The sequence below is a fragment of the Flavobacterium shii genome (genome assembly GCF_025847235.1).
In the GTDB taxonomy this organism is placed as follows: domain Bacteria; phylum Bacteroidota; class Bacteroidia; order Flavobacteriales; family Flavobacteriaceae; genus Flavobacterium; species Flavobacterium shii.
The window spans coordinates 57,672-111,210 of the sequence record NZ_JAOZEW010000021.1 but is presented as its reverse complement, the minus strand read 5'-3'; the positions used below and the strand labels follow the sequence as shown (position 1 = coordinate 111,210).

Here is a 53,539-nt window from a genome sequence, read left to right as displayed (position 1 = left end):
CATGTATTGATCCTAAATATTAGTTAGCCTAAAAGGAAAAATTCTATATTTCTTACGCCTCTGAATCCGAGATTGTACTGAAAGATTTTAACTTATGGAACATCTTAAATGATAGTTTGGCAAAATAACATGAAATTTGAGAGAGATAAAACGTTTTGTTTTTCTATAATTAATAAGTATTTGAATAAGACATTTATTTGATTCAGTCATGAAAATAATAACATCAAGTATTAGTCAGTTTTTTTGATTAATTTTGACTTCTATTTTTAATAAAGTACATGCAATTTATAATCAAAGAACTTATTACGATTGAAGAAATGGTTGCTCAGATTGGCACCATGCAATATTTATATCCAAATCTTAGTTTGGAAAAATATGAGTTATATTTATCAGAAATGGTTTCTCATAATTACACACAAATTGCAGTTTTTGAGGACGAAGTTTGTTTGGGAATTACGGGTTGTTGGTTCTCGACAAAGCTTTGGTCTGGGAAATATATGGAGATTGACAATTTTGTGGTACATCCGGATCATCGCTCAAAAGGAATAGGAAAATTATTGACGGATTATATTGAGCAAAAAGCGCTCGATTTAGGGTGTACAAACATTGTTTTGGATGCATTTACGTCTAACTTTGCTGCCCATCGGTTTTATTATAATCAAGGATATGGTCCAAAGGGATTTCATTTCGTAAAGATTTTAAATGAAAATGGGTTGACATAGGATAAAATATTGCCAACATTTTCTTATTGAATCAACAAAAACGATATTAAACCAAAGAATTGGTTATTTTTGTTTTATAAATTTTATCACTACAATTATTTTGGGATTATATAAAAATCTTTTTAAACAGACGGCTATTTACGGGCTTGCAACAGTATTGCCACGAATGCTGAGTTTTTTATTAGTGCGATTATATACAGGTATTTTACCTACAGCCGAATATGGCGAGGTTTCTATCGTATTATCGTGGATGGTTTTCTTTAACGTAGTTCTTTCTTACGGAATGGAAACTGCGTTTTTCAGGTTTTATAATTCAGAACCAGATAAGAAAAACGTAATAGCAACATCTACAATTTCTATTTTTTGGTCTTCTATTATTTTTCTTTTCGCAGCATTAATTTTTAGAAATACGCTAGCAACGCTTGCCGAAGTTGATGTGCAGTATATTACGTATTCTGTTTGGATTTTGGTTTTGGATGCATTGGTTTTAGTACCTTTTTCCAAACTTCGTGCCAACCAGAGACCAATGGTTTATGCCGCTATTAAAATTGGGAACGTAGTTGTAAATCTTGTTTTGAATATTTTCTTTTTGATTTTTTTACCAAAAATTGCTCAAGGACATCCCAATTCAATTATAGCTGATTTATATGTAGATAATTTTGAAATAGGATACATTTTCGTAGCCAACTTATTAGCGAGTTTATTGACATTTATTGTGCTTTCTCCAAATTATCTTTCGCTTGGACGAAAATTTGATCCAGTGCTTTGGAAAAAAATGATGAAATACGGTTTGCCAATTTTGGTGGCTGGATTGGCTTTTGCAGTTAATGAACATTTCGATAAAATCTTATTGGGGTATTTATTGCCGGAGAACATTGCTAAGTCAGAGGTTGGTGCATATTCTGCTTGTTATAAATTAGGTTTATTCATGGTATTATTTGCTACAGCTTTTAGATTAGGAATTGAACCTTTCTTTTTTAGTCATGCTAAAAATGAAAATGCTCCACAGACTTATGCTGTGATTACTAAATACTTCGTGATTTTAGGATCTTTGATTTTATTGGGAGTTATTGTTTTTGCTGATATTTTAAAATTGCTTCTATTAGAAAATAAGTCATATTGGGAGGCGATGAAAGTAGTTCCATTGATTATTTTGGCGAACTTTTTCTTGGGAATTTATAATAATTTATCTGTTTGGTATAAACTAACAGATAAGACAAAAATTGGAGCTTATATATCAATAGTTGGAGCAATACTAACCTTGGTTTTAAATTACTTATTGATCCCAAAATACAGCTATTATGGATCGGCGATTGCAACTATTTCGGCATACGGAAGTATGATGCTTATCTCATATGTTTTGGGGAATAAATATTACCCAATACCTTATGATATGAATAAAATTGGAGCCTATTTAGGCATTTCAATTGTATTCTCAGCTATTTCTTTTTACGGATTCAGAGAGAATTATTTCGTTGGAATTCCGTTGTTTCTTTTGTTCATTTACTTCGTTTACCATAATGAGAAGGATACAATAAAAGGGATACTAAATAAAAAATAACATTTCAAAATTCCCAATTTAGTTTTTAAAAATATAAAAATGACGATTAATATTATTAATAAATCACAACATGATTTACCTAACTACGAAACAATCGCTTCGGCAGGAATGGATTTACGTGCTAATTTATCTGAGCCAATAACGTTAAAACCTTTAGAAAGAACAATAGTTAAAACAGGACTTTTTATAGAATTACCAATTGGTTATGAAGCGCAAGTAAGACCAAGAAGTGGATTGGCAGCGAAAAAAGGAATTACAGTTTTAAATTCTCCTGGAACTGTAGATGCGGATTATAGAGGAGAGATAGGGGTAATTTTAGTAAATTTATCCAATGAGGTTTTTGTAATAGAAAACGGAGAAAGAATAGCACAACTTATTATAGCCAAACATGAAAGAGCCGAATGGATTGAAGTCCAGGAACTTTCGGAAACTTCAAGAGGCGAAGGTGGTTTTGGTAGTACAGGAGTGAAGTAGTTTACAGTTGTAGTTTACAGTTGTAGTTTTTAGTTATCAGTTTATGTATTGAGTAATTGAACAACTATTGCAATTTACTTTGCGCTCTTGAAATTAAATGAATATAGATTAACGAACTTACGTATCTCGATTCCGAAGTTTCTGGACGGAATTGGGAGCTTTGTAAAAAAAAGAATTTAATAATTATAAAGATTCAATGATTTATAGATTTTCTAATATTTGAATTTTTTAATCTTTCAATAAAAAACTTAGTGAACTCAGCGTAAAACCTTAGCCAGCTTTGCGGTAAAATAATAATAAAAACATGAAAATAATCGTTCCAATGGCAGGTCGAGGATCAAGACTTAGACCACATACATTAACTGTTCCTAAACCATTAATTCCAGTTGCAGGAAAATCAATTGTGCATCGTTTAGTCGAAGATATTGCCAAGATACTTAAAGAACCGATTGAAGAGGTTGCATTTATATTGGGAGATCCAGCCTTTTTTGGTGATGATGTTGTGGCAAGTTTAGAAGAGCTTGCAAAAGGTTTAGGAGCGAAAGCGTCTATTTATCGTCAGGATTTACCGTTGGGAACCGGACATGCTATTATGTGTGCCAAAGAATCTTTATCGGGACCTGCAGTAATTGCTTATGCTGATACTTTAATCAGAGCCGATTTTGAATTAGATCCAGAAGCTGATGCAGTAATTTGGGTAAAACAAGTAGAGCAACCAGAAGCATTTGGTGTAGTAAAGTTAAATGCTAATAATGAAATTGTGGAATTGGTTGAAAAACCAAAAGAATTTGTTAGCGATTTGGCTGTTATTGGCATCTATTATTTTAAAGAAGTAGAAATTCTTAAAAATGAGCTTCAGCATGTTTTGGACAACAATATTCAAAATGGAGGAGAGTATCAAATCAATGACGGAATTAAAGCTATGATGGCTAATGGGAAAGTTTTTAAAACTGGAAGCGTAGACGAATGGATGGATTGCGGAAATAAAGATGTTACGGTTGAAACCAATTCCAGAATGTTAGGATTCTTGCATAATGATGGAGAGCATTTAGTAGATTATGATGTGAAATTAGAAAATTCTACCATTATTCCTCCTTGTTATATTGGTGAAAATGTAGTGTTGAAAAACACAACAGTTGGTCCAAATGTTTCTTTAGGAAAAGGATGTCACGTTATTGACAGTGTGATAAAAAATAGTTTAGTGCAGACATATTCTCAAATAAAAAATGCTAATTTAGATAACGCAATGATTGGAAATCATGTTAGTTATGATGGTACGTTTACCAGTATTAGCATTGGTGATTATTCGGTTTTAGAATAACAAATGTTTTTTAAAGTTCGTTTTTACTTTAAATACCAATAATATAAAAATGAAAAAAAGAGTTTTAATGATTGTTTTCATGACTTTGCTTGGTAATCAGGCTTCAATAATGGCTCAAACCGAACCAGAAGATATTGCTATGGCTACTGATGAATTTCAGGACTCTTTTTATGAATCATTACTGCAAAAAGGTATTGAGAATTATGACAAAGCAATTGTTGCTTTACAAAAATGCCAGAAACTGCAGCCTAATGATGCAACAATATATTTTGAATTAGGAAAAAACTATTTGTCTTTAAAAGATTATAGAAATGCCCAAAGTTCATTTGAAAAAGCAACACAGATTAATCCAAAGAATAAATGGTTTTGGCTTGGGATTTATGATGTTTGTTATCAAACCAAGAATTATCCTTTGGCAATAGAAACGATTCAGAAAATTATTCCGTTTGATGAAGAGTATAAAGATGATTTGATTTCGTTGTATATGATTACGAATCAATGGGACAAAGCACTCTCTTTGATTAATGAAATGAATGATAAGTTCGGAAAATCTGAAGAAAGAGACTTATTTAAGGCACAGATTTTGTCACAAGGAAAATATCAAAATGTTGAAATAGATAATCTTCTTGATCAGATTAAAAAGAATCCGAAAGAAGAATCTAATTATATTGCTTTAATTTCTTTGTATGCAAAGAATAATAATGCCGATAAAGTACTGGAAATTACCCAGCAATTAGAAAAACAAGTTCCCACATCGGAGTGGGCACAAGTGAGTTCTTTTAAGACTTATTTAGATGAAAATCAGCCTGAGAAAGCGATTCTGGCGATGAATGTGGTTTTAGCAAATCCTAAAATTGATTCTAAAATTAAACATAGGATTTTTAATGAATTTTTAATTTTTGTTAGTAAAAATCCGCAATTTAGTCCAGATTTAGATAAGGCAATACCTTATTTTAAAAACGATTCGGATGTGGATGTTGCGAAAGAAATAGGTAAGTTTTATCATAGCAAAAATCAATTTGATAAAGCAGTTAAGTATTATGAGTTGTCAGTTAATTCGGTTTCACAAGTTGATATAGAAACAAATTTACTTTTGCTTCAGGCATATACCGAAACTAAACAATACGAACCGATGGCTAAAATTTCGAAGGTAATGATAGAAACTTTCCCAACGCAACCACAGTTTTATTTTTATTTTGGGCTAGCCAACAATCAGTTACAACAATTTAAGAAGGCAAAAGACGTTTTGGAAATGGGTCTTGATTATGTTGTAGATGACTTAACTCTTGAAGCAAATTTTAACATACAGTTAGGAGAAGCTTATAATGGTTTGGGAGATTTGAAGAAAAAAGAAGCGTATTTTGCGAAAGCAAATCAATTATTAAAACAAAAAAAATAAAGATCTTTTATTTTAGGTAAAAGTTCAAAAAATAAATTCTGATGAAGAAATATTTAATGCTGTTGTTACTCGTTTTTATTGTTTCATGTAAATCGAAATCGGGTGCAGTACAAGGAAATAATAACAATAACAAAGAAGAGGTTAATCTAATTTCTGCCAATAAAATTATTGACGGACACTATAATAATAAATTACAGTTTTCTACATTATACATTAAGGCTAATGTAAGATATTCGGATGATAAACAAAATCAGAATGTTACTGCAGAAATAAAGATTAAAAAAGACGAACAGATTTTGGTAAGTATTCGTTTTCTTGGTATTACAATGGCAAAGGCTTTGATTACTCCAAATTCTGTAAGCTATTATGAAAAAATAAATAGTAGTTATTACGATGGGGATTTTAGTAGTTTGAGTAAATGGTTGGGAACAGATTTAGATTTTAATAAAGTTCAGAATCTTTTGATAGGAGAAGCTATTGATGATCTTAAGAAAGGAAAATATACTGAAACTTTGATTGACAGATTATATCGATTAGATGAGAGTAAGGAATCGGATATTAAGAAATCATTCTTCTTTGAAGCTGATAAATTCTTGTTGGAAAAAGAACAAATCTCACAAACATCAAAAAATATTATGATGCAAATTGGGTATGCTGATAATAAGTCTTTTGATCAGGGAATACTTCCAACATCAATTGCAATTGAAGCAACTCAGCCCAAAGGGAAAACCGAGATTAACTTAAATTACAGTACTATTACCTTTAACGAAGAACTTTCTTTTCCTTATAGCGTTCCAAATGGATACAAAAAAATTATAATTAAGTAAGTTTGCAAAAATATATTTTAAAGATGCCAAAATTTCTCCTAAGCCTAATTTTTATCTGCACCACATCTTTTATGTGGGCGCAAGATTCGCAACAAGAAAAACTGGAACAACGCAAAGCTCAGATTCAGCAAGAAATTAGAGATAATGAAAAAATGCTGCAGTCTGTAAAGTTGAAAGAAAAGTCGGCGGTGAATGTTTTCATTGTTCAGTCGAATAAAATAAAACTTAAAGAGAAATTAATCAATACTACTGAAAAGCAAACCAAGCTTTTGAGTAATGATATGTATATTAATCAAACAAAAATTAATAAACTTAAAAAGGAGTTAGAAGTATTGAAAGCAGATTATGCTAAGATGATTCTTAAATCTTATAAAAGTCGTTCGGAGCAAAGTAGAGCGATGTTTTTACTATCATCAGAAAGCTTCTTGCAAGCCTATAAGCGTGCACAGTATATGAAACAATATACTAATTTTAGAAAAAATCAAGGAGAAGAAATTCAGTCCAAATCGACACAACTTGCAGATTATAATGCAAAATTAAATGGGCAAAGAGAGATTAAGAAAAAAATTATTGCCGAAAATGAAAAAGAACGTATATCATTAGAGCAAGAAAAGAAAGAACAACAAAAGCTTGTTAACTCAATTAAGAAAGATAAAAGCAAAATTATCGCTGATACGAAAAGCAAACAACAGGAATCTAAAAGAATCGACAGACAAATTGACCGTTTGATTCGTGAAGCTATTGCTGCCGCCAACCGTAAAGCTGCTGCTGAGAAAGAAAAAGAAACCGGAACGAAATCTGTTGCCGCAGTATCTGATACTAAAATTGCGTTAACAGCAGAAGCAAAATTATTGGCTGCTGACTTTAAAGCCAATAAAGGAAAATTACCTTGGCCTGTAGAAAAAGGATTTGTGTCATTGGGTTATGGTGACCAGCCGCATCCTATTTATAATACATTGGTGATTCATAATAGTGGTGTCGAAATTACTACTGAAGCGGGTGCAAACGCAAGAGCAGTTTTTGAGGGAGTAGTGTCAAGTGTTATGGTATTATCTCCAATTAATAAAGCTGTAATGATCCAGCATGGAGATTATTTTACAGTATATCAAAACTTAAGTTCTGTGTCTGTGAGTAAAGGAGATAAAGTAAGTATTAAACAAGTTATAGGTAAAATTAGAACTAGTGGAGAAACAGGAAAAACTACTATTAAGTTCTTAATACTTCAAAATACAACATACAACAATCCGCAAAGCTGGTTGTACAATATGTAATAAAAAACGGGACATTTAGTCCCGTTTTTTTATAGTATTATTCGATTAATCATATTGTTCCAAAAAATATTTCACGACATCGGTTGTTGTAACGATGCCTTTAAGTTCTCCGTTATCGATTACAGGTAAAGCGTGGAATTCTTCTTTCACAAAAATTTCGGCTAAGTCTCTTATAATTGTGTCCGATGATACAGTTTTGGGTTTTGAAGTCATTACCTGAGAAATAGTAAGCATGTCAAGTATTGCTTCATCGGCTCCTTCCTGTCCTTCAAATAAAGCTCCAAAAGTTAATCGGTTTATATCCGAACGACTGATAATACCAACTACTTCTTTTCCTTTAACAATTGGAATGTGGCGAATAGTATTTAGCTTTAGTTTTTCTACTACTTTTCTCAAGCCATCATTTTCATTTGCGGTTATTACGCTTTTAGTCATTATATGACTGATAGGTTCTCTTTTTTTCATAATAGATGTGTGTTATATTTCTGTCAAATATGTAGAATATTTCTGATAAAAAACATGACTTTTATCATCTCTGGAATATAATACCACAAACTATTAATTAGGTCGCTTTATGGGTTTTTATCCAAAAAAAGCATCGAAATTTATACTAAAGTAAATAAGAATGTAAAAATCATTCTATTGTTCATTTGAAATTGTATTGATTGAAATTTAAAAATAGTATTTTTGCACTATGGAAACAAATAGACAGAAAAAAATAGGCGGTGTTATCCAAAAGGATTTGGTTGACATTTTGCAAGGTGAAGTGAGAAAAAACGGGATTAACAATTTGATAATTTCTGTATCCAAAGTTAGCGTAACTACAGATTTATCTGTGGCAACAGTATATTTAAGTATTTTCCCTCAGGATAAAGCTAAAGAAACATTGGCAGCAATTAAGTCAAATTCGGTTTTGATTAAGCATGATTTATCACAACGTGTGCGTTTGCAATTACGTAAAGTGCCGAACTTAGTTTTCTTTATAGACGATTCATTAGACTATATTGAAAAAATAGATAATGCTTTGGCAAATAGAGACAACCCAATTGAGAATCGTGATCTTTTAGAAAAAAGAAGAAAGTCATAGTTTGAATTTCCCACTTTACATAGCCAAACGGTATATTTTTAGCAATAGTAAAAACAATGCTATCAATATTATTAATCGTATTGCCAGCCTTGGAATAATTGTTGGTACAATGGCTTTGTTTGTGGTTTTATCCGTTTTTAGCGGGTTAAAAGTGTTTAGCCTTTCGTTTACAAATGAAATAGATCCCGATTTAAAGATTGAGAGTACCTATGGAAAATCATTTTTGATTAGTCCGAATCAGGAAACTCAAATAAAAAAAATAGATGGAATTGCTTCGTATACTAAAATAATCGAAGAACGGGTTCTTTTCATTTTTAATGGAAAACAGCAAGTAACTTATTTAAAAGGTGTTGATAAAAACTATCCTGTTGTAAACGATATTAAAAAAAAACTGTTTAACGGGCAATGGTTAAGACCAGATACTTATCAGGTTGTTGTAGGTTATGGGATTTCCAAAAACTTTTCGATGGGAATATTGGATTTTGAAAATCCATTACAGATTTTTGCGCCTAAACCAGGAAAAGGAGCAATAGAGAATCCAGAAGAAGCTTTTACAAAAACAGATGTTTTGCCAGTTGGGATTTATTCGATAAGTGAAGACTTAGATTCTAAATATGTTTTTGCGGACTTGGGTTTAGTGCAGGAATTATTAGAGTATAAAACCAATCAGATTTCGGGGGTTGAATTTAAGCTGAAACCAAATGCAGATGAATCAAAGGTAGATTCGCAATTGCAAGCAATATTCAATAATAAGATTACAATCAAAAACAGAGAACAACTTAATGCGTCTTTGTATAAAATGCTCAACACCGAAAATATTGCGGTATATTTAATATTTACATTAGTAATTATTGTGGCACTTTTTAATTTAATAGGCGCTTTAATTATGATGATTCTGGACAAAAAAGGGAATCTGAAAACGTTGTTTAATCTTGGTACAGAAATCAAAGATTTGCGAAAAATATTTTTGTTACAAGGAACTTTATTAAGTGTATTTGGTGGTTTCATCGGGATTGGATTGGGAATAATTCTGGTTGTATTACAGGAACATTATGAACTTATAATGATTACTCCAACACTGGCTTATCCAGTAGTTTTTACTTATGAAAATGTATTTATTGTTTTTGGAACAATTGTTTCTCTAGGATTTATTGCATCATTTATTGCAAGCAGCCGTGTGAGTAAAAAATTACTGGATTAGAACCATTCTAAATAAAAAATAATACTTATATTTATCACACTAAAAAATTTCATGCTATGATAGTTTCTGCCTAGTCCTATTTTTATTTTTAAATAATTAGGATGTTCACATTTCTTCTTAAGTTCAACCGTTAGACGGATCTGAACAAATTTTCTCTTTTATCCTAAATTATATCATGACAGAAACAACAATACAGAAAAATTTATTTTCTCGAATTTTCTCAACAATAAAACAAGCAATCAAAGGAGATGAATCTTTTGATTATACATCCGGAAGTATTAAGAAAGCTGTAATTCTTCTAGCGATTCCAATGGTATTGGAAATGATAATGGAATCGGTTTTTGCTTTGGTCGATCTTTATTTCGTTGGACATTTGGAACACAGCAGTTTTGCTATTCAGGCAGTTGGTTTAACCGAATCGGTAATTACGATTGTTTATTCTATAGCAATCGGTATTAGTATGGCGGCAACAGCTGTTGTTGCGCGACGTATTGGGGAGAAAGATCCTATCGCTGCTGCAAAAGCGGGAATGCAAGCCATTATTATTGCTTTAGCGATTAATAGTTTAATTAGTATTTTGGGTTTTATTTATGCCAAAGATATTCTGTTGCTTATGGGAGCATCAGTAGAAGCTGCAGAATACGGCTATAGATTTACCCAAATCATGATAGGTGGAAGCTTATGTGTTATGCTTTTATTTCTTATTAATGGTATTTTTCGTGGTGCAGGAAATGCAGCTATAGCTATGAAAAGTCTTTGGATAGCTAATATTTGTAATATTATTTTATGTCCAATATTAATAAATGGATTCGGACCAGTTCCGGCTTTTGGATTAATCGGAGCAGCAATAGCAACAACAGCAGGGCGAAGCATAGGTGTATTTTATCAACTATATCATTTATTTAATGGTAGGGGAGTTTTAAAGATTATCTCATCTTACTTTATTCCAGACTTTGAACAAATTAAAGCATTAGTAAAAATTGCTGCTCCAGGAGTATTGCAATTTGTTATTGCATCTTGTAGTTGGATATTTCTTGCACAACTTGTAGCTACAACTGGTGGAGATCATGGATCTGCGGGATATCAAACGGCATTGCGTATTATGATGTTTTTCATTCTTCCAGCTTGGGGATTAAGTAATGCTGCAGCAACTTTGGTTGGGCAAAACTTGGGTGCTAAACAAATAGAACGTGCCGAGAAATCGGTTTTTACGACCGCTAAATATAATGTCATTTTTATGGCAACAATCATGCTTATCACATTCTTTTTTGCAAAATATATAGTTTCATTTTTCACAAATGATACTCTTATACAAAGCATAGCAGTAGAAGCATTACAGATTATGAGTTCTGGTTATATTTTCTACGGAATTGGAATGGTATTGATTAATACCTTTAATGGAGCAGGAGATACCTGGACACCAACATTGGTTAACTTTTTTGGATTTTGGTTATTCCAGATTCCATTGGCGTATGTATTAGCCAAGCATTTTAAAATGGGACCAACAGGAGTTTTTATAGCAATTCCAGTAGCCGAAACAGCAATAACTTTAGCGAGTATAGTGCTTTACAAAAAAGGAAAATGGAAACGTATTCAGGTATAGTCATTTTTAAAAAGCTAACACGAATTGCACAAATTCCCACAAATTAATTCGTAGTAATTATACAAGAATAGCAAAACGAAGAATCGATTTACGATTATAAATAAGAAAGACCGTCATTGACGGTCTTTTATTTTTTAAGAATATTGAAAACATCTTTGTTTGGGTTTAAAAATTTGATAAGATTAAACTATGATTTAAACAAATTCATATCCAGCATATACTTCCTGGATTTCGTTCATTACATTAAATAATCCTTGAGGATCATCGATTGTAACTAGTTTTTGTTTGTATTCTTTAAACGAGTGAATACCTTTAAAATAATTGGTATAATGACGACGCATTTCTACAATTCCTAAGCGTTCACCTTTCCATTCCATCGACCACGTAAGGTGGTTTCTGGCAGCTTCTACGCGATCACTAACTGTTGGTGCGGGTAAGTGTTCACCAGTTTCAAAAAAGTGTTTTATTTCGTTAAAAATCCAAGGATAACCAATAGCAGCACGACCAATCATAATACCATCGATACCATATTCATTTTTAAACTTCAAAGCTTTTTCAGGACTGTCGATATCGCCATTTCCAAAAATAGGCATTGTAATTCTTGGGTTGTTTTTTACACGAGCAATGTGAGACCAGTCCGAATGTCCTTTGTACATTTGAGCACGGGTTCTCGCATGAATTGTCAAAGCTTGTACGCCAATATCTTGTAGACGTTCGGCAACTTCATCGATGTTTATCGAGTTATCATCCCAACCCAAACGCGTTTTTACTGTAACAGGCAAATTAGTACTATCGATAACGGCTTTTGTTAAACGCACCATTAAATCAACATCTTTTAGAACACCTGCACCAGCACCTTTACAAACTACTTTTTTTACAGGACATCCAAAATTAATATCAATCAAATCTGGATTTACAGTCGTAACAATTTTTGATGACATAGCCATCGCTTCTTCGTCTCCACCAAAAATCTGAATTCCAACAGGACGTTCGTAATCAAAAATATCCAACTTCATTCTACTTTTAATTGCGTCACGAATTAATCCTTCCGAAGAAATAAATTCCGAGTACATTAAATCGGCTCCGTGTGTTTTACACAATCTACGGAACGGTGGATCACTCACATCTTCCATAGGAGCGAGTAGTAAAGGAAATTCAGGTAATTCTATGTTGCCAATCTTGACCATCTTCATTATTTTTTGCAAAATTACAACTTTTAGTCGAATTGACGGTAATTAAGGTAAAGGTCAAAGGAGGAAAGGCTCAAAGGTTTAAAGGAGGCTCAGAGAGACAAAGGTTTTCTGTAGAGACGCACCGCAGTGCGTCTTAGGGAAAGTTTAAAAGTGCAATATAAAAAAGGAAACCATATAAGTTATGTAAGTTCATTTAAGCGTATAGTTATATGAACTTACATAACTTATATGGTTTAAAAAAGAAGCTCAAATTGTAAAGTATGTTACCCTATTTTTTAAGCCTTTGAACCTTTGTTCCTCAGAACCTTTGTCCCTTCTTTAAGAAATCCTATTATCGAAAAAACGAATCGGTTTGCGACTCATTGGGTTAAAAACCAAAGGGTTTAATATTTCTTTTGAAGTAAATTCAATTTTTGGAGTAACTCTTAATTTGGCTCTAAAGTGGTCTTTGATTTCATGCAATAATTCCTCCGATTGATTTTTTACAGCAATTTTAATCAGGATTTCGTCAGTTCCTAAATCATTGGTAAAGATCTCGATAATATGATTTTCGATAGCATCAAAATCACTTAAAACATCGTTCATTGCAGGCGGGTAAAGGGTTGTTCCTTTATATTTTATCATTTGTTTCTTGCGTCCGATAACTGGTCCAACACGCAATGTATTTCTTCCGCATGCACAAGGAGTATCGTGTAACTGAACTATATCTCCAGTTTTAAAACGTAATAAAGGCATTGCTTCAATGCCTAAAGTTGTAAAAGTAAGTTCTCCAGCTTCGCCATTTTTCACTCGATTATTGTTTTCATCAAGAACTTCTACAATGATTAATTCAGGATGATGATGCCCTCCGTTTCCATGTTCACATTCGGTAAAAGCAGTGCTCATTTCGGTAGAGGCATAAGTCGAAAACAACTTAATATCCCATTTATCAGTTATTTTTTTAGACAAGATATTCATCGAAAAATCTTGATTTCTAAGGGATTCTCCAATGCAAATCGCGCCTTTTATACTTGAATTATTATAATCGATATTGTGCGTTTCGGCATATTCTATCAATTTCAATAAAAATGAAGGAACGGTTATTAGATAAGAAGGATTGTATTTTATGATAGAATCCCATTGTAATTCGGGAATTCCTGCACCTACACGGATTACGCCAACTTTTAATTTTCGCAATCCCAAAAAGTAAGCCAATCCAGCCATAAATTTGCGATCAATTGTAGTCATAAGTTGTACAATATCGCCTTCTTTAATTCCAGCACAATCAAAAGAAATTGCCTCATTATAAGCCAATCTGTCTAAGTCGGAATCGGTTAAACCAAAAGTTACAGGATCTCCTAAAGTTCCCGAAGTGGTTGCGAAATCGATGATTTTAGATACTGGAACACATAGAAAATCGTCATTGTTATTTTGTAAATCCTCTTTGGTTGTAACGGGTAAAAGTTGTAAATCTTCCAGTGTTTTAATGGTAGTGATGTCAATTTTTTTCTCTTCAAAAAAGTTTTTATAAAAAGGTGATTTCTGACTTATATAAGCCAAAAGTTCAACTAATTTTTGCTCTTGAAAATTTTTAATTTCTTCTAAAGAACCTTTTTCTATTTCTGGAATCATTGTAACTTTCTTTTGGTTTTTTTAATATACTTTTCAACTTTCTGTTTTTCAGGAAGTGTTGTGATCTCTTTTGTTAATGCTTTTTCAAAATGATTTTGTGCCAAAGCATATTCTTTTTTTTGGTAAAAATACAATCCCACTTTGTAATAAACGACCCAGTAATCTGGATTTAAGGATTGATATTCTTGAATGAATTCAGGCGAGATATTACTTTTATTTTTTAAATAAGAATTTATTTTTTCATCTTCAATTCTGAATTTTTGGTAATTTTTAAATTCGACTGTAGTCAAAAAAGGATCCTTGGCAATATTCAATTCACTTTCGGACAAAGATACAATTGTATCTGAATGCTCTCGGTTTTTAAATATTTTATTCAAGTCATAACATACGAACTCACCCAATTGATAAGGATTGGCAGATACCCAGACTAATTTTTCTTCGGGTTTAAAAATAATACCATGATGTGCCATCAATTGATTTAGCGATTTTTCGTTGCCATAACCAAGTTTGATATTATGGATACCCTCTTTATTTCTAAGTATTTCCGAAGCTTTTTTAGGATTTATTTTTTGGGTTTCTTCAAATAGTTCTACCATTCTATCGTATCGATATTTCGAATGACTATCGCGAATTTGATTTTCATTTCGTTTATCATCCTTTAAGGCATCACTTTGAAAATGATTCGAACAAATAAGTTGATTGTTATTTGGAACTTCATAAACTCCAAATTTATGCGGTGATACTTCTATTAAAACAGCTTTATTATCTCTAGCACTCCCAACCATGATTGATTCGGAAACGAAAACAGTTGTCCTTTTTGCAATAGCAATAGCTTCATTAATGTTGGTGGCATATTGCAGAATTTCCCGAGTGAGCATAGAAATAGGAGTTTTGGCAATTAGCGGAATTTTTGATTTTCCGGCATTGATAGTTACGGTCAATCCTTCCTGATTCATTCCCGAAACAGCTCCAATCATTCCCGGCCAGGTTACCATCATAAAAGGATGTCCCGTTTTTGGTTTTATAAAAGCAACAATTTTATCTTTTGCAAAAGCATCATTTACATAGAAATCAAAATTGCGACCAAGGATTAAATTCCCATCTTCGGATTTTTCTCCCCAAGCGGCAAAAGAAGAACAGCCAACCAATGCCAAATCTTGTAATGCGTGCCCAATATCATGTGCAGCATGTAAATACAAGTTGCGTAAATATTGCGATGCGATTGCATCATAATCATGAGAAGTATATCGAGAAACGCCGTAAATTTCGGTTTGGTATTCTTCGGGAACATTGAGATACAATTTTCGATTGTACCATTTTAGAAAGTTTCGAAGCATTTTTTGCTTAAACGTTGAAGGTACTAAATCCTGAATTTTGGAGAAGAATATGTGTTCTTGTTTCTTTAAAAGGGAGTCGGTTAATGCTCCGGAATTAAGACCTATTTGATATGCATCGCCTTCAACATAAAGTTCCCAAAGACCTTGTTTATTTTTAAAAAAGGAATTATTTCCAGATGAAAATGCTGTATCAGATACTCTTTTTACGATTGGTAAAATAGTGTCATAATCTGCTATATTGGGCTGATGATGCATTGATTTTGAAGTGCCACAGGAAAGAAACACCAACAAAAAACCGATTAAGAATACAATCAGAATTCGCTTTTTCATGATCAAAATTATTCAGTGGCTTGATTGATTTTGGTTACCAGATATTCTTTTCCAACAATCTCCGAACAAGTAACAACAGCACCAATTGTTACGCCCAAAACGCCATGCATATTAATACTTTGCCCCGTTAAATATAAGTTGTTAAGCTTAGTTTTGGAAGCAATAAATGATTTCATAGGATTATTTGAGTCCTTAATATAACCGTACATATTACCATTGTGCCCACCGATATAATCACGGTAGGAAAGTGGAGTAGAAGTATGGATAGATTGAATACACTCTTTTATTCCAGGAAATTTTATCTCAATCTCGTTTAAAAATTTGGTTGCTTTACGAGATTTAAATTCTTCATAACTTTCACCACGATCATTTTTTTCGGCAGTTGTATTAAATGTATTTGCCCAAGGTAATAAATCGTCAAATTTCATATAGGTAATAAAAGTCATACCATCGGCCCATTCTTCCTCCTTCTTGGAGGCATTCATTGAAGCCATGTATGCTTTTGGCCACGAATTTTCGTTATATTCATGTGCTGTCCAAACTTCATTACTATCTTTAAAATGATAATAGTTATGATTGATATATTTGAATGTTTTGGGTTTAAAAACAATATATAAACTAAACGCCGAAATTACACCTTCGAGACTTTGAATACGGCTATAAAAAGATTTTCGGAAATTTTCTTCACCAACCATTTTTAGCGTGGTTTTTGGTTCAATGTTCGAAATGAAATAAGTAGCCGAGACTTCGGTTTCGTCTTTCATTTTAACCGAAGTAACGTTATTGTTCTCTACATTAAAACGAGTTACTTCTTTATATTTATGAACTTCTCCACCGTATTTCTTGAGTTGCTTGATGAGTTGTTTCGTTATCTGACTTCCGCCATTTATACATCGCCAAGAGCTTTGAATATAGGAGTTTACAGATAAGGCATGTACGTAAAAAGGTGATTTGTCTTGGATTCCTGCATACAAGAAATTAGAACCAGCAAGAACAGCTCTTAACTGTTTATTATCGGTAATCTCATCGATTGTTTGCTTGGCATTTAAAGTCAGGATTTCACTATCATATTTTCCTTCCCAACGTAAATTGTATAAGGGGAACGAATCGCAAGTTGCTTTTACTTTTTCGCAATAATTTTCGATTGCTTCTTTTTCTTCTGGAAAATGTTTTAGTAATTGGTTAACGAAGTTTTCATATCCCTGAGCGTGTGGATATTCTTTATTTTGATCTTCAAAAGAGATGATATCAAAACCATCTTCATCCATTTTTTTTAGTTTCAAATTATCCATAATGCCCAGATATTTGAAATACTTATATAAATTTTGTCCTTCACTTAATCCTCCTATGTAGTGAATTCCAGTATCAAAAATGGTTTTCTCTCTTACAAAAGTCTGTAGATTTCCTCCAAATTGATTATTTTTTTCGAGTACACAAACACTATATCCTTCTTTTGCAAGAATAATAGCCGAAACCAGACCGCCCAAACCGCTTCCTACGATAACAACATCATAACGTTCTTTCATTCTATTCTTTCTTTAAGACTAAAATTTTGTCTTCTTCATTGCTACAAGTATAGCCAAAATTAATTAATGTATTTTTTAAACTGTCACTATTTATTAAAATGAAGCAAGAAGTTATCGGAATTATTTTTTCGATAATCGCGTTGTAATTTTCATCTGTAATTAAAACAACATCATATTGTTTTTGTAGTGCATGTTCTATTTTATCTAGGTAATGAATAGTTCTTTTTTTAACGATATAATTGGTTGCTGCGACCGCATATTTTTCTTCATCGGTTGTATAAGAATCAATTTTTCGTTGTGGTTCCTGTAGTGTTAATAATAAATTTAGCTCACCATAATCATTATTCAAATGCAATATTTTGGCTTTTGGTTTTATGTATTTATTTAATAGATAAAAGGTTTCTAAATTTGCTTTCAGATTCTTTTTCACACTATTGATTATCTCCGATTCCTTGTAATCAAAACTATTAAGAATCATTTTTTTGAAATAATCCGGGCCTTCAAGATTTTGACGTGTTTTATGAAATTCGGTTTTAAAAAAAGCACTTATTTGTTTTGTTCTTTCTGTATAATTTTTTCCAAAGGAAAGATTCTCAGGAGTAATTCTGTCCAGAATTGAAACGGTTATAGCGCTGTCATAAATAATGAAATCTCCTTTTGGTAACGCTTCGGATGTACCATGAATCAAAATCGGAATAATGTCCAGATTAAATTGTTCGGCAAGATAAAATGCGCCTTTATGGAATCGTTTTATTTGGTTGCTTTCGGATCGGGTTCCTTCCGGGAATACCATTAAGGAATAGCCTTCATCTATTTTTTGGCGTAAATGTTCGATACCACCTTCAAGTCCTTCTGAGACTGGATAAAAACCTGCTTTTTTTACGGTTGCCCCAAAAACAGGAGAATTGTAAACCCAATCACTTACAAGATAAATGATTTTTGGACTCAGCATTCCAACAGCCAGAATATCCAAAAATGACGTATGATTGGCAATAATTACTGCTGGTTTTTCGAACGTTTCATTATGGATATTAATTACTTTTTTATTTACGTAAGGATTAGTATACAGGACTGATTTCATGAATTTTGAAATCAAATATCTAAATCCATTCATTTTTGTTTCCTCTTTTAAAGGAAGAATTTTCATAATTGTCAAGCAAAAAACAGACATTAAAATTCCGCCAAGACCATAGTATAAAAATGATAATACACCATTTATAAAGGAACGTAGCTGGAATGGCGCTTTTCCGTTTTTAGGACGATTGGATAAGAATAATTTAAATAAGATTGGGTAAAAAATAAATGTAATAATAAGTGCAGCAAAAACTCCAATTAATGAGATTGATGAGATAGATTGTAATGCAGGATGTTTGGCAAATATCAATGCACCAATTCCGAGTATTGTTGTTATTACAGCCAAAATAATTGAGGTTCTGTAAATCGCAATTTCATTTTTCCCGGTAGTATATTCTTTCTGTAATGCGCTTGTCATGAAAATACTAAAATCAACACCATGACCAAAAATTAAGGTACATACAATCATGCTGAAGATATTCAGTTGGATATTAAAAATCCCCATGATACCGGCAGTTACAATTCCGGTTAATGCAATTGGGATACAACTTATGATAACTAATTCGACTCTTCTGAAAAAGAAAAACAGAATAAGAATTACGGCAACAAAAGAATAATTTACAAGTGAATTGAAATCGGTGTTAAGCGTACTAAAAAAGGTTTCATTCATTTGTTGACGATCAATTGCCAGTAATCCATCTTTGGCAGAAGCCGACTTTACAAATGCGTCACGTTGTTGAGGAGCGACTTTTACTAATGTTGAAATAGTGAAAAAACCGTTTTTTTCGCTAATAAATTCTTGCAATTGCAAGGCACTTATTTTTAAATAATCCTGATAGGAAATAGGTCTAAAGTTGGCATCCAGATGATCAAAAAAAGCTGAATATGTTGTGGGTTTAAATCCAAGTTTGGCGCCTTCACTTATCAATTGAGATTTTAGAAGCTGTTTTTTATTGGTATCCCAAAATGAATTCCATTTATCGATTTTTTCTTTTTGCTCTTTTTGCGAAAGCATAATACCTCCTACAGAACTAAAATTTAATATTTTGTTTTCCTGTTTTTCTTTTGCAAGAGCATTAAAAAGCAAGCTGTTTTTTTGCAAAACTTCTTCCATACTATTACCGTATGATGCCAGATATATAGTTTTGGAAGTTAGACTTGTTGTACTTTCTTCTAAGTCTTTTTCGGCAGCTTTAATTTCTTTAGGTACAAAATTAAGCTGTGATAAATCGTTGTTAAATCCAACATCGTTATAAGTAAAGAAGCAAACGAATGTAATAAGAACACAAGCTCCAATTAGGATTTTGTTATTATGAAATGAAAAATGAGCCAGTTTATCAATGGCATTTTTCTTATGTTCAAAATTATTTTCTTTGGGTTTGTATAAATGCGGAACAATGAGAAGGGAGAAAAAAGCAGATGCCATTACGATTACTGCAGCAAATATTCCTAAGTCGTTTAATGCATCCGATTTTACAAATAGCAAACATAAAAACGCAACGGCAGTAGTTGAACTACTCATTATCACAGGCATTGTAATGTCTTTATATAATGTTTTTACATCGCTATTGTGTTTATAATGTGTAAGAATATGAATAGAATAATCTATTGTAATTCCCAATAAAATAGAACCTATCCCGAGTGAAATAGCCGAAATTCTCTCTTTTACAAAATATAAAAATGCAACTGCAAACAGAGCTCCAAATACTGTTGGGAGGAAAATGATTAATGGGATAAATACTTTTCGATAGAATAAAATTAAAATTAGCATTAGTGTAATCATTGCGATAGTTGTAGTAAGTACAATATCACTTTTAATCTGGTTGGCATTTGCAACAGCAATAAGAGCCGAACCAAAATAACTTACCGAAGCTTTTGTATCAAATTGCTTATTTAAATTGTCTTTTATAGTATTGAGCTTTGCTGCAAAAATGGAATTTTTTTCTGTTTCGCTCGAAGGTAAATTAGAAGTAATAAATAACAATAACTTCTTTTTATCCTTGGTCATTACAAAACCATTATCTAGTGTAAAGTCATCGCCAACATTTAATTGTTGTAATTTTTTTAAGGCTATAAATGAGATTCCTAATGGATCTTGTAATATAAAATCTTTGGTAATAAATCCCGAAGGCGAAATTATCGATTTGTAATTTCCTTGTACAGTTGCAGCAATACTATCCTTTTGTAACTTGGATTGAATGGTTGCATAATCTTTGTCTTCCAGAAAAAGGGGTACATTATTGTAAACAAAATCTATAGTTTCCTGAATATTTTCTTCGTCGATTTTTCCTTGTACAGCAGTAATATAAGGTTTGCAAGTTTTGGCTATACTATCTGTAAAAACAGCCGCCATTTCTTTTAGATCTTCGTTGGTTCCCTTTTTTTCAAGTTGGAAGATAACGGTAATTTTATCGGCAAAGTTAAGTTGCTTCAGCACTTTGGCAGTAACATCGGTTTTGTCGTTTGTTGGAATAAGTTTGGTAATATCTTCTTCAAATTTAATTTTTGAAGCAAAAAGACCAAAAAGAAAAAGCATCGCAATTGCCAAGAAAACTGATAGTAGTTTTCTCTTGTTTACAAATAAATGTATAGCGTAGAAATAATGATGCATGTTTATTGTTTAAAGTTTTTTAGCCACTGATTATACTGATTGACACAGATTACTTTCGTTGCGAATATAAATATTTTTAATCCTTTAATCTGTGGCAAAATATTTAATTTAATTATTGGTTTTATTTTTATTCGAATTAAAAGCTGTTAAAAGCAAATAACTCAGAAGGCCTAAAAGTAATGCAGAGACGGATGCTAAAAGGAGACTTCCAACAACGTATTGGGTTATGTTTTTTGAAACATCTGTAAGTGCCAATGAATCATTTAGTGTTAAGGAGGAGTTGCTTGAAACAAATAAACTTCCCATTTTTAAAGATCCATATATTACTAAAGGAATAAAAGGTGGGAAACTAACATTTGATGCCAAGAAAGCAATGACTTTGTTGAGCTTAAATAATGTTGCAAAGAAAAGAAGTAACACGGTTTGGAAACCCCAAAAAGGTGAAATTCCAATAAAAACGCCTAATGCAATCGCAGCCGATTTTTTGTAATTAGATTCGTCACTTTCCAGAATATCTTCAAGTAGGAATTTTTTAAGCCCTTTTTTTTTAATGTTTCGAACCAAATCTCTTGGTTTAATATATACAAGAGCAATAAATACTAATACTGTATTTAATATACTAATTCGGGTAAAATCCTTAAATGGGCGAAAATGGGAAACTCTTTCCTGAGGATCGTATAGAATTTTAACCGGAATGTTTTTAACCGGAATCCCTTTCCAGGCAGAACGTACAATTACTTCGATTTCAAACTCAAATTTTGGAGTATAATATCTTTCGGGAATTAGTTTTAAGGGATATAATCGAAAACCGGATTGTGTGTCTTCGAGACGAATTCCTGTTTCAAACCAAAACCAGAAATTTGAAAATTTATTCCCAAAACTACTTTTTTTAGGCACATTTTCTTGTGACATATTACGACTACCAATTAGTAAGGTATTCGGTTCGTTTTGAATAAAATCAATAAATGAAGGAATATCCGAAGCAAAATGTTGTCCATCGGAGTCGATTGTTACTGCATACTCGTAATTTAAAGCAATTGCTTTGTTAAATCCGTTTTGTAATGCAATCCCTTTTCCTTGGTTTTCGGGATGGTGAATTTGGATTAATTCTGGAAAATCTTCTAAAATTTTACCTGTTTTATCTGTTGATCCATCATTAACTACAATAATTTCTTTGGTGTAGGTTAAAATGGAATTAAGAACTTTCGCTAACGTTTTGTCATTATTATATGTGGGTACAATAACACAAAAATTGGTTTGAGTAAGTTGTTCTTCTTGAGATAAAATAGGTTTCATTTTGTGGTTTTTATTTAACTACTTTATCGTTTGCTTTTCTTCAGCAGAGAAGCTTTTGGATTGTTGGATAAAGTTTTTTAAATATTCTTTTAGCGCATTATTTTGGTCTTTATAGTGCGCTATAATAAATTTTTTGTCTTCTTTGATGTTTTTTCTATAACCCGTAATTCCCGGAACATTTTCCTGAATACTTAATCGAATCATTCTAATTTCTGTCGAGTTTGGTTCTTTTGCGATAGTACTTTCCAATAACTTGGCACCTTCTTTAAAACGACTCATTTTGACAGATAATTTTTTTTCAAATTTAGAATCCAATAGGATAGAAGCGGCTTTGTATGCTACCAGAATATTTTCGTCGGTGTTAGAAATATCTTCAAGTTTTGCGGTAAATTCTTTAGCGCTGGTTTCAGAATCTGAAGCTGTAGGATATATTTTTCTAATGGTAGCAAGATCAGGAACACTTACTAAACCTACCCATAAAATCAATGATATAAATAGTTTCATAATTAAGCTTTTTTATAAACATTGCTTAGTTTTAAAGCAACTGTTTCGTTAAAATAAGTCGTGTTTTTTACTTTTACCAAACCATCTTCGGTTGTGGTGATATCCAATTCTAAACGTAATTCGGGTGTAACTTCTGGATTGATTAACGCCATGAATTTAACATTACTAAGCGTTTGCATCATTAGGCTACTTTGGGTAATTTTTTCCGAAAGTTCTTTTATAATCTGGATCATGCATACGCCAGGCATTATCGGATTGTCTGGGAAATGTCCTTTAAAAACATCATGTTTCTCATTTACCAAAATGACTGCATCGTATTTAGAATCACTTGTATTTTCTAATGAAAGTATTTTATAAAAGTCTTTTAAAACCATAATTGTATTTTTATTTTCCAAAGATATATGTTGCACCTATTTGATAAACTAAATTTGTATTATTTGTTGAGTATGCATAATAATTTGTTAGTGTACTTGTAAAGCCTTTCTTAATTCTAGCTTCAAATGAAACTCCATTTTTCAGGCTGTATCCCAATCCTCCAATGATTCCTAAATCAATATCGTCTCCTTTGCTAAAATCTCTTTCTTTGTCTTTTGGGTCTACTTTAAATGTATCCGCGATAAGTATATCACAAAAAGGACCTACTAAGACATAAAAACTTTCAGTAAAATTAAATTTATTAATCGTTATTCCAGAAATATATTGCAGTGATACATTTACATTGGCCTCTTCATAATTAGTAATAGTGTAACTATTTGTTGTATAATCATAAATAGTTGTGGTTCCCATAGAAACATTTCCTTTACCACCTTGTCTTGAATAGGTTAATTCAGGTTGTAATGTATAAAATTTCGAAAGTTTTAAGGCGCCAAATCCTCCAATATAAAAATCGGTTTTGTTACCAAGATTTGAATTTGTCAATTTCGAAATGTTAATCCCGGCTTGAATTCCCGGTTTAAAAGTTACTTGTGCTTGAGCCTGATTAATTCCTATAAATGTGAATAGGGCAAAAAAGAAATTTCTATAATTCATTTTTTATTTTACTTTAAATGTATAGGTAATTCCAAGTTGAAAAACTTGGTTTAACACAACATCATTGTAGTGGTAATCGTTATTACTGTCTTTGTAAAAATAATCGTTTCCAAAAATATCAAGAAAACCTTGTTTGATTCTTGCTTCAAATGATAATCCGTTTGGTAAAGTATACCCAACACCGCCAACAATAGAAAAATCAAAATCTACAGGACGATTATAACTTGAAAAATTATCGGCAACTTTAAAGTCCAATGAAGGCCCAACTAATGCATAAAAAGGACGACCAGCAAAGTTAAATTTATTAATAACACTTAGCGAAACATAATCTAGTGAGTATGTTTTTGTTCGAGAATTATTATAATTTGGTGTCGGCGAGAAAAAGTTTACATATTCGCTTCTTACACCTTGTCTGGAATAATTTACTTCGGGTTGAAGCGTATATAAACGATTGAATTTTATAGCTGCGTATCCACCTAAATTAAAATCTACTTTAGGACCATTGGCTTCAAAATTTGTTAATCTCGAAAAATTCAAACCACCCTTTACTCCAGGGTTTACAGTTACTTGGGCTTGTGTGTTGAGGATTCCAACTAGAATTCCAAAAGCAATTAAGATTATTTTTTTCATTTTGATTTGGTGTTGGTTAATAATTTTATTAAGATTTATTTCTTTATTTTATTCTGTTTTAAAATAATTCAATTCTATTTTTAACTTTATATTTTGATGTAAAATCTCAATTTTTTCAGCAAAAATATTGTTTTCTGAACTAAAACTAATAGTTATTTTTTCTTTTGTTGAAGAAGCGTGTACTACCTTTTCTAATTTTTGATTTTCTTTCGATAAAAATATAAAATTAAATCGGTTACCATCTACAGATTGATAAATGGTATTTGTTTGATTTTCAAATTGTTTCTCAATTAAATAGTTCTTTTTAAGGAGTAATCGAAAGTCTTTTTTTAAGGTCGAAATAAGAATTTTTCGATCCAATTCGGATACTATTGAGTTAACTTTAAAATCAGTTTCGGATATCTCAAAGTCTAATAATTTATTACCAAATTCGGTTGTAAATACAACTCGATGTGTAGTATCATTTATTTTTTTTGCAATAAATATCCCCGATAATTCGTGACCATAAACTGTTATGTTTGCTTTATAAACATAGTCAATTTCGGGATTAGAAAAATAAGGTGCTTCGTAAGACGTTTTTTCTAATGGTTTTGGAGAATAATTCTTTGTAATTTTTTGACCACATGAAAATAGAAAAATGATCAAAAAGCAATTAATTAGTAAAAACGGAGTCGTCGATTTTTGCATTTATCACTTTATTTTTAAGTACAATTCGAGTATAATCTTCAGATGATTCAAGGAGTTTTACCTGAACAACTGTTGCGTCTTCTTTATCAAAAGTCAATTCTATTTGTTTGATGTATTTCTTTAAAGTTACATCTTTTGGAATAAATTTCGCAATGTTCTGGTTTTTTGATTTAAAATAACTGATGCTAAATTCCTTATCATCAAACATATCGCCACTTACACTACCAACAATAAGTTTATTGATTCTTCCAAAAATTTTGCTGTTACCAATATCAACCGCACTCTTTTTACCTTCGTCGTTAATAAGGATTTTACCATTTTTAAAAACAATACTATAGTTATATGGTTTCTTGTATTGCCATTGTAACAAGTTTGGTTCTTTAAAAATCATCTTTCCGGATGTTTCAATATCCTTTGATAGAAAATCAAGATGTTTGTATTGGATAAAATCGGTACTTAATGTTTTAATTTTTTTCGAAACCACATTTACAGATTGTTTGAAAGCTGCAATTTCACCGTCGGACATTTTTTGTTCTTGCGCAAACAGGTTCATTGTGAACAGATTCAGAATTAAAACGAACAAATATATTTTAGTCTTCATATGCTTTAAGATTCAAAAGTTTTTCCACCGAAATCACGGTATAATTGTTTTGCTGCAAAAATTGCAAAAACTGTTCCAAGACCAAAACCGAATGTGTAGCCGTGTCATGCAAAAGTACGATTCCGCCAGGAGAAACTCGTTTTATAATACGATTGTAAATAATTTTTTGGTCTTTAATTCCACCATCGAGTGATCGAATATTCCAACCTATTACTCTATGTTTACTTATTTTTAAAGCTCTTCGAATCGATGGAGTTGTTACACCATATGGAGGTCTGAAGAATTTAATTTTTTTTGAAGTAAATTTTTCCAGTAGGGCATCAGTTTTTTCCAGTTCTTCCAGTATTTTTTTGGCATTGTAAAAATCAAAAAAATGGGAATGACTATAAGAATGATTTCCAACCTGATGACCTTCGGATAAGATACGTTCTATAATTTCGGGATGTTTCTCGATATTTTTCCCAATGCAAAAAAAAGTAGCTTTTATGCCATATTTTTTTAAAACATCCAGCACTTCTAATGTGGTTTCGCTTGGACCATCATCGAATGTTAATGCAATTTTTTTCTTGGTCAAAAATGGATTGTTGCAATAAGCCCTTACATGATAGTTGGATTTTATTCGTGCCGAATTTATTGCCACAATAGTTAGCCAGACCATTCCAATTAGGATAAACCAACAAAAATTGATCGCTATATAAAGTTTCGTAAGAAGCAATAAAAGCAATATAATGATAAAAAACAAAGAAGTTCTTTTATGCGTTATCATTTTGAAATTAATGTAAAACTATGGTCTTTACCGTTTAATTGGTTATATAATAGAATGGTGTTGTATGTTGATTTCTCTAATGAATTAGCTTTAACAAGTTCCGGTATTGTTTGTGTCTTGATGATTTTAGAACCAACCCATAATCCAAAAGCCGAAGCTGTATTGTATTCTCCACTTAAATGTTTGTAATAAACTTGTGGTGTATTTGCGAAAGCATTTTCTGCCAAATTGCTATAATAGGAATCGAATTCAACATCACCATTACAACCTAAGACAATAGCATCAATATCCGAAACTTCTAATTTATTAGATTTTAGAAATTCAATAACTTCAGCTTCAACTTCATTTTCTTGTAGTATATTTTTAATTTCTACATCCAGAAGTTCGGCATAGGTGGTATCTTTTTTTTCATTTTCTAAAACAAAGAAGCTAGCTCCCTCACCATAAATATATCCTTTTGTGGTTTCGTTTAAAAGTAGGTAAGGTTCTTTTCTGTCCTCTTTTATATACCCAGCCAATTTAAAAAGAGATATTGTATAATCACCATTTTCATCAACGCCACCTACTAATACTGAGTTGGCTTCGTTTCCTTCAATCTGCATTTTTGCATCCAAAAGAGCCGACTCAAAAGAGATTGCGCCATTTACATAAGTAAAGTTATATCCTTTACATTGTAAGGTAAGGGCAATTTGTGCACCAACGGTATTGTGTGTAGATTGTATAAAAGCGGTTGGTGTTAAAAACTCCTCATTATTATCGATAATTGCTTTTAAGAATTTTTCTGAATCCTCGATACAACCCATTCCTGTTCCGGTAATAATCGCATCAACATTCGGAACATTGGCTTCTTTCAGAGCATAAGCCGAAGCTACTATTCCGTTTTTGATACCATTAGCCATTCTTCGGCTTGCAACCGGAGAGATAAAGTCTTTGTAAACGGGTTTTTTTAAAAATAAAACGTTGTCATTTTTATTCCATTCTGCGTCTTCCAAAAAAATAGTATCAAATGTTTTTTGAGCTGAAAGACAACCTGTACCATTTATATATGTTTTCCTCATTTGTTTTTAGAAAATATAAGAGTGGAACAATTACCACCAAATCCAAATGAATTTGATAATACGTGTTCGATATTTTTATGTTTTAAAGTTGTTTGTGGTGTTAGATTAAATTCCTGCATTGGAGTTTCAAAATTTAAACTTGGAAAAACCACATTGTTTTGGATAGCAAGTACACTATAAACTGCTTCGATTGCTGCTGCAGCTGCCAGAGTATGCCCCGTAAAAGGTTTAGTCGAGCTAAAATCGGGAACAGGTTGTTCATTGTAAATTCTAAGAATAGCCCTTCCTTCTGATAAATCATTATTGGGAGTTGCTGTTCCATGAACATTTATATAATCTATTTCGCTTGGGTTTAAAGCTGCAACATCAAATGCTTTTTTCATGGCAAGATAAGCACCATCACCATTTTCTGATGAAGCAGTTTGATGAAAAGCATCATTGGCATTACCATAACCCGAAACATGAGCGAGTACTTTTTTATTTTCTTTTTTTACAACTTCATCAGATTCCAAAACTAAAAAAGCAGCAGCTTCACCAAGATTTAACCCTTTGCGTTCATTATCAAAAGGTTTGTTGTAACCATCGGATAGGATCATTAAAGTCTTAAAACCGTTGATTGTAAATTTTGCCAAAGCATCGGTTCCTCCAACAATTACACGATCGAGTTTTCCGGTTTTTATCAATCTTGCACCAAGCATAATTGCATTTGCAGCCGAAGAACAAGCAGTACTTATTGTCGTAACCATACCTTTTAATCCAAGTTCATTGGCAATTTTTTGAGCTACATCACCACAATTATGGCAGCTAATGTATTTTTCAACTTCCGGATTTTCGAAATAATCATAATAATATTTTTCGGTCATATCCATTCCGCCAACACTTGTTGCCGAAATTAATCCCGTTTTATATTCATTAATAGATGTGATTCCTGCATTTGCAACAGCTTCCTTGGCAGCAATTGCACCAAGCATTGCTGTTCTCGAAAAGTTGTTTTCTTCGTCAAGTTGTAATTGAGCGATTAACTCAGCATTGGTTTTTTTTATTTCACCAACCTTAATAACATCGGCATGAACAGTCGAAATGTTTTCGATGGTTGTAATAGCAACCTTGTTATTTATTAATGAAATATAATTTTCCTCAACCGAATTTCCGATTGAAGAAATTATTCCCATACCAGTTATAGCAACTCCTTTTACCATTTTTTAGACTTCTTGGATTTTAGACTTACTTAGACTACTTAGATTTTCTAGATAAAAATTCATGAAAAACTAGAGGATAGTCGAATAATCTAAAAATCGAACAATTTATTATTTTAAACTTTGACAAGCTTCTTGAAACTATTTCAATCTTTTAGACTTGCTTAGATTTCAGACAATACTTTTATTTAAGTAGTCTAAGAAAATCTAAGCAAGTCTAAGAAGTCTACTTCGTTCTATTAGCCGTAATATAGGCAGCCATTGATTCGATTGATTGAAAAATTACTTTTCCTTCTTTCGGGTCAACCAGTTTAATTCCGTAATCTTTATCCAGAATAACGATTAATTCCAGAGCATCGATAGAGTCTAAACCTAAACCATCCCCAAACAAAGGATCATTGTCATTAATATCTTCAAGGGTAATGTCTTCAAGGTTTAAAACGGTAATAATTTTATTTTTTAATTCTAATTTTAATGCGTCCATGGTTATTTATTATATAATGTTTCTATCGTTTCGTTTTGGTATTCTTGGTTTTCTTCCTTACCGATCAGGCAAAGAAAAGCTTTATATTCCTCATTAAAAAATTCAACCCATCCACAAAGCACAGTTTCTGCTTTATTGGTATGTAAAAGCGTATTGGCATAACTGGTCATGAATTCCGGATTGAAGGCGTCAAATATAAAAAAAGAATTTTCACTTTTTAGTTGATGACGGATACTAATTTCACCCAGGCAAATGTTTGGTAAAGTGTAAACAAAAACTGCCGGGCTTGGATAATAGTTTTCCTTATCGGATATAGATTCCTGATACTTTACATCGGTATCCAAACTTGATGATTTATTTGCTAAAAGCAAAGCGGTATTGTTATCTATTCCAGATTCTGTTTCTGATTTTAAAAGTAATTCAGCGCCTAAAAAAGCAAGCTTGCTTAAAGAATCCATTTTGAAAAACTTAGGATAATTAACCTCAAAATTGCGATACGCTTGTTTCGAAAAATCAGCAAATGAAGTTGGTTCAGTTTTAAAAACAGAAGCTCCATTCAAAATAATTTCGTTGTTTTGGATTGTGCAATAGGATTGTATGTATGTTTTGTTTTCAGCCATTTTATTTTAAACACTAATTCCACTAATTAGCACTATTTTTTTTGATTTTTTAAATTTCACTAAGATTTGAATACTTTAAAATGTATAATTGCAATACTTCTTTTATTTTATGAAACCCAAGTATGAATGATTTTAGCAATTTTCCATTTCCCAGATTTATTTTCAATTATAATTATAAAGCCTCTTCCGCTTCTTCCACCTCCGCAAGAAGCACCGGCAGATAGTATCCCTGATGTTTTTGTTTTATTAAACTGGATTCTCGATACTGAAATAGTTCCAACAGGCAATAAATTACTTTTGTCATCGAGATTCCAATTTTTTTCATGAGGATATTTTGATGTTCTTTGAAAATTAAACTTTTTATTATTTTCAAAAGTTTTCAAATCAAATTTGTATTCGTCTGTTTCTTTTGAAATGTCATAAGAGTATTTGGAAAGCTTAATTTCTTTGGGAATAATTTCAGTTTCTTGAGGACTAATTTTTTTCACATCATCATAAACACCAATTAATATTCTTGTTTTGTCATTTTTGATACTATCCTGTTCAAAATTATATTTTTTCAATTCAGCATGATAACCAATAGTATCTTCTTTATTGGTTTTAAAATCTACTCTGGGGCTTGGTGGTGGAAGCATAATTCTTCTATCCATATATATTGACTCAACTATTTCAAGAAAAACATTATTAATAACATTCTTTTCAAATTGTAGTTTATCATTTTCTTTCTTTTTACATCCAAAAAAGGAAAGTAGCATTACAGTTATAAATATGAATCTTTGTAGTTTCATTTTTTCTTTCCGATTTGTTTTATTTCTTTATCAAAATCTGAAATTATTTTTTGAGTTTTATTAAACTCATCATATTCTTTTATGGCTTTTTTATCAGCTTGAATTTTAGATATTCTGCCTTTACCGTCTAAAATTTTGTATTCGTTGAATGATAAAAATTTATTTACACTTGTAGCTAATTCTTCCATCGTAAAAGTGTTTTCACGCTCGATCAAACCTTCTACATAATCAAAGTAACCTGTTACAGTTCTTTCTAATTGAGTTATTTCTTTTTCTTGTAAATAATTTTTAGCGATAATTACATCCGATTTTAAAATTCTACCATCAGGAGCATTTTTCCAGCTGCTAAGTCCCATGTTGTCTTTCTTTTTGTCGGCATTTTTATGGATAATTTCTGCAGCAGTATTTCCAGTTATAGCAAAGTGAAATTTATTTTGAACCAAGGCGTAGAAATTTTTTGTCGTTTCTGAGTTTTTATCATAATCGATACTGCACTCAGCAAAAATATCGCTCACTTGTTGATAGATTCTACGTTCGCTGGCACGAATAGAGCGGACTCTACGTAATAATTCTTTAAAATAATCTTTACCAAAAACAGTTTGTCCCTGTTTTAGACGGTCATCATCTAGAACAAAACCTTTTATGATAAATTCTTTTAGAGTCTGAGTTGCCCAGATCCTAAATTGAGTTGCTTTAGTAGAATTTACTCGGTAACCAACAGAAATAATAGCGTCAAGATTATAAATTTTTTGAGTTCTAGCTACTTGACGATTACCCTCTTGTTGAACTTGTAAGGTTTCCTTACAAGTTGAATTTTCTTGTAATTCTTCAGATTCAAAAATGTTTTTTAAATGTAAAGTGATATTCTGTGAGGTTGTGCCAAACAATTTACTCATAGCTTTTTGTGTGAGCCAAATCGTTTCGTCTTGTACAAAAACATCAACCCTAACTTTTCCATTTGGATTGTCGTAGATAAGAAATTTAGATTCGTTGTTTTCCATATTACTTCACTTTTTCAAAAACTACAGCCGTATTACAACCTCCAAATCCAGAAGCTGTTTTTAGGAACGTTTCGATATTTTTATCTTCGTTTTCTTGGATAACATTTATCGATTGACTTACACCCAATTCATCAAAACCTAAGGAAACAAAAAGCTTGTTTTGAAGCACAGATTCAATCGCAATTACGGTTTCTAACAATCCAGATGCGCCTAAGGTATGACCGTAAAAACCTTTCAGACTATTTACAGGAATAGTTCCCATTTGTAATCGGTTGAAAGCGATAGCTTCCATTTCGTCATTAAATGGTGTTGCGGTTCCATGAGCCGAAATATAATCGATATTCTCAGGTTTTATTTGTGCTTCGTTTAAGGCATTTTGAATGCTTCTGAATAAACCTTCGCCTGTTCTTGATGGACCCGAAATATGATTGGCATCGTTTATAGAACTATCTCCTGCAACTTTTATTTTTGCGTTTTTGGCTGCTGCCGAAATTAAAACTGCTGCAGCTGCTTCACCAAGACTTACACCGGTTCTGTTTACAGAATATGGTTTGCAGGGTAAACTACTCATTGCTTGAAAAGCATTAAAACCAGACAAAACAAATTCCGAAACTTCATCACCAGCAACGATAAAAACGTTGTCGTAGAGTTCACTTTGTATTAATCTTTTGGCAACCGAAACGACCAGAATTCCTGATACACAAGCATTCGAAACGACTATTGGCTGGGTTTTAAATCCAAAATAATCGGCTATTGTCTGCGCTAAAGTATGCAAATGCGCATTCTGAAAACTCTCAGGTGAATCATTTTTTAATGCAGTAACATTTCCTTTTGTTGTCGAAAGTATAAAGGCGGTCTTTGAATCTAAATCTATTTTAGAATTTTTGATTATTGGTTCTAAAGCCAAAATCATCATTTTCTCTAATCTCGAATAGTTGGTTTTAGAACTAACTTTTGCGAAAGCAGAATTTAGTTTTTCCTCATTTATAATCGAAGCATAAAAAGGATTTGGCATCAAGGATACATCTTCATGCAACTGAATACCAGATTCGCCATTAAGGATAGCTTCAATGTTCGATGGAACATTAAATCCTAATGGTGTGATACAATTGGTTTGCGTGATGAATACTGCTTTTGTCATTTTTATTGTTTTATTCTGCAAGGTTTTAAGTTGCTATCCTAACAGGTTTCTAAAACCTGTTAGGTATCTTGTATTGATTATCATACCTACAAGGTTAGAAAAAAACCTTGCAGGATGTTATTGTGTTTTACTTTAACAATCCTACTTTTCTCTTCCATTCTTCATAAAATGGAGGATTGGTAAGCATTAAATTTCCTTCTTTATTTAAAAATACCTGAGTGGTTTCGCCTGTGCAGACAATCTCATTATTGGTATTAAAAATTTTGAATCTAAAAATTATTTTAGCGGCTGGTGTATCGACAATACTTGTTTCTACCCTAATAACATCGCCATAACGTAAAGATAGTTTGTGTTCACAAATAGATTTTACGATTGGTGTTGTATAACCGCTTTCGGCAACATCCAGATAGGTAAGTTTGTGTTTACGCCCGAAAGCTTCACGACCATCTTCAAAGTAAGTTATATAATAGCCGTGCCAAACGATCCCGAGTGCATCGGTTTCGTTAAAGCGAACTCTAACTTCTTCGGTAACTGTTAATGCAATAGCTTCGTTATACTGCTCTTTTCTTCTTATCATATGCTAAGGCAATTGTTGTGGTAATTATAAAAAACAGAAATAATAAACTTATCTCCGGAATGATTTCTAAGAAAGATGCGTTACGTAACAACACATCATAAAATGCATTTAATCCCCAGTTCATAGGGGATGATTTGGCTATGATTTGCATGATTTTTGGCATTGCAAAAACAGGAACCCAAACGCCCCCAATTGCAGCCAATATAATAACGCTTGTTGCGCCAAACGGAGCCGATTGTTCTTGTGTCTTGGCAACGGTTCCTAATAAAATCCCGAAACCTATAGCGGCAAATCCCGAGAATAATGCAACGATGCTCATTAGGAATAAATGTCCTTCGATATTAAGTGGTGGCAAACCAATTTCTGGAAATAGAAATACAGCAACGGCAACCATCATATAAAACTGAATCATACAAATTACGGAATACGTAATTGTTTTACCTAGCATTACAACACGGTTTGAAACGGGATTTGTTAATAAACGAACAAAGGTCCCCTGTGTTTTTTCTTTTACAATATTAATCGAAAGCGGAATCACGATAAAGAACATGGCAAAAAGTGTCCAAGCCGGAACGTTATGTTGTGTTGAATTTGGCAACACTTCTTTGTTGTTTACTCTAGGAACTATTTCTTTGAAAGTGATAAAACTTTTTTGTTCAAAACTAGCACTTCCTTCTCCTAATTGTTCCTGGAAAGCGGTGTATATAGAATGTGTTTCTATTTGCGAAATCATCTTATCGATAGAGTTCATGACTGCATTCTTAAAAGTCATTTGTACCGCAGGGTCAAAGTATAGTTTTACTTCCTTTTGGTTAATTATTTTAGGAGTTTCGGTGTGAGTAACTGTATCGGTTGAGCCAATACTACTCACTATTTTTTGAACATTCTGATCTATTTTTGCTTGTAAATCCTTGCTTAAGTTTTCAGGAATAACAATCGCCAGTTGGTATTTTCCTTTATAAACAGCTTCTTTGGCAACAGCCTCGGTTAAAGGAATATTGTTAATTTGGGTAACGACAGTAAACAGGTTGCTTTTTTGTAAATTATCATAAACTGTTTTGGCTACAGAACCATTGTCATTATTTACCAAAAGGATTTCGATTTTGGAATCACTTACGGTTTTAAAAGTACTATCCTGAATTAAGGTTACAGTAATAACAAGTACTAGAGGCATCACAAATAAAATGATTAATCCTCCTAAATCTCTTTTTAATAAAAGAAACTCTTTTACGACAGACATCCATAATTTATATATCATCTCTCAGTTCTTTACCAGTTAATGAAATAAAAACGTCTTCGAGATTTTGAGCATTTTGTGTGCTCGAAATTAATCCTGATGGTGTGCCTTGAGCATAAATTTTGCCTTGGTCTAGTATTGCAATATCACTACAAAAATCTTCTGCTTCGGATAAATGATGCGAAGTATATATTATAGTAGTTCCGTTTTGGTTGAGGTGTTTTAGATAATCAATAATAGCATTTTTCGATTGTACGTCGACACCAACCGTTGGTTCATCCAGAAAGATAATTTTAGGATTGTGTAATATACCTGCAATTAAATTAATTCTTCTTTTCATTCCGCCCGAAAAGGTTTCGATGCGTTTATCGGCAAATTTCAGTAAACCCAAAAGGTCCAAAGTTTCGATTACTTTGTCTTTTAAGTCCTGACCTTTTAAGCCATACATACTCCCGAAATAATGTAAATTCTCTCTTGCCGTTAGGGTAGGATACAAGGCATATTCCTGAGGAACAACACCTATAATCTTTTTTATTTTGGTAGCATTATTTGCATATGCCATATCACTAATGGTAAAAGAACCCGAAGTAGGCTTGACCAAACCACAAAGCATGGAAATCAAAGTAGTTTTTCCGGCTCCATTTGGGCCTAATAAACCAAAAATTTGTCCTTCGTTTATAGTAAGCGTTAAATCGTTCAAAGAATACATTTCTGCATTTTTGTACTTTTTAGAAAGGGATGTTATTTGAATAATGGGTTGCAAAATATATCTAGCTAATTGCTTTTTTTAATTTCTTGAAAAATACTTCTTCTCTATTGGCAATGTCCAAAAGTTGGTCGGCAATAGTATTGTAAGCATCATTTTTGGCACTTCGATTCTTGTAGATTCTTGAAGCTTCTACAGCAAAATCTCGCCATAAATCTCCAATTTGTGTCATTTCTTTCGAAAGGATTTTTAAATCTTCATTATTTAAAATAACAGCAGCTTCTTGTAAAAAAGCAGCATATATAAAACGGAATCCTCCGCCACCAGTTCCTATTTCTTCTTGCATACGTACCATTTGTGCCAGGTAATGATTGGCTTTTTTGGTTCCGTGTTGAAGGGGCCATTTACGTATTTTTCCCGAAACAAGTTTGATTCCTTTCACACCAATAATAGGCATTGGCGCAAGCATATCGCGACAAGTGTTTTTTATTCCTTTGATAATAGCACTTTTTAAATCTACATTCTCAGGAATATGAATAGGGTAATACATTTGCCCTTTTGGAGCAAAAGCACCTTTGGCAAAACGTACTTTGTCTAATTCATCATGTGTAAGCGTTGTAACAGTTTCCATTACCGGATCACTAATAAGATAATCGGTATCGGTTTTTCCGTAAACGACTAAGTTATGAGCATTGAAATGAAAGCGATACTCATCTGGAAAATAACTTAAATTATAAACACCAACTTGTAATCCTGTTGGGATGTTATTTTTTAGATTTTCATCCAAAGCTTGATTTGCTTTTGCAACAGATGAAAATTTTTGTCTTTTTATTTTTAAATGCAACCTATTGGCAACTCTTCTGAAAATTTGTCCCGGTAGGGTTCTGTAACTTATAGCGGGAGCATAATTAACTTTTATAAAAGGCAGGTACACGAAAAAAAGTCCTGATCCAATCCCAAAAACCATAGGTTCACTTAAATTTAAACCATTGTTTTTTAGCAAGTTTGAAGCTACCCCATTTTCGCAATGTGCCGATTGATGATGTGTAAAAGTAGTTTGCATTAATCTGTTTTAAAATTTTTTAATTCGAATACTGAAATCGAAAAGGCTTCAGCATATTTTTGTAAAATGTGGTCATTTAGTTTTGCAAAGATAGCGGGTTTAAAATGCCTTTTTACGCGCCATTTCCACATACCAACATAATTGGAAAGAATAAGAAGATCCATTCGGTTTAATTCCATGTAATAACAGATAGGGCTTACTTCTCCGTTTTTTACTTGCAGTTTTGCGTCGGCGATTCGTTCGTTTATTTCATCGATAGAATTAGAAAGTGCAATAGTTTTAGGTTCCCAACCTGTACTTAGAGCTGTCGTATAATTGCCGTTTTCATCGGTTGCATATACAAGCTCTTTAATATTATTTTTGGTTAGATTCCCTTTGTCTTGTGGTACTTTTTCTTTTTCCATGACCTTTTTCTTTTTGAAATACGAGTAAATGTATTTATTTTTTAATCTGCATTACTTCTTCTAATAATGGAGCTAATCCATTTTCGGTTATTGTATCGTTATTCCAAAAACTCATACAACAACTCACATAATTCCCTCTTACTTTATTGGCTACATAATAAATAGTCAATGTTTTTCCTCCAGACATCCCTGCAAGTAACGATTTTAAACCTGTAAAATCATAAATCACTTTTTTAGCTTTAGTTTCTGTTCCTTCAAATATTACATCAATTTCTTCTTCAGAAATTATTTTCCCTGTTTTTTGACTTTTTGTAATATTGAATTGATTGCTAATTGACTGTTGTGCACTTTCCATGGTCTTGTGCACTGACCAGTTCATTTCTCCATTATAGGGACATTGAATTGTATTAATATTTGTCCAATAGCAATTGTTTCCTAGCTTAATTTTTCTTCCTGCAAAATCAATACTGTCAATTGTTCTTGATTCAAAAACTTCTTTAGGAATCTCATGGTTTAAAATCCGATTTATATATTTTCGTTCAAAATATTTATCAATTTTATTATAGTAGCCGAACCAAAAAACAGAAATTGTTTTGTTTTTGTCTTCAACAAAATAATATGAGTTTATCTGATTAATATTATCAATTACATTTACAGATTTAGTGATATAAAGATTGTTATAGTTTAGGCTGTCATCTTTTATTTTTAAGTCACTTTCTTTAAGGGAGAATTTTCTATAAATTTTTTTCAAATTTTTTTCAGAAAATTCATAGTTAAATGTTTGGTTTGAAAAATTAATTCCATCAACATTATAATAGGCTACGGTTTGAGTATTTATTGCTTTTAATCGTTTTGAGAAATCATCATTTTCCTGACAATAGATTAAAACTGATGAGAGAAATATTAATGTGTTTATTATGCTTTTCATTTGATGTTTTCGATTGAAATTTTATAAAACAGCCGAATTTGTTTTTTGAATGAACAAATTAATCTCACATTCCAAAAGCATTTTATCTTCATGAAAACTTTCGCAACTCATCGTACATAATGTATAATCGTCTCCAGCAAATTTAGAAACTAAAGTTGCTCGTGTAATTATACTATTGTTCACCTTTGGTAATTCGTATATTTTGAGATTTTTAAGTGTACTGATAAAACCAATGACGCTTACACTTTCTTCTCCATCTGGATTGGCAAAATATTTTTGCGCTACAATAGAGGAACAGGTTTGCGCTACATTCTCTATTAATCCGGCTTCGATAAAAGTATTCTTGTCGACAAAAATATTGTCTTCTTTTATCAAAAATATTGTTTCGACACTTTGAGCATCTATCGTAAGAATTAAATCGACCATAAGCATAGGCTCACGATGTGGGAGATAATTTCGTATGTCTACTAAAGTGTCCATCTGCTATATTATTTAGCCAAAACGGTCTTCATCTGACCGCTGGCAATTTCTTCATTGTTTAATGTTGTAACGATATCTACGAGTGTTATTCCGGCAAATTCTTGTAGAATTGTTATCGTCGATTGAATTTCATCGTTTACATTTGGCAGTTTCTTTATATCAATTTGCTTGATAGAACCGATATAACCTGTTGGCGCTTTTTCTTGTTTTAAGAAAAATGCATATCCAGTATGCAAAGCCACAGATTGTGCCATGTGTTCTATTAATCCAGCTTCTAGAAAAGTCCCGTTTTCTGAAAAAATATTTTCACTTTGAATTTTTAAACCAGAGACTAAAGAAGTTTCATCGAATGAAAACATCTTATCGACCATTACAAAAGGAAACTTTTGTGGTAATAAATTTTCGACAGCTTCTTTTTCTAAAAGTAAAGTTGTTTTCATTAGCAAACAGTTAAATAAGCATACGCAAATGAGAATCTTCCGCTTTCTGGAACTGATAAAAGTATGCGATCGCCAATTTTTAACTTTCCAGAATTCATTAATTCTTCAACAGCAAGATAAATAGATGCGGAACCTACGTTTCCAACACGAGCAAGATTCATGAACCATTTTTCATCGGCCATCCCAACATTATTTTCTTCAAGGCTTTTCTTTAAACCTTCAACAAAAAAGTGTGAAGAAACGTGTGGAATAAAATAATCAACCTGATCTGCGGTAATGTTATTTTTTGTCATCGCGATACCCATACTTTCGGCACCTTTTGACAGGATAAATTCATCCAGTAATTTCACATCCTGCTTGATAGAGAACACAGATTCATTTAACCATTCTTCTGGTGAATAATCACTCCAGGCTTTAATTTCGCCAGATTCTAGTTTATCTCCTCCGGCATACATACAAGTTTCCAATTCATATGCGTATGAAAAAGCTTCCATCCATTCTATTTTTAAAGAAATAGGACCTCTTGGTTTATTTTCTAATAAAAAAGCACCTGAACCATCAGATAACATCCATCTTAAAAAATCTTTTTTGAAAGCAATTATAGGTAGTTCTTCCAAGGTTTTTAGATTAGATACTTCTGGGGTATATTTGTGCGACAAGAACCAAGAAGAAACTTTCTCGGATCCGGTGCAAACTGCATTATTTGAATTTCCGGATTTAACAGAAAGGAATCCATATTTTAAGGAATTCATCCCTGCACAACAAACTCCTGATGAAGAATTTAATTCAACCGATTTGTTTTTTAACAATCCATGAACCATAGCTGCATGGGATGGCAAAAAAACATCTGGTGTTGAGGTTCCGCATGAAAGGACTTCCATGTCTTGCGGTGTGAAATTCTCATCGAACAAATTTGTAATAGCATTTTTGGTTAGCTCAGCATTATTATGCGTGCTTTTTCCTTCTTTATCTATTGCATAATAACGGCTTACAATCTTGTTATTGCGCAAGATAATTCGTCTCGCTTTGGAAACAGAATCATTGATAAGGCCCAAATAGCTTTCCATTTCATCATTGGTAACAGCTTCATTTGGCAAATACTTTGCGGCTTTTGTAATATATACTTCAAACATAATATGGGATCTAAACTCCTTGATAATACTGAGTTTCTTTTTTTATTTTGTTTATTTTAATAGGATATGTAATAACGTGCAATATATACACTATTGGCGATATTAACCAAATTGCAAGGAATAAATAAACATAAAATACCTTAAGAAGTACTTTTCTGTTCTTATTATTTCTGGAAATCAGACCAGACCATTTGGTGAAAATTTTATTAGCGGTTTTGTCTACAGTTACAAGATAGGAACTAATACGTACAGCCGAATTTGCGATTAATTTAGGTTGGAGCTCTTTTAAGTTGTTTTCTTTTAGATTAGACGCAATAATATCTCCAAATTTTGAAGATTCGTGAATGTCTTTTTCTGAAACTCCCGGTAATGGAAAAATTCCTAAATACTTCTTTTTCACTCCAGAGAACATCCATTCTACAATTGTAATTACACTAATTAAATTACCAACGCGATCTACTAAAGCTACATTTCCAACTAAGTTGGCATTGTTTTCTTTTAATAAAACTTTGATTTTTTCCTGTGCCATGATCCACATATTGCGAGATCCACTAATGGTTACAACAGGAGTGTTGTTTAATATCTTATGTGCTTCCGGACTTTTTAAAAATGAATTAATTGGGATAGAAGGAGATAAATACCAAACTTGATAATGCAATAGAACCAAGTCGAATTTTGTATTTAAAACTTCTTCGGGAACTGGTTTTAGTGCCGTTGGGACTTGTTTAAATGATTCGGGGAAAGCATCAAAAAAAGAATCTTTATCCCAAGGAAACGGAAATGGTTTTTCTAATTGTATTTCATGAAACGTTACTTTAAACTCATCTGAATTCAAGAATGGTTTAGCAATATTTCGGGCTATACTTTCTAGTTGACCAGATTGAGAGTAATAAATAAAAAGAACATTTTTCATTTTGGTTATGGCTTTTGGTTTTAGCGTTTGGTTATGCGCAAAAGTAATTAATTTTATGAAACGAATTTCCTGATTTTATCTGTTCGTTTTGTGTGAATCCAATCTGGCCAAGTCGATTCATCTTCAGCATCATAAATACGTATTTCCTGATTTTTATCTTCGATTAATAATTCATCGGATGTGCAATTGAGAATTAATGCCGCAGCAGCAACACCCGAATAGGTTGCTCCGGCAACACCATGAGATAACGTACAGGCTCCGCAAAGGAATAAATTTTCAATCTGGGATTTGTTTTTATAGGAGAAAGGCCCGACTTGATTTAGCGTTTTTTCGGTTCCATATACATTCCCTTTGGTCGAATTAATATAAAACTCATTTGTTTTTGGTGTTCCTAATTCAACCTGGATAACGTTTTGTTTTGCATTAGGAATGATTTTCTCGACATTGTTCATCAGTTTATTAATGACTTTTTCTTTGAAGATTTTGTATTCTTCATTATGATAATCGTCTAATCCGTTAAAATCTTTTAAGTTGTCATAATTTACATAAGTAACAATTTCAAAATTATGATATCTACCATTAAAACTTGCAGGATCTTTAAGAGTGGTACAACTTATGAATACTGCGGGGAACGAATCTCCCGAATCGATGTTGCTACTCATTAAGTTCTCGAAATTAGCATCATCATTTTCATCTTTCATCATCCATATATTACCGGAATCGATGTTAAATTGGGTAACATCCATATCCAGTGTCAGGAATAGGATTAATGAGGTTACAGAGTATTTTGTTTTATGTAGTTTTTTGATAAGTGACTTACTTAAATGTTCTTTATCGATTAAATTCAAATAAGTAATTGACGGATCTGCATTGGAAACAATATTTTTGGCAAAAATGGTTTCGCCGTTTTCAAGTTCAACTCCGATTGCTTTTTTGTTTTCAATAATTATCTTTTTGACGCTTTGTTTTATTCGAATCTCTCCGCCATGTTTTTTTACTCCGTTTGTCATTGCTTTTACAATTCCACCACCACCTCCCATGGGATAAAATCCTCCATCAAAATAATGGCTCATTACGGAACAGTGTACAGGAAAACAGGCTTTATTTGGCGAAAGCCCATGATCGCCACATTGTATATTAAGTACAGCTTTGAGCATAGGATCTTTTATGTGCCAGCCTATTACTTTTTTTAAAGGGAACAAGGCAAATTTCCCAAAATGCTTCGTTCGGAATGGGACTGTTATTTTTTGCCACAGCCCTTTTAACTTTGGCATTAATTGTAGTTCAAAGCTAACTTTCTCGATTAATGAAAGGTATTCATTTATGTTTTTTTCTTCTTTAGGAAAACGTATGGAAAGTGTTTTTTTTAGGTTGTCGATTCCTGCTGGCAAATCGAAAGTTTTGTTTCCAATCAGGCAATGTTCGTATGCTTTTTTATTCATTCGAAAGAAAACCATATCATTGGCAATTCCTAACCCGCGATAAAGCTCATTGGTAGAAGCGCCTTTATCTATGAGACCTACATAATGCACACCGGGACTAAAACGTTGCCCTTTTAAAGTAAAGCTATGACTCCAACCACCAGGAACATAATGTTGTTCTAGAATTAAGACTCTTTGTCCGGCTCTTGCCAAACAAATACCTGTTGCTAAACCACCAACTCCGGAACCTATTATGATAGTGTCAAATTCTTTCATACTTTATTTTAAGAATCGCTAAAGTATAAAAGAAAACGTATTAAATTGTAGTGTTTTTTATAGGTTTATTTATTTTTAAATTGGTTCCAAAAATCAAAATAATTAAACCATTGGAGAGGATGTTTTTCAAGCATAGTTTCTACACTTTCGATATAGGCTTTTAGTAATCCTTTTTCGTCGCGATGTTTTACAATGGCTTCACGTGCATATAAATGATAATGCAGGTTTGGTTCTTTCATTACATAAACAAAAACTACAGGCACTTTTAATCGGGATGCAATTAAAAAAGGTCCCGCAGGGAAATTAGCCTCTTGTCCTAATAGTTGATCTGATAAAGATTTTGTTCCTTCAAAATAACGATCACCTGTAAAACAGATAAGTTCGTTTCGACCCAGAGCAGCATTGATTTCGAAAATATGCGATAAATCGTCCTTTATAATAATAAACTTGACAGTAGGTTTTTGGGTAACACTTTCCAAGTATTTTTTTATATCAGAATGTTCTAAATCTGTTGTGACCAGATTGATTTGGAAATCAATGTCGATTTCTCCGAAAAAATGTTCGGCAATTTCAAAATTCCCAATATGTGCACTAATCAAAACGCCACCTTTTTTTTCGGCAAGCAAATTTTTTAGCGTTTCGATACCGTCGAATTCATAGGTAAATTGCTCTCTCATTCCAGCAGAAATGGAGACTTTATCAATAATGGTTTGTCCAAAAACATAGTAGCTTTTAAAAACCATTTTTTTAGATTTAAAATAAGAATATCCCAGTCTTTTATTGAAGTAATAAAAGATAGCACGATTGCTTTTTTTGAGGAAAAGGAAATAGTAAGTTGCTACAAAATACAATAGGAAATAGGCAGACTTAACACCCGCTTTTTGAATTAAAAAAACGAATATTCTATAGCCTAAAACTGTTCCTTTAGATTTTCCATCCCATTTGCTCATTAAGCAGTTTTAGCTTTTAGTTTGGTTTCGATAAGGTCATAAAAATTTTGAAAAGTAGCAATGCCAACGAAATCAACTTCAACTAATTTTACGCCAAAATTAGATTCTATAGATACTACCAAATCTACATAGTCTAAACTATCTAGTCCTAAAGTATCTTTTAAATTAGCGTCTGGCTCAATGTCATCATTATCAACTTCAAATTCATCAACCAAAAAACCATTAATCTTTTCTATTATCTCTTGCTTATTCATTATTCTATTTAAACTTTTTAACTACCAATGCAGAATTGGTTCCTCCAAATCCGAAGGAATTGGACAAAAATATATCAATTTTTCTATTTAACGTAGTTTTAACTAAATTTAATTTAGCAGCATCTTCGTCTGGGTTTTCCAAATTGATGTTTGGAGCTATAAAATCATTTTGCATCATTAGTATAGAATAAATGACTTCGCTTGCGCCTGCCATCCAGCATTCATGCCCAGTCATTGATTTTGTGGAGCTTACATAAGGATTGCTTTTGCCAAAGATTTCGAAGATAGCTTTGGCTTCATTTTCATCTCCAACAGGGGTTGAGGTTGCATGTGCATTTATGTAGTCAATATCGGACGCATTTATTTTTGCATCATCAAGTGCTCTTTGCATTGCAATTGATGGTCCTTCGACATTTGGTGTTGAAATATGACCCCCATTTGATGAAAATCCATAACCGCCAATTTCGGCAATGATAGTTGCTCCTCGTTTTATTGCCGATTCATAACTTTCAAGAATTAAAGTAGCGCCTCCACCACTAGGAACTAAACCATCACGACCTGCGTCAAAAGGTCTTGATGCTTTGGTAGGATCTCCTTCTCCCGAAGCAAAAACACCTAAACCATCAAAACTACACATGGCGTATTTATTGATTTCTTGCGACCCACCACAAATTACTGTGTCTTGAAATCCGCTTTTTATTAAAAAATAAGCAAGACCTATAGCATGAGAGCCACTTGCACAGGCTGCACTTATCGTTAAATTTATACCTCTTAACTTAAATATTGTCGAAAGGTTCATTGTAACAGTCGAGTTCATGGACTTAAAAATCGCCCCGGAACCTATTAAGGCAGTATCTTTTTTTTCTCGAACAATGTCGATTGCATCAATAATAGCTTTAGAAACGCTATCATTACCATACATAATACCTACTTCATTGTGGTCGAAAAAAGCATCATCGATTCCAGCATTTTTCAATGCTTCGATGGTTGCCATATAAGCATATTCGGTTTCTTCACCAATACTCATACGTTGTCTTCGGGTCAACAAATTTTTTAAATCAGGTTTTGGAACCATACCTGTTAAGGCAGATTGAAAGCCAAATTCTTTTCTTTCGGCATCAAATTGTATTCCTGATTTTCCGTTATACAGGGATTCCTTTACTTCGTTTAAGGAAGTACCGATACATGAGTAAATTCCCATTCCTGTAATTACAACTCTCCTATCCATCGTCTTTTTTATAGTAATTTTTTAAGAATATATTCCGCCGTTAATGTTTATAATTTCACCGGTTATATAACTTGATTTATTTGAAATCAAAAAGCTTACCAAATTAGCAACTTCTTCGGCTTCTCCAAAACGATTTACAGGAATTAATTTTAATAATTCTTTTTCGTCCAGTTGGCTCGTCATATCGGTTCTTATAAATCCTGGCGCAACGGCATTTACGGTAATATTTCTTTTGGCTACTTCTTGCGCTAATGCTTTGGTAGCCGCTACAATTGCACCTTTTGCAGCAGAATAGTTGGTTTGACCCGGAGTACCTTTTACTCCCGAAACCGAAACCATATTTACAATACGTCCGTATTTATTACGAAGCATTTTTTGAATAAAAAATTGTGTGACATTAAAAAAACCGCCTACACTTGTGTTCATAACACCATTCCAGTCTTCATGGGACATCCACATAAACAAACCGTCTTTTGTAATTCCGGCATTGTTTACAATTGCTTCAACAATTGCTTCCGGATTTGCATCTTGCCATTGGGTTAAAACATTTTGAACTTCTTCAAAATTGGAAACATCAAATTGTATAATTTCTGCTGTTGCACCTAATTTTATAACTTCATCAAGCGTTTGTTCAGCAGCAATTTTGTTTGAGTGATAATTAATCAGAATGTGGTATTCTGTGTCTACAGCTAATTTTTTACAAATAGCACTCCCAATTCCTCGTGAACCACCAGTTACTAATGCACATTTCATATTATGTAAAATTTTATTTTTTATAGGTCTATGTATGTTATCACTTTTTTTTATTTACTGATTTTGTAACAGGCTTCGTAACAGATTTTGTTTCTGTTTTTGGCTTTTCAGTAGCGATTTCATTTATAGTGTTTTTTTCTTTTGTTTGCGAAAACAGTTCAGCGTTTTCAAACCATTGGTTGCCTAATACAGTTCCGTCTGGTTTAAGAAACCCCCATTTTCCTTCATTTTTTACTCTTGCCAAGCCATCAATAAATCCTTTGTCTTGTTGTACAAATAAGGCAATGACGAATCCGTTTGCGGTTATACTGTATTGAGTTGGAATTACTAATTTTCCTGTTTCATTGATGAATCCCCAATTTTTTTCTTTTACAGGAGCCAATCCGTTTGTGCTAAAAACTTCTGCATCACTATAAGTTGGCGGAATAATAAATTCTGCTTTTGGGTTAATGTAACCCCATTTAGATCCAACACAAACCGGAGCTAAATTTTTGGAAAAAGCTTTTCCTTTATCATATATAGGAAGAATTGCCCAATTTCCTTTTAAATCGATGTATCCAATTTTTCCACCTTTTCGGGCATAGGTTAAATCTTGAGATTCAAAATCCCAAATTTTGTCTGCGCCTTCTACAGGAATAAATTTCCCCCCACTTACTAATCCAAAAGTTTTATCTTTTCTTGCCCAGGTTGTGGTTTTAAAATAATTACCAACTTCATCATAAGTAGTTTCTACAACTTCTTTTCCAGCAGTATTTATAATTCCCCAGTAATTCCCGTTTTTTACCCTTGCAAAACCATTTTCAAAAGGTTTTATAACATCGTATTTTGGTTCTAAAACAATTGCCATTTTCGAATTGATTAATCCAATTTTGTTTCCTTGTTTTATAAAAGCGACACCATCTCCAAAATCATATAATTTATCCGAAGATGGAGCCGTTTGAACTTCTCCTTTGGTATTTATGTAAACCCATTTTTTATCTTTGGATACAATACATATACCGCTATTAAAATCTTTCACATTATCAAAAGTTGCAGGAATAGCCCATGCTTCTTTAGCATCAATAAATCCCCATTTTCCATTGTCCTCTACAGCAGCTAAACCTTCAGAGAAGCTTTTGGCAGATTTGTATTTCGGTTCAATACGAAATGTTCCTTCTTTGGTAAGATATCCAAACTTTCCGTTTTTTTTAACTAATGCTAGTTCTTGACTATTAACAAATTGAATAAAGAATAGCAATAAAAAAATAAATGGTTTTTTCATGTTTTTTAAGATTCAAGATTAATAATGTGAAATAAAATATTAATTGTTTATCAGGTAGTCTTTTACTTTTTGAACAAAAGGATACATTACCTGATCTTCTTTAAATTTAGGGATGATAGCTCTAACATCATCATATATTTTTTTGGATACAGATGAGATTTGATCTTTTTGTTCTAAGTAATCAATTGCCTGAACGATAGTAATCAATTCAATTGCCAATACTTCAAATGAGTTTTCGATCACTTTTGCAGTAATTACGGCAGCATTTGTTCCCATACTTACAATGTCCTGATTGTCGTTGTTGTTAGGGATACTGTGTACATACATTGGGTTAGACAACATTTGGTTTTCGGCAGTTGTTGAGGTTGCAGTAAACTGAACTCCTTGCATTCCAAAATTAAATCCTAAAGTTCCAAGGTTTACAAATGGAGGAAGGATTTCATTTATTTTAGAATTCAATAAATAATTCAATTGACGTTCTGCAAGCATAGTAAGTTTGGTAACAACAATTTTAAGCTTGTCCATTTCCAATGAAATATAATCTCCGTGGAAATTACCTCCATGATATACATGTTTATTTTTTACATCTATAATAGGATTGTCATTTGCCGAGTTAAATTCGTCTTCCAGAATTGAACCTACATTATTTATAGTTTCCAGGATAGGACCTAAAATTTGTGGCACACATCTTAAAGAGTAATATTCCTGTACTTTTTCTTTAAAAATTTCTTCGGTATTTTCACCTGTATATAAATGGTCTTCTCTTTTACGAATTAATGTACTGTCCGAAAGATTTTGTCTCATTCTTGCAGCTACTTCTCGTTGTCCTTTATGACGTTTCGTTTGGTTTAATTCTTCCGAAAAATGATCGTCATAAGCTTGTACAAGTTCATTGATTGCACATGAAAACTTTAAAGACCAATCTAGTAATTTATTGGCATGGTGTACATTTACAACACCAATTCCTGTCATTACCGATGTTCCGTTTATAAGCGCAAGACCTTCTCTAATTTCTACTTGAATAGGAGTTAAGTTTTCAATTTCGAAAACTTCTTTTGTAGGTCTTCTTTCGCCTTTGTAAAAAACTTCTCCCTCACCAATTAATGTTAAGGCAAGATGAGATAGTTGAACTAAATCTCCACTTGCTCCAACACCTCCATGTTCAAAAATTAATGGTGTGATATCTTTATTTATAAATTCTTTCATTAAATGAATCACTGAAGGATGTACTCCGGAATTCCCTAAAGAAAGTGTATTTAATCGAGCCAGAATTGCTGCTTTTACACAAGCTGCATTTAATGGTTTTCCTGTCCCGGAAGAATGGCTTCTTATTAGATTGTATTGTAACTGAATTCGATCTTCGTCTTTTATGCGGTATTGCGCCATAGGTCCAAAACCTGTATTTACGCCATAAATAACTTTGTTTCCTGAGAATTCTTTCAAGAAATCAAAGCTTTCATTTACTCGATCTAAGACAACTTTACTGATGTCAATTTTACTATTTCCAAAGATTATGGATTCAAATTCTTTTAAACTTAAATATTCCCCAATTGTGTTCATTTAACCCTTTTTGATTATGCTAAATTAATTTTATTTATTAAAATAAATGTAGTTATTTTGATGAGGGCAAATGTAAGTTAATAATTAATAACAATTCGTATATGTTAAAGGAGTTTGTAGATGTTTTAATAATAGGGGCAGGACCATCTGGATGTGTTTCGGCCGCTTATCTTTGTAAGAATAATTGCAAGATAAAGGTTGTTGAGAAAACTAAATTTCCTAGAATTGTTGTTGGTGAGAGTTTGATTCCCCGCGTTATGGATCATTTTGCCGAAGCAGAATTATTTGATAGCCTAAATGCGATGAATTTTGAGAAGAAATTAGGGGCGAGATTTATTCGAGGAAACGAAATTTGTGTATTTGATTTCTCTAATAAATTTTCTGAAGGATGGGATTGGACATGGCAAGTACCCAGAGCCGACTTTGATAATACGATGGCTCAGGAATTAATACGAAAAGGAATTGATTTGGAATTTGAGTCGGAGGTCGTTGAAGTCTCTTTTCAAGGAAGCGATTCGATTACTATTGTAAAAGATATAAATGGAAACTTAAAAGAAATCCATGCCAAATTTATTATTGATTCTAGTGGTTATGGCAGAGTTTTGCCAAGACTTTTGGATCTGGATAAACCTTCGGCATTAGATCCGCATTCTTCTATTTTTACACACGTAAAAGATATTAACAGACCAGATGGTGAAGAAGGAACTTTAATTTCATTTGATGTTCTTGAAACCGAAGTTTGGTTATGGGTAATTCCTTTTTCTAACGGAAATACAAGTTTGGGAGTTGTAGGTCCAACAGATTTTATTAATTCACTTTCTGAAAATAAAAATAATAGCGAGGCATTAAAAAATGCGATTCAGCTTTCGGATTATTATATAAAAAGATTTCAGGGAACCGAATTTTTATTCGAACCTATAAAGTTGGAAAATTATTCTCGCTCGGTTAAAAAAATGTATGGTGATGGTTTTGCACTTACAGGAAACAGTACCGAATTTTTGGATCCTGTTTTTTCATCGGGAGTTGCTTTTGCTACCGAATCGGGAATGCTGGCTGCAAAATTATATTTGAAGCAATCACAAGGAATTTCTGTTGATTGGGAAGTAGAATTTACCGAATATATGAAACGTGGAATTAATGTTTTTACTACTTATGTAAAAGAATGGTATACGGGTAACTTGCAAACATTGTTTTTTCATCAGCCTGAGAATCCAGATGTCAAGCGTAAAATTTGTGCTGTACTTGCAGGATATGTTTGGGACGAAGAAAATCCATTTGTAAAAAAACACGATAATGTAATTAAAAATATGGCTTACCTTTTAAATATGGAAAGCAAGAAAAAAGAAAACCCTAGTGCAAACTAGGGTTTTTGTTTTTTGAATCTTATTTGTATGCTTTTTTCAGAATCATTTTGGCAAGTGATTTTGCTGTTTTAGCATATCCTTCTCCTATTCTTGATTCATTGCTGTAGTTGTTTCCCCATTGATCTCCAGGAGCTTCTTCGCTGGAAATTTCAAGTAGTACATTTGATTTGTTTTTGGTTTCTACAAATTTTAAATTGGTAGATACTTTTGCAGCTTGTTTCATTATTCCTGCATCCCAACCCGGATAAATCCAAACAGTTTCTACAATTAATGTATAAGGAGCATTTGTTAAGCCTTCTTGAAAGTTAACATCTTTGCCATCTTTGGTAAAAATAACATTGGCTAATTCTAGAAACTTAGGATTCCAGATTAATTCTTTGGAAGAGTTCCATTTCTTTTTCCAAATGTCTCCGGTTCCCCTTGTTTTTGTGTTTAAATCTTTGGTTCTTTCCTCAACATATTGTGCTTCTGTCTTTTTTTCTTTCATCATCGTGAATTTGCTATAATCAAATTCAACGTTGATTTCTTTTTGGTCTTTTAGGAATTTAAAATCCCCAGATACTACATTCATATCCTGCGCCGACATTGCGCAAGAGAGGAATAAAAATGCTACTACTAATTTTTTCATGTTGTTTAAGTAAGGTTGGTTAATTAAAAAAGGTGTCCAAAAGTATATAAAAACAAAACACAGATGTACAAAATATTATTATTTATTGTGTTAATTTTTAGTATTGGGTCTCTGTGTTAAAGAATTAGATACAAACAAAAAAGGATACCATCACAGTATCCTTTTTCCAATAATTAAAAAATTATTTATTACCAGAACTTCACATATAAAGATGCAATTACCAATAACGTAATTACGATCAATACAGTTGTTTGTGGTTTTAATTTGAACATTGTAGTGTCTAATTCGAATGCTTTTGGATTTACTTTTGGACCTGCAAAACTTATAAGAACCATTGCAAGAGTCGTAAAGAAGAAAGATAATCCCATACAAATATGGAATGGAATTTCAAATGCTCCTTTTCCGTTTGGATAAGCTGTATATAATAAGGTATCGTTACCAAATAACATTGGAGCATATTCATTAAATAAAACAGATAATACAAATCCTAAAATCACACCTACTATTGCAGCAGTTCCTGTAGTTCTTTTCCAGAACATACCAAGAATAAACATAGCAAAAACTCCTGGGCTTATGAAACCGGTATATTTTTGGATGTATGTAAATCCACCAACTCCACCAATTCCTAAAACGTCATTCCAAGTGAATAGAACTGCTAAAAGCATTGCAGCAAAAACAGCAATTCTACCAATGTTTACTTGTTGTTTTTCTCCAGCTTCTTTTTGGATGTATTTTTTATGAATGTCTAATGTATAAATTGTCGAAATACTATTTACTTTACCAGCCAACGAAGCTACAATCGCCGCAGTTAATGCAGCCACCGATAGTCCTTTTAAACCAGTTGGTAAAAATGTTAATACCGCAGAGTAAGCTCCATCTTTTCCTCCAACAAGTTGAGGTAAATGTCCGTTTTGGTATAAAACATAAGCAGCAATACCAGGTAACATAACAATTACAGGCATTAATAATTTTAAGAAACCGGCAAATAAGATACCTGTACGAGCAGTTTGTAAATCGGCACCCAAAGCTCTTTGCGTAATGTATTGGTTACAACCCCAGTAGTTAAGATTGATGATCCAGATACCTGCAACGTATGATAATAAACCAGGAAACGTTAAATATTTATCGATTTCCAGTTGAGAAGAAGTTGCAGTAGGTTTTGGGATAATCATTTTAAAGTGTTCCGGAGCTTCACGCATCAACACTTTAAAACCTGCAATTGCATTTTCACCTACTCCAAAATATTGACCTACAGTTGTTAAGGCGATATAAGAGGTAACCAGACCACCAATGATTAATACCGCAACCTGAATAACATCTGTATAAGCAACAACTTTCATACCTCCTAAAGAGATTATCAAAGCAAAAAGTGCTAATCCAACCATGATTACATGAAGATATTCTCCTCCTGCTAATCCATTAATAGCAACAGCTCCTAAGTATAAAATAGAGGTAAGATTTACAAAAACATACAAAAACAACCAAAAAACCGCCATGATTAAAGCAGTCGATTCATTATAACGTGTTTTTAAGAATTGTGGCATGGTATAAATCTTGTTTTTAAGATAAACAGGAATAAACCATACAGCAACAATTATCAAGGCAATAGCAGCAATCCATTCGTAAGCGGCAACAGCTATTCCTAAAAAGAAACCTTCACCACTCATTCCGATAAACTGTTCTGCCGAAATATTAGATGCAATTAATGAAGCTCCAATTGCCCACCATGTTAAGTTTCCTTCAGCAAGAAAATAAGCTTTGGCATCTTGTTCGTCTTTTTTTCGTTTGCGGTATACGGTGTAGCCATATGTTGATACTACTATAAAGTAGATAATGAAAATTGCATAATCTGCGAAAGCAAGGTTTTGGTTCATGGGTAATAGTATTTTAAGTAATTAATATAAAATGTTATGGTTATTTTGAGTTTGGTTATTTAAATAGATTGAAATTTATAGACTGTTTTGTGTTGGTATGTATCTTCTTTTTTTAGAATCGAATTGGGAAAATGAGAATGATTTGGAGCATCTGGATAGTTTTGAGTTTCAAAACAAATCCCACTTAGGGAATGATACGCCACGTTTTCTTTTCCTTTGATATCACCGCAATTCCCACCTACAAATACATGAACACTTGGCTGATTGGTATAAACAGTCATGCGTAATCCATTTGTTGGGCTATAAAGAGCAGCAGCAATGTCACTTTCGGTTTCTATTATAAATGAATTATCAATAAGAGTAGGACAGTTTGCAGGAGTTCTAAAATCGAATACATGATTAGTAAGATTCAGTATAGTACCTGTTGGAATATTTTCGGGTGTTGTTTCTAATATCTTATCCGAGTTTACAATCATCTCCTGATCTGCAACACTAGAATCATGCCCGTTAAGGTTAAAATAACTGTGATGTGTTAGGTTTATGATTGTGTCTTTGGTTGTGGTTGCAGTGTATTCCAATTGCAACTCATTGTCTTCAGATAATGTATAAGTAAGGCTTATTGATAAATCTCCGGGATAATTCTCTTCGTTATCAGGACTTAAAAGTGTCATTGTTATTGATGGATTTTCGCCTTCGATAATAGTTTCTACTTCCCATTTTTTTTGAGCAAAACCAATAATTCCACCATGAAGAGAATGATTATTATTGTTTTTGTTTAAATGAAAGGTTTTATCATTTAAAGTAAAAGTTCCATTATTTATTCTGCCGGCATATCTTCCTACAGTAGCGCCAAAGTAAGGTGAACCAGATAGAGAATATGATTTTAAATATTTTTCTAAGCTATCAAATCCCAAAACTACATCTACAAGTTCGCCATTTTCACGAGGAACTTTTAATGCAGTAACAGTTGCACCATAATCGATAATAGTAGCTTGCATGCCATTTTTGTTCGTCAATTTATAAGAATGAATAGCTTTATTGTCTGGCAATATACCAAAGAATTCTGTTGTATTTATGTCTTGAAAATGTGATTTGTGTTTTATTTTCATTATTTTTTTGTGAAAAATGAAATTCAAAAAT

At 32.5% G+C, this 53,539-nt stretch carries 52 protein-coding genes; 11 read left to right on the top strand and 41 right to left on the bottom strand.

Annotation, left to right across the window (positions count from 1 at the left end; genetic code table 11):
- The first annotated feature begins 278 nt into the window (after positions 1-278).
- From OIU83_RS18430 to OIU83_RS18400, 7 genes are all read left to right on the top strand, one after another.
- Complete coding sequence (locus OIU83_RS18430; RefSeq protein ID WP_264207731.1) at positions 279-722, top strand: GNAT family N-acetyltransferase; 444 nt, start codon at positions 279-281, stop codon at positions 720-722.
- A 100-nt stretch (positions 723-822) separates the two neighbouring features.
- Positions 823-2,283, top strand: a complete 1,461-nt coding sequence (locus OIU83_RS18425; protein WP_264207730.1) for a lipopolysaccharide biosynthesis protein — start codon at positions 823-825, stop codon at positions 2,281-2,283.
- A 39-nt stretch (positions 2,284-2,322) separates the two neighbouring features.
- Positions 2,323-2,757 (top strand): dUTP diphosphatase, encoded by a 435-nt coding sequence (dut, locus tag OIU83_RS18420; protein WP_264207729.1) that lies wholly within the window; start codon positions 2,323-2,325, stop codon positions 2,755-2,757.
- 304 nt (positions 2,758-3,061) lie between these two features.
- Positions 3,062-4,078, top strand: a complete 1,017-nt coding sequence (locus OIU83_RS18415) for a sugar phosphate nucleotidyltransferase (protein WP_264207728.1) — start codon at positions 3,062-3,064, stop codon at positions 4,076-4,078.
- Positions 4,079-4,127: 49 nt separating this feature from the next.
- A complete protein-coding gene (locus OIU83_RS18410; RefSeq protein ID WP_264207727.1) occupies positions 4,128-5,477 on the top strand; it encodes a tetratricopeptide repeat protein in 1,350 nt (449 codons plus the stop codon).
- A gap of 41 nt (positions 5,478-5,518) precedes the next feature.
- Positions 5,519-6,304, top strand: a complete 786-nt coding sequence (locus OIU83_RS18405; protein ID WP_264207726.1) for a DUF4292 domain-containing protein — start codon at positions 5,519-5,521, stop codon at positions 6,302-6,304.
- Positions 6,305-6,327: 23 nt separating this feature from the next.
- Complete coding sequence (locus OIU83_RS18400) at positions 6,328-7,575, top strand: murein hydrolase activator EnvC family protein (RefSeq protein ID WP_264207725.1); 1,248 nt, start codon at positions 6,328-6,330, stop codon at positions 7,573-7,575.
- A 45-nt stretch (positions 7,576-7,620) separates the two neighbouring features.
- Here the strand turns inward: OIU83_RS18400 and OIU83_RS18395 are convergent, their stop codons facing one another.
- A complete protein-coding gene (locus OIU83_RS18395; RefSeq protein ID WP_264207724.1) occupies positions 7,621-8,040 on the bottom strand; it encodes a CBS domain-containing protein in 420 nt (139 codons plus the stop codon).
- A 229-nt stretch (positions 8,041-8,269) separates the two neighbouring features.
- Between OIU83_RS18395 and rbfA the strand changes: the two genes are divergently transcribed.
- The 3 genes from rbfA to OIU83_RS18380 all read left to right on the top strand — a co-directional run bounded on the left by rbfA (position 8,270) and on the right by OIU83_RS18380 (position 11,466).
- Complete coding sequence (gene rbfA / locus OIU83_RS18390; RefSeq protein ID WP_264207723.1) at positions 8,270-8,662, top strand: 30S ribosome-binding factor RbfA; 393 nt, start codon at positions 8,270-8,272, stop codon at positions 8,660-8,662.
- 1 nt (position 8,663) lies between these two features.
- Entirely contained in the window at positions 8,664-9,863 is a 1,200-nt protein-coding gene (locus OIU83_RS18385) for an ABC transporter permease (RefSeq protein WP_264207722.1), read from the top strand.
- 175 nt (positions 9,864-10,038) lie between these two features.
- Positions 10,039-11,466, top strand: coding sequence for an MATE family efflux transporter (locus OIU83_RS18380; RefSeq protein WP_264207721.1), 1,428 nt, complete (start codon positions 10,039-10,041; stop codon positions 11,464-11,466).
- A 194-nt stretch (positions 11,467-11,660) separates the two neighbouring features.
- Here OIU83_RS18380 and dusB read toward each other — a convergent pair whose 3' ends face one another.
- The 37 genes from dusB to OIU83_RS18195 all read right to left on the bottom strand — a co-directional run bounded on the left by dusB (position 11,661) and on the right by OIU83_RS18195 (position 48,533).
- Positions 11,661-12,653, bottom strand: coding sequence for a tRNA dihydrouridine synthase DusB (gene dusB, locus OIU83_RS18375; protein WP_039113353.1), 993 nt, complete (start codon positions 12,651-12,653; stop codon positions 11,661-11,663).
- Between the two features lie 324 nt (positions 12,654-12,977).
- Positions 12,978-14,270, bottom strand: coding sequence for a phenylacetate--CoA ligase family protein (locus OIU83_RS18370; RefSeq protein WP_264207720.1), 1,293 nt, complete (start codon positions 14,268-14,270; stop codon positions 12,978-12,980).
- Positions 14,267-15,937 (bottom strand): C45 family autoproteolytic acyltransferase/hydolase, encoded by a 1,671-nt coding sequence (locus OIU83_RS18365; RefSeq protein ID WP_264207719.1) that lies wholly within the window; start codon positions 15,935-15,937, stop codon positions 14,267-14,269. The genes OIU83_RS18370 and OIU83_RS18365 overlap by 4 nt, the downstream gene beginning before the upstream one ends.
- A gap of 8 nt (positions 15,938-15,945) precedes the next feature.
- Positions 15,946-17,463 carry a phytoene desaturase family protein gene (locus tag OIU83_RS18360; protein WP_264207718.1) on the bottom strand — a complete coding sequence of 506 codons (1,518 nt, stop codon included), beginning with the start codon at positions 17,461-17,463 and terminating at the stop codon, positions 15,946-15,948.
- Between the two features lies 1 nt (position 17,464).
- Positions 17,465-21,148: a 1-acyl-sn-glycerol-3-phosphate acyltransferase gene (locus OIU83_RS18355; RefSeq protein ID WP_264207717.1), complete on the bottom strand. Its 3,684-nt coding sequence runs from the start codon at positions 21,146-21,148 to the stop codon at positions 17,465-17,467.
- Positions 21,149-21,256: 108 nt separating this feature from the next.
- Positions 21,257-22,444, bottom strand: coding sequence for a DUF2062 domain-containing protein (locus tag OIU83_RS18350; RefSeq protein ID WP_264207716.1), 1,188 nt, complete (start codon positions 22,442-22,444; stop codon positions 21,257-21,259).
- Positions 22,445-22,462: 18 nt separating this feature from the next.
- A complete protein-coding gene (locus OIU83_RS18345; RefSeq protein WP_264207715.1) occupies positions 22,463-22,948 on the bottom strand; it encodes a hypothetical protein in 486 nt (161 codons plus the stop codon).
- 2 nt (positions 22,949-22,950) lie between these two features.
- A complete protein-coding gene (locus tag OIU83_RS18340; RefSeq protein ID WP_264207714.1) occupies positions 22,951-23,322 on the bottom strand; it encodes a hotdog family protein in 372 nt (123 codons plus the stop codon).
- Positions 23,323-23,332: 10 nt separating this feature from the next.
- A complete protein-coding gene (locus OIU83_RS18335) occupies positions 23,333-23,977 on the bottom strand; it encodes a PorT family protein (protein WP_264207713.1) in 645 nt (214 codons plus the stop codon).
- 3 nt (positions 23,978-23,980) lie between these two features.
- Positions 23,981-24,607 (bottom strand): porin family protein, encoded by a 627-nt coding sequence (locus OIU83_RS18330; protein ID WP_264207712.1) that lies wholly within the window; start codon positions 24,605-24,607, stop codon positions 23,981-23,983.
- 48 nt (positions 24,608-24,655) lie between these two features.
- A complete protein-coding gene (locus OIU83_RS18325; RefSeq protein WP_264207711.1) occupies positions 24,656-25,252 on the bottom strand; it encodes a hypothetical protein in 597 nt (198 codons plus the stop codon).
- A 7-nt stretch (positions 25,253-25,259) separates the two neighbouring features.
- Positions 25,260-25,895 carry a LolA family protein gene (locus tag OIU83_RS18320; RefSeq protein WP_264207710.1) on the bottom strand — a complete coding sequence of 212 codons (636 nt, stop codon included), beginning with the start codon at positions 25,893-25,895 and terminating at the stop codon, positions 25,260-25,262.
- On the bottom strand, positions 25,885-26,553 hold the full coding sequence (locus OIU83_RS18315; RefSeq protein ID WP_264207709.1) for a polysaccharide deacetylase family protein: 669 nt from the start codon (positions 26,551-26,553) through the stop codon (positions 25,885-25,887). The genes OIU83_RS18320 and OIU83_RS18315 overlap by 11 nt, the downstream gene beginning before the upstream one ends.
- 104 nt (positions 26,554-26,657) lie before the next feature.
- Positions 26,658-27,719, bottom strand: coding sequence for a beta-ketoacyl synthase N-terminal-like domain-containing protein (locus OIU83_RS18310; protein WP_264207708.1), 1,062 nt, complete (start codon positions 27,717-27,719; stop codon positions 26,658-26,660).
- On the bottom strand, positions 27,716-28,918 hold the full coding sequence (locus OIU83_RS18305; protein WP_264207707.1) for a beta-ketoacyl-[acyl-carrier-protein] synthase family protein: 1,203 nt from the start codon (positions 28,916-28,918) through the stop codon (positions 27,716-27,718). Before OIU83_RS18305 ends, OIU83_RS18310 begins: the two co-directional genes overlap by 4 nt.
- A 223-nt stretch (positions 28,919-29,141) precedes the next feature.
- The gene (locus OIU83_RS18300) at positions 29,142-29,399 is read right to left on the bottom strand and encodes a phosphopantetheine-binding protein (protein WP_035620100.1); all 258 of its coding nucleotides are present in this window, start codon (positions 29,397-29,399) and stop codon (positions 29,142-29,144) included.
- Positions 29,400-29,401: 2 nt separating this feature from the next.
- Entirely contained in the window at positions 29,402-30,019 is a 618-nt protein-coding gene (locus tag OIU83_RS18295; RefSeq protein WP_264207706.1) for a 3-oxoacyl-ACP synthase, read from the bottom strand.
- Positions 30,020-30,126: 107 nt separating this feature from the next.
- The gene (locus tag OIU83_RS18290) at positions 30,127-30,807 is read right to left on the bottom strand and encodes a hypothetical protein (protein WP_264207705.1); all 681 of its coding nucleotides are present in this window, start codon (positions 30,805-30,807) and stop codon (positions 30,127-30,129) included.
- Positions 30,804-31,808 (bottom strand): virulence RhuM family protein, encoded by a 1,005-nt coding sequence (locus tag OIU83_RS18285; protein ID WP_264207704.1) that lies wholly within the window; start codon positions 31,806-31,808, stop codon positions 30,804-30,806. Before OIU83_RS18285 ends, OIU83_RS18290 begins: the two co-directional genes overlap by 4 nt.
- A 1-nt stretch (position 31,809) precedes the next feature.
- Complete coding sequence (locus tag OIU83_RS18280; protein ID WP_264207703.1) at positions 31,810-32,949, bottom strand: beta-ketoacyl-[acyl-carrier-protein] synthase family protein; 1,140 nt, start codon at positions 32,947-32,949, stop codon at positions 31,810-31,812.
- Between the two features lie 127 nt (positions 32,950-33,076).
- Positions 33,077-33,526, bottom strand: coding sequence for an acyl-CoA thioesterase (locus tag OIU83_RS18275; RefSeq protein ID WP_264207702.1), 450 nt, complete (start codon positions 33,524-33,526; stop codon positions 33,077-33,079).
- Positions 33,501-34,784, bottom strand: coding sequence for an ABC transporter permease (locus tag OIU83_RS18270; protein WP_264207701.1), 1,284 nt, complete (start codon positions 34,782-34,784; stop codon positions 33,501-33,503). The genes OIU83_RS18275 and OIU83_RS18270 overlap by 26 nt, the downstream gene beginning before the upstream one ends.
- Positions 34,774-35,472 carry an ABC transporter ATP-binding protein gene (locus OIU83_RS18265; RefSeq protein WP_264207700.1) on the bottom strand — a complete coding sequence of 233 codons (699 nt, stop codon included), beginning with the start codon at positions 35,470-35,472 and terminating at the stop codon, positions 34,774-34,776. Before OIU83_RS18265 ends, OIU83_RS18270 begins: the two co-directional genes overlap by 11 nt.
- Before the next feature lie 61 nt (positions 35,473-35,533).
- Positions 35,534-36,532, bottom strand: a complete 999-nt coding sequence (locus OIU83_RS18260) for a BtrH N-terminal domain-containing protein (RefSeq protein ID WP_264207699.1) — start codon at positions 36,530-36,532, stop codon at positions 35,534-35,536.
- Entirely contained in the window at positions 36,532-36,936 is a 405-nt protein-coding gene (locus OIU83_RS18255; RefSeq protein WP_264207698.1) for a hypothetical protein, read from the bottom strand. The genes OIU83_RS18260 and OIU83_RS18255 overlap by 1 nt, the downstream gene beginning before the upstream one ends.
- Before the next feature lie 34 nt (positions 36,937-36,970).
- Positions 36,971-37,864: a hypothetical protein gene (locus tag OIU83_RS18250; protein ID WP_264207697.1), complete on the bottom strand. Its 894-nt coding sequence runs from the start codon at positions 37,862-37,864 to the stop codon at positions 36,971-36,973.
- Between the two features lie 21 nt (positions 37,865-37,885).
- Entirely contained in the window at positions 37,886-38,344 is a 459-nt protein-coding gene (locus tag OIU83_RS18245) for an ABC transporter permease (RefSeq protein WP_264207696.1), read from the bottom strand.
- Positions 38,345-38,352: 8 nt separating this feature from the next.
- Positions 38,353-38,784, bottom strand: a complete 432-nt coding sequence (locus OIU83_RS18240; RefSeq protein WP_264207695.1) for a hypothetical protein — start codon at positions 38,782-38,784, stop codon at positions 38,353-38,355.
- Positions 38,784-39,917 carry a beta-ketoacyl-ACP synthase III gene (locus tag OIU83_RS18235; RefSeq protein ID WP_264207694.1) on the bottom strand — a complete coding sequence of 378 codons (1,134 nt, stop codon included), beginning with the start codon at positions 39,915-39,917 and terminating at the stop codon, positions 38,784-38,786. The genes OIU83_RS18240 and OIU83_RS18235 overlap by 1 nt, the downstream gene beginning before the upstream one ends.
- A 10-nt stretch (positions 39,918-39,927) precedes the next feature.
- Positions 39,928-40,830: a dialkylrecorsinol condensing enzyme DarA gene (locus OIU83_RS18230; RefSeq protein ID WP_264207693.1), complete on the bottom strand. Its 903-nt coding sequence runs from the start codon at positions 40,828-40,830 to the stop codon at positions 39,928-39,930.
- Between the two features lie 53 nt (positions 40,831-40,883).
- The gene (locus tag OIU83_RS18225) at positions 40,884-42,527 is read right to left on the bottom strand and encodes a phytoene desaturase family protein (protein ID WP_264207692.1); all 1,644 of its coding nucleotides are present in this window, start codon (positions 42,525-42,527) and stop codon (positions 40,884-40,886) included.
- Positions 42,528-42,592: 65 nt separating this feature from the next.
- On the bottom strand, positions 42,593-43,477 hold the full coding sequence (locus OIU83_RS18220) for an LpxL/LpxP family acyltransferase (protein ID WP_264207691.1): 885 nt from the start codon (positions 43,475-43,477) through the stop codon (positions 42,593-42,595).
- Positions 43,477-43,731: an acyl carrier protein gene (locus OIU83_RS18215; RefSeq protein WP_264207690.1), complete on the bottom strand. Its 255-nt coding sequence runs from the start codon at positions 43,729-43,731 to the stop codon at positions 43,477-43,479. The genes OIU83_RS18220 and OIU83_RS18215 overlap by 1 nt, the downstream gene beginning before the upstream one ends.
- A gap of 4 nt (positions 43,732-43,735) precedes the next feature.
- On the bottom strand, positions 43,736-44,959 hold the full coding sequence (locus OIU83_RS18210) for a beta-ketoacyl-[acyl-carrier-protein] synthase family protein (RefSeq protein WP_264207689.1): 1,224 nt from the start codon (positions 44,957-44,959) through the stop codon (positions 43,736-43,738).
- Positions 44,960-44,980: 21 nt separating this feature from the next.
- Positions 44,981-45,712 carry a 3-oxoacyl-ACP reductase FabG gene (fabG, locus tag OIU83_RS18205; protein WP_264207688.1) on the bottom strand — a complete coding sequence of 244 codons (732 nt, stop codon included), beginning with the start codon at positions 45,710-45,712 and terminating at the stop codon, positions 44,981-44,983.
- A 40-nt stretch (positions 45,713-45,752) separates the two neighbouring features.
- Positions 45,753-46,973: a WG repeat-containing protein gene (locus OIU83_RS18200; RefSeq protein WP_264207687.1), complete on the bottom strand. Its 1,221-nt coding sequence runs from the start codon at positions 46,971-46,973 to the stop codon at positions 45,753-45,755.
- A 39-nt stretch (positions 46,974-47,012) separates the two neighbouring features.
- Complete coding sequence (locus OIU83_RS18195; protein WP_264207686.1) at positions 47,013-48,533, bottom strand: HAL/PAL/TAL family ammonia-lyase; 1,521 nt, start codon at positions 48,531-48,533, stop codon at positions 47,013-47,015.
- A 101-nt stretch (positions 48,534-48,634) separates the two neighbouring features.
- On the opposite strand from OIU83_RS18195, the gene OIU83_RS18190 reads away from it, so the two are divergent.
- Entirely contained in the window at positions 48,635-49,897 is a 1,263-nt protein-coding gene (locus tag OIU83_RS18190; RefSeq protein WP_264207685.1) for an NAD(P)/FAD-dependent oxidoreductase, read from the top strand.
- Between the two features lie 19 nt (positions 49,898-49,916).
- Here the strand turns inward: OIU83_RS18190 and OIU83_RS18185 are convergent, their stop codons facing one another.
- The 3 genes from OIU83_RS18185 to OIU83_RS18175 form a co-directional block, all read right to left on the bottom strand.
- Positions 49,917-50,525, bottom strand: a complete 609-nt coding sequence (locus tag OIU83_RS18185) for a hypothetical protein (protein WP_264207684.1) — start codon at positions 50,523-50,525, stop codon at positions 49,917-49,919.
- 188 nt (positions 50,526-50,713) lie between these two features.
- Positions 50,714-52,399 (bottom strand): sodium/sugar symporter, encoded by a 1,686-nt coding sequence (locus OIU83_RS18180; protein WP_264207683.1) that lies wholly within the window; start codon positions 52,397-52,399, stop codon positions 50,714-50,716.
- Positions 52,400-52,458: 59 nt separating this feature from the next.
- Entirely contained in the window at positions 52,459-53,508 is a 1,050-nt protein-coding gene (locus tag OIU83_RS18175; protein WP_264207682.1) for an aldose epimerase family protein, read from the bottom strand.
- Positions 53,509-53,539: the final 31 nt, after the last annotated feature.

Bases quoted from the DNA above. Each gene is read 5' to 3' on its own strand.
- OIU83_RS18430 (WP_264207731.1), top strand. From the start codon at position 279: ATGCAATTTATAATCAAAGAACTTATTACGATTGAAGAAATGGTTGCT.
- dut (WP_264207729.1), top strand. From the start codon at position 2,323: ATGACGATTAATATTATTAATAAATCACAACATGATTTACCTAACTAC.
- OIU83_RS18415 (WP_264207728.1), top strand. From the start codon at position 3,062: ATGAAAATAATCGTTCCAATGGCAGGTCGAGGATCAAGACTTAGACCA.
- OIU83_RS18410 (WP_264207727.1), top strand. From the start codon at position 4,128: ATGAAAAAAAGAGTTTTAATGATTGTTTTCATGACTTTGCTTGGTAAT.
- OIU83_RS18405 (WP_264207726.1), top strand. From the start codon at position 5,519: ATGAAGAAATATTTAATGCTGTTGTTACTCGTTTTTATTGTTTCATGT.
- OIU83_RS18400 (WP_264207725.1), top strand. From the start codon at position 6,328: ATGCCAAAATTTCTCCTAAGCCTAATTTTTATCTGCACCACATCTTTT.
- OIU83_RS18395 (WP_264207724.1), bottom strand. From the start codon at position 8,040: ATGAAAAAAAGAGAACCTATCAGTCATATAATGACTAAAAGCGTAATA.
- rbfA (WP_264207723.1), top strand. From the start codon at position 8,270: ATGGAAACAAATAGACAGAAAAAAATAGGCGGTGTTATCCAAAAGGAT.
- OIU83_RS18380 (WP_264207721.1), top strand. From the start codon at position 10,039: ATGACAGAAACAACAATACAGAAAAATTTATTTTCTCGAATTTTCTCA.
- dusB (WP_039113353.1), bottom strand. From the start codon at position 12,653: ATGGTCAAGATTGGCAACATAGAATTACCTGAATTTCCTTTACTACTC.
- OIU83_RS18370 (WP_264207720.1), bottom strand. From the start codon at position 14,270: ATGATTCCAGAAATAGAAAAAGGTTCTTTAGAAGAAATTAAAAATTTT.
- OIU83_RS18365 (WP_264207719.1), bottom strand. From the start codon at position 15,937: ATGAAAAAGCGAATTCTGATTGTATTCTTAATCGGTTTTTTGTTGGTG.
- OIU83_RS18360 (WP_264207718.1), bottom strand. From the start codon at position 17,463: ATGAAAGAACGTTATGATGTTGTTATCGTAGGAAGCGGTTTGGGCGGT.
- OIU83_RS18355 (WP_264207717.1), bottom strand. From the start codon at position 21,148: ATGCATCATTATTTCTACGCTATACATTTATTTGTAAACAAGAGAAAA.
- OIU83_RS18350 (WP_264207716.1), bottom strand. From the start codon at position 22,444: ATGAAACCTATTTTATCTCAAGAAGAACAACTTACTCAAACCAATTTT.
- OIU83_RS18345 (WP_264207715.1), bottom strand. From the start codon at position 22,948: ATGAAACTATTTATATCATTGATTTTATGGGTAGGTTTAGTAAGTGTT.
- OIU83_RS18340 (WP_264207714.1), bottom strand. From the start codon at position 23,322: ATGGTTTTAAAAGACTTTTATAAAATACTTTCATTAGAAAATACAAGT.
- OIU83_RS18335 (WP_264207713.1), bottom strand. From the start codon at position 23,977: ATGAATTATAGAAATTTCTTTTTTGCCCTATTCACATTTATAGGAATT.
- OIU83_RS18330 (WP_264207712.1), bottom strand. From the start codon at position 24,607: ATGAAAAAAATAATCTTAATTGCTTTTGGAATTCTAGTTGGAATCCTC.
- OIU83_RS18320 (WP_264207710.1), bottom strand. From the start codon at position 25,895: ATGAAGACTAAAATATATTTGTTCGTTTTAATTCTGAATCTGTTCACA.
- OIU83_RS18315 (WP_264207709.1), bottom strand. From the start codon at position 26,553: ATGGTCTGGCTAACTATTGTGGCAATAAATTCGGCACGAATAAAATCC.
- OIU83_RS18310 (WP_264207708.1), bottom strand. From the start codon at position 27,719: ATGAGGAAAACATATATAAATGGTACAGGTTGTCTTTCAGCTCAAAAA.
- OIU83_RS18305 (WP_264207707.1), bottom strand. From the start codon at position 28,918: ATGGTAAAAGGAGTTGCTATAACTGGTATGGGAATAATTTCTTCAATC.
- OIU83_RS18300 (WP_035620100.1), bottom strand. From the start codon at position 29,399: ATGGACGCATTAAAATTAGAATTAAAAAATAAAATTATTACCGTTTTA.
- OIU83_RS18295 (WP_264207706.1), bottom strand. From the start codon at position 30,019: ATGGCTGAAAACAAAACATACATACAATCCTATTGCACAATCCAAAAC.
- OIU83_RS18290 (WP_264207705.1), bottom strand. From the start codon at position 30,807: ATGAAACTACAAAGATTCATATTTATAACTGTAATGCTACTTTCCTTT.
- OIU83_RS18285 (WP_264207704.1), bottom strand. From the start codon at position 31,808: ATGGAAAACAACGAATCTAAATTTCTTATCTACGACAATCCAAATGGA.
- OIU83_RS18280 (WP_264207703.1), bottom strand. From the start codon at position 32,949: ATGACAAAAGCAGTATTCATCACGCAAACCAATTGTATCACACCATTA.
- OIU83_RS18275 (WP_264207702.1), bottom strand. From the start codon at position 33,526: ATGATAAGAAGAAAAGAGCAGTATAACGAAGCTATTGCATTAACAGTT.
- OIU83_RS18270 (WP_264207701.1), bottom strand. From the start codon at position 34,784: ATGATATATAAATTATGGATGTCTGTCGTAAAAGAGTTTCTTTTATTA.
- OIU83_RS18265 (WP_264207700.1), bottom strand. From the start codon at position 35,472: ATGTATTCTTTGAACGATTTAACGCTTACTATAAACGAAGGACAAATT.
- OIU83_RS18260 (WP_264207699.1), bottom strand. From the start codon at position 36,532: ATGCAAACTACTTTTACACATCATCAATCGGCACATTGCGAAAATGGG.
- OIU83_RS18255 (WP_264207698.1), bottom strand. From the start codon at position 36,936: ATGGAAAAAGAAAAAGTACCACAAGACAAAGGGAATCTAACCAAAAAT.
- OIU83_RS18250 (WP_264207697.1), bottom strand. From the start codon at position 37,864: ATGAAAAGCATAATAAACACATTAATATTTCTCTCATCAGTTTTAATC.
- OIU83_RS18245 (WP_264207696.1), bottom strand. From the start codon at position 38,344: ATGGACACTTTAGTAGACATACGAAATTATCTCCCACATCGTGAGCCT.
- OIU83_RS18240 (WP_264207695.1), bottom strand. From the start codon at position 38,784: ATGAAAACAACTTTACTTTTAGAAAAAGAAGCTGTCGAAAATTTATTA.
- OIU83_RS18235 (WP_264207694.1), bottom strand. From the start codon at position 39,917: ATGTTTGAAGTATATATTACAAAAGCCGCAAAGTATTTGCCAAATGAA.
- OIU83_RS18230 (WP_264207693.1), bottom strand. From the start codon at position 40,830: ATGAAAAATGTTCTTTTTATTTATTACTCTCAATCTGGTCAACTAGAA.
- OIU83_RS18225 (WP_264207692.1), bottom strand. From the start codon at position 42,527: ATGAAAGAATTTGACACTATCATAATAGGTTCCGGAGTTGGTGGTTTA.
- OIU83_RS18220 (WP_264207691.1), bottom strand. From the start codon at position 43,477: ATGAGCAAATGGGATGGAAAATCTAAAGGAACAGTTTTAGGCTATAGA.
- OIU83_RS18215 (WP_264207690.1), bottom strand. From the start codon at position 43,731: ATGAATAAGCAAGAGATAATAGAAAAGATTAATGGTTTTTTGGTTGAT.
- OIU83_RS18210 (WP_264207689.1), bottom strand. From the start codon at position 44,959: ATGGATAGGAGAGTTGTAATTACAGGAATGGGAATTTACTCATGTATC.
- fabG (WP_264207688.1), bottom strand. From the start codon at position 45,712: ATGAAATGTGCATTAGTAACTGGTGGTTCACGAGGAATTGGGAGTGCT.
- OIU83_RS18200 (WP_264207687.1), bottom strand. From the start codon at position 46,973: ATGAAAAAACCATTTATTTTTTTATTGCTATTCTTTATTCAATTTGTT.
- OIU83_RS18195 (WP_264207686.1), bottom strand. From the start codon at position 48,533: ATGAACACAATTGGGGAATATTTAAGTTTAAAAGAATTTGAATCCATA.
- OIU83_RS18190 (WP_264207685.1), top strand. From the start codon at position 48,635: ATGTTAAAGGAGTTTGTAGATGTTTTAATAATAGGGGCAGGACCATCT.
- OIU83_RS18185 (WP_264207684.1), bottom strand. From the start codon at position 50,525: ATGAAAAAATTAGTAGTAGCATTTTTATTCCTCTCTTGCGCAATGTCG.
- OIU83_RS18180 (WP_264207683.1), bottom strand. From the start codon at position 52,399: ATGAACCAAAACCTTGCTTTCGCAGATTATGCAATTTTCATTATCTAC.
- OIU83_RS18175 (WP_264207682.1), bottom strand. From the start codon at position 53,508: ATGAAAATAAAACACAAATCACATTTTCAAGACATAAATACAACAGAA.